The following is a 57671-nucleotide window of genomic DNA, read 5'->3' on the forward strand; positions in this document are numbered from 1 at the left end:
TTAGGAAATTCTTTAGTCATATGTTTTTGAACATAATAAATATAAAAATGCTTAAAACAACGAAAACCACTTAAATGAAATAGAAGATAAATGGTAATTACTTCAGATTTAGACATTCTAGGTGGGCGTTTTGAAGAGCTCCCTAAAAGAAATGATTTAGTAGAATTTTTAAAATCTTTGCAGAACTCATCTACAATACAAAAAATATCAGTAATTTTATCGAAATAAATCATAGGTAAAAATCTTTTATATATTTAAATTTCAGTTACTTAAATATACGGATTTTTACCTTTTTTTATGCATTAATATTAATCGAACTCAGGTTTAAAAGGACTTGATAAAGTGGAAATAGAGTTCGGATTGCATGCTTTAGCTCATAACCTCAAAAAGATGAGCGCTTAACAAGAAGAATAACACTTCTTTTTCTCCGTTGTTAAATCTATTTGGATTTTTGACCTCAATTTTTGAATCATAAAAAAAACCGTCCCGATTTTGTAAACGAGACGGCTTCTTTTTTTTGATTATTTATTTTCTTCATCTTTCTTTTTACCTCCAAACAATCCTTTTAATCCTTCACTAATTTTATTGACAGTTTCTTCGGTTTTATCTTTTTTATTGTCAACAGCAGATTCTTCTTCTGTATTTTCTTTGTTATCTTCCTTGTTTCCGCCCAACAAATCCATCAATGCATCTTTTCCTTTCTCCACTAATTTTCCTTTTTGTTCGTCCACAATCTGCTGTGTAAGGTTGGTTACCACTTCACTCATATTGGTTGAAATTTTTGGAGCGGAAAAATTGCCATTTAAATCAACTTTTACAGGAATAGCATCGTATTTTGCCACATCTTTTGCTCCCAGCGTGGCTAATACATTACTCACATCATTACCTAAATATTTTGCAGGGACCTTAAAATTTAATGCATAATTAAGTGATTGATCAAAGCCGTGTTCCCCAGATACCTCAACAGCCATATCTTGTAATTTCAAAGTAAACGGCGATACCTTAACTTTTCCGTCATTAAAAGTCAGATGCCCTTTTAAATCATTTAAATTCAATTTCTTTAAATCAATAAACTTCACCTGAGAGTCTAAAGCAGATAGCAATTTTGAATTTTTAGGATTTATTTCTGTCTGTAAAAAGCTTCCCTGCAAATCCCCAGAAAGCATGCTCATAACAGGGGAAAGCGTATTGGCATCTAATTTTCCATTCAGCTTTATGCCTGCATTGATTTTTCCGTTTATAATTCCGGCAATGGGTGCTATCTTTTTCAAAAATTCCAACTGTGTAAAAGTTTGTGCAATATCAAGGGTTTTCAGTCCCAAATCCATATCAAACTGGGGTGTGGCTTCTTTGGTGGAAACATCACCGGAAAAAGTTAAAACTCCTCCAAAAACATCTGTGGACATATTTTCCAGTTTTGCCGTTTCATCTTTGATGATTAAGCGCCCTTTTACATTCTTTAAAGTAAGATTGTCGTATACAACCGTTTTGGCATCAGCATTAATTACACAATCCAAAAATGAAGGTATCTTTAAGGCATCACTATTGGTTTTTGATTCTGTCTCTTTTGTATCGGACACTTTTTTTGATTTAGCACTGCTATCGCTTGCTTCCTCTTCTTTTAGCAAATCTGCTAAAACAAAATTGTTAGAACTCAGATTAAAATTACCTTTCAAAGTCTGCTTGTTAAACAGAAATCCATATAAATTATCTAAACGCCCGTTAGCAGAAAGATCTGTAGTTCCGGTTTTTAAGGCAAATTTATTTAAACTCACATTATTAGGATTAAAAGTGAGCGCAGCTTCCTGTATTTGAAGTGGTTTTGCCATTGCTTCAGTTTCAAAATTAAATCCGGTGAGCGATAGAGTTCCTGTATTTTTAATATTTTGATATTGATTTTTTTCTACGGAATTCATATCGAAATTAGTTTGGATATTAGCCTTCAAAACTCCTGTTAACGGACTGTCTAACTGCACCGGATAGGCTTTAGATACATTTGCCAGGTTAATTACCCCGTCTAGTTTGGCATCAACCAACGCGTTTTCGGTGATATTTTTAATATTTGCCTTTGCATTAAAAATATCTTGATCTATTTTAAAAGACAGTTGTTTTAAGTCTACATAGAGGTCTTTCATCAAGCCAGTCTCATTTACAATACTGGCGTTTAACTCTATATTTTGTACTGATTTTGGCAAATCGGGATATTTAAACGATGCCTTGTTCGAACTCATGTGAATTGCCAAGGTCGGAATTGTACTTGCTGTATATTTACCGCTTACTTTTCCCTCTACTTTAAAATCCCCAGTTGTCGAAACTCCTTTTAAATTACCCGCATAAGCTTCCGGAATCAACCCTAGAAAGTTTTTAAAATCTGAAGTTGGAGTAGCAAATGTCAAGTCATATTGCTGCCCTTCATCTAACAATCGAATGGATCCGTCAAATTTTAACGGCAATTGATTAATTAGTGCTTCGTTTTCTTTAAACGAGTATATCTGTTGAGTCATATCCATGCCAATCATAGCTTTTAACGATAAATTGACTTCATTTAAATATTTTACTCCGTCCATGATAAAGGAGGCTTTTGTTTTGGACTCCGTATTTAAATCTAATATATTGGAAGCTAAATTTCCAGTTCCTCTGTGATAAAACTCATTTAAAACAAATTCTATCTTAGAGCTTTTATCCACATAAATCAAGTTTAAATTTTCTATTTGATAATGTTTCAATGCGAGTGAAAAGGACTTGTCTTCACCTGCTTTATCCTCCTCTTCGTCATCCAGTTTTAAAGCAATATCATAGTTGGCAACTCCTTGTTCGTCAACCAAAATATTTACTTTTGAGTTATTTACGGTTATTTCTTCAATACTCATCGGTTTGTCTGCTCCGTTAAATAATTCCATAACAGACATTTTTAAACCTATATTTTCTGCATAAAATAAAGTATCTCCTTCAAAAGGTGCTTTGTTAACAATAGCGAGACGATCTATTCCCACTACAGCTTTTGGAAATCCTTTAAACAGACTAAGACTTATTTTATCCAGTGTTACGGTTGCATTAATATTATCATTAATTGTTTTCGTTACCATATCCTGAATTTTCCCTTTAAATAAAAAAGGTGCAGAAAACAGTAAAATAAGCAATACTAAAAGGGTTGCTCCTACCCACTTAAGAATCTTTTTAGTCATATCAATTTCATTTTTAAGCAAAATAACAAAAAAAGAGTCAACTGCAATAATTTACAGCTGACTCCTTAAGTCATTTCTATTTTTTTTAACACTACTTAATAATAATTTCAAACGGCATAATTGCTTGAGCCCCTTTCATGTTATTCAAGTAGTTTAATTTCTCTATCATTTCAAAGTTTTCTGCTCCTATCTTTTCTTTCAACAATTCATCTTGCGTTTTTATCAGTGAATTTCCTAAGTACATACGAAGCAAATCATCAAACTTTAACTCGTATTCCGGATAGCTTACCACTTTATAATTATCTATTTCTACATTGTGAGCAGCGTATGCAATGGCGTTTTCCAATCCCCCCAACTCATCTACCAAACCATTTTTAATTGCATCAGCACCTGTCCAAACACGACCTTGAGCAATAGCATCCACCTCCTCAAAAGTCATATTACGTCCTGCTGCAACTCTGTTAACAAAGGTTTCATAAATATCTTCAATGCTTTCGGTTATAACTTCTTTTGTTTCAGAGTCCAATTCTCTGAACGGACTATATGACGCTGAATTTTTATGCGTTTTAACCTGCTCTGAATTAATTCCATATTTATTTGCCAGAGCTTTAAAATTAGGCAGCATGCCAAATACTCCTATTGAACCGGTAATAGTACTTGGATCTGCAAAAATTCTGTCAGCATTGCACGAGATATAATATCCTCCCGAAGCTGCCAAGTCTCCCATTGAAACGACTACTGGCTTTACCTTTTTAGTCAATTCAATCTCTCTCCAGATCAAATCTGAGGTAAGTGCGCTTCCGCCCGGACTGTTTACTCTCAATACAATCGCTTTTACTTTGTCATTTTCTCGTGCTTTTTTCAATGCACGGTTAATAGATCCTTCGCCGATATAGTTGACATTTCCTTCTCCGCTCAAAATTTGTCCTTGGGCATAAATAACGGCAATTTGATCTTGGGTTACTTTGGTTTTGATGCCTGTATCTTTTACATAATCCAAAATATCGATTTGATTGTATTCTTTATCTTTCTTGACACCTAAAGCGTGTTTTATTCCTGCGTGGTACTCGTCTTCATAAACTATTTTATCTACAAGCTTTTTATCCAAAGCTCTTTCTGGAGTTCGAGCTGCCAATTGTTCTGCAATTGCATTTAAAGAATCGACAGAAATATTTCTGCTTTTAGAAATGTCTCCAACTATGGTTTCCCACATTGAATTCAAAAACACAGTAATCTGTTCGCGATTGGCCTCACTCATTTTCTCTTCTAAAAAGGGTTCTACCGCACTTTTATATTTTCCGTGACGAATCACTTCCATATGAATACCTGTTTTTTCCTGGAGTCCTTTCATGTACAGAATTTCACTATACAAGCCTTTAAAATCTAAAGCTCCTACGGGATTAAGATAAACGGTATCCGCTACTGAATTTAAATAGTACTCGCCTTGGGTATAGTAATTAGCATAGGCTACTACAAATTTTCCGCTGTTTTTAAATTCTTCTAATTTATTTCTGATTTCACGCATTTGAACTGTTCCCAGCATAGACGAACTGTTTAAAAGAGAAACCCCTTTAATTCTATCGTCATTTTTGGCTGCTTCTAATGCTTCTAAAATATTGGACACACCGTCTTTACTGGAATCTTTAAAGTTAAATTCTTTAAAATTAAACTTTCCTGCATAATCGTATTTTACTTTAGACAAATCCAGTTTAATAACTGAATTATCTTTGACTAACACTTTATCTGTACCGCTGCTTACTGCCGTACCGATAATTAACAATCCAAAAAATAACAAACCGCCAAAGACAAACAGTCCTACAATTGTTGCTAATACATTCCTTAAAAATTTCATGTTTTTCTTCTTTTACTTAATTAGTAGCATTTTTGAATCTTTTGTTACACCTCACCAAAAAAATTTTGCATAACAACTCTGGCAAATGTAACATTTATTCAAATTTCTTTTAGTTATTTTGCTTATATGTATACACAAAATCAGATTGTATTATCTTTAGGTAGCAATGAGGGAGAAAAACTAGCTGTTTTAAAAAAAGCTATCTCTTTAATAAACAAAACTATAGGAACTGTTGTTAACATTTCTCCTGTTTATGAATTTCCAGCATGGGGATTTGAAAGTTCTCCTTTCTACAATTGTGCAATTTTGATTCACACCGCCTTACCGGCAGAAAAAGTCATCCAAAAAATTCTGGAGAGCGAAAGAGAACTAGGTCGCGTGCGAACAGAACAATCCGGTTACGCTGCAAGGATAATAGATATTGATATTATTAGTTTTAATCAGGAGATTTATAATACTCCTCAACTGACTGTACCGCATCCGCTGATGCAAGACAGGTTATTTGTTTTACGCCCTGCAACAGATTTGGAGTTAGACTGGAAACACCCTATTTTTAAAAAGTCATTTAAAGAATTGCTGTCCGCCTGTTCTGATAAGACAACTTATAAAAAAGTAGCTGAAATTGATGCTCCTATTTTAAAGTATAGCTTTTCAAAATTTAATTTTATTGCTATCGAAGGGAATATCGGAGCAGGAAAAACCACTTTAGTTAATCGGATAGCATTTGATTTTAATGCAAAAACTATTTTAGAAGGGTTTGCCGATAATCCCTTTTTACCAAAATTTTATAAAGATGCCAACCGATATGCTTTTCCTTTAGAGATGTCTTTTCTTGCTGACCGTTATCTGCAGTTATCTGATGATTTAGCTCAATTAGATCTTTTTAAAGAATTTGTTATTGCCGATTATTACGTATTTAAATCACTGATTTTTGCTCAAATTACTTTAGAAAGGGATGAATTCAATCTTTATAAACAAATTTTCGAAATCATGTACAAAGACACTCCAAAACCTGATTTATATATCTACTTGCACCAAAGTACTAATCGTTTATTGCAGAATATTCAAAAAAGGGGAAGAACTTATGAAATGGAAATTTCCGATACTTACCTTGAAAAGGTAAATAAAGGTTATTTCAACTATATTAAAACATTACCGCAAAGCAGTGTGCTTATTATCGATATTTCGGATCTCGATTTCGTAAGCAATCAGCAAGACTATATTTCTCTACTAAATCAAATTCAAAAGAAAATTGAAACTACCTGATCATTTTTTGGAATAAATCCCAAATAACTACTCCTGCACTTACGGCTATATTTAAAGAGTGTTTAGTTCCCAGCTGAGGAATTTCAATTACTCCATCGCTTAAATCTACCGCCTGTTGTGACACTCCTTTGACTTCATTTCCAAATATCAATGCATATTTCTGGTTGGGTTGAACCTCAAAATGGTTAAGCATTACGCTATTTTGAACCTGCTCAATTGACTGAACTGATACCTTTTGTTCCTGCAAACGGGTGATTACCTCTTGAATCTCTTTTGCATATTCCCACTCTACCGTTTCTGTTGCTCCTAAAGCCGTTTTATGGATTTCCTTATTGGGCGGTGTTGCTGTGATACCGCACAAATATATTTTTTCAATCAAAAAAGCATCACAAGTTCGAAAAACCGAACCAATATTGTGTAAACTCCGAACATCATCTAATAATACGATAAGGGGTGTTTTGTTTGATGATTTAAATTCTTCTACGTTTTTTCTATCTAATTCGCTGTTTGCTAACTTTCGCATTTTGTACTTTTTTACAAAAATAGCCATTCTTGAAAGATTTATTATACTTATTAATTACTTTCAACATCAAATAAAGCAGGTTAATTAAAAATTAAATAATAGTTATTAATATTCTTATGATTTCAATATTTATTAAATTATTATTCCCAAAATAGTTATTTAAAGCATTAAAACAAAATATTTAAGCATAAAATGCTTTAAAACTAAATTATATTTATAAATATTTTTAAATAAATATAAAAATAATTTGTGTAGTTTGTTTTTTTCTTGTACTTTAGTAAAGCACAATTATCCATATCTCTGCTTATGAAAACTATCTCGCTCAATCGCTTAGCTTTAGTTTCAATAGCTAACAATATTATATTCCTTTTTATGTTGAGGAGTATTCTATCTGTTGATTACACTTCTTATGAGGTTTTGGATTCAATTATTGATTATATCTGGTTTCTTTCTATTACCTGTCTTATTCTATTTCCGGTATTGCTGTTTTGTCTTTTACACAAATCTAATTTTTCATTTTACAAACTACCTTTCATAGCTATTGTTTTATCTATTATTACAGTGCTGTTATTTACTTTTATTTCTGTTTAAGAATTAGCAAAGGCGATTCTATCAACTCTGCTTTTACTTTCAAAATTCATTTTGTCTACAAAGTTTTTGCTATAATTTATTAGTTCGCAATCTTCACTTATATTTGTAGATTACGTTTAAAAAGTAAAATATATGTCAGCTAAAACTAAAGTCGCTAAAGAAACTCCTTTAATGAAGCAATACAATGAAATCAAAGCAAAGTACCCGGATGCTTGTTTGTTATTTAGAGTAGGAGATTTTTATGAAACCTTTGGTCAAGATGCCATCAGAACCTCTCAAATATTAGGAATTACATTAACAAAAAGAGGCGCGGGGTCTTCAAGCGAAACAGAATTAGCCGGATTTCCACACCACTCCGTAAACGTTTATTTACCCAAATTGGTAAAAGCAGGGTTGCGCGTAGCCATATGTGATCAGTTAGAGGACCCTAAAATGACCAAAACTATTGTAAAAAGAGGGGTCACAGAATTAGTTACACCAGGAGTTGCCTTAAATGATGAAGTTTTACAATCTAATACCAATAATTTTTTGTGTGCGATCCACTTTGCTAAAAAATCTTTAGGTATAGCCTTTTTAGATGTATCAACAGGAGAATTCTTAACCACCCAAGGCAATCAGGATTTCATAGATAAATTACTTCAAAACTTTAACCCCAGTGAGATTTTAGTCCAAAAAAATAATAAAAATCATTTTTTACATACTTTTGGCTCAGATTTCAATCTCTTTTATTTAGAAGACTGGGTATTTAAAACGGATTTTGCTTTTGAATCATTGACTGCTCATTTCAAAACCAATTCTTTAAAAGGGTTTGGCGTAGAAGACTTGCACGACGGGATTATTGCTTCGGGAGCTATTTTGCATTATTTATCTGAAACACAACACACTAAAATTCAGCATATTTCAAACCTACAGCGAATTTCTGAAGACGCTTACGTCTGGATGGATCGCTTTACAGTTAGAAATCTGGAATTATATCACAGCACGAATGTCAACGCCATAACGCTTTTGGACGTTATAGATAAAACTCTTTCTCCGATGGGAGGCCGTCTGCTGAAAAGATGGCTCGCTCTACCTTTAAAAGACAAAAACAGAATAGTCGAGAGACTTAATATTGTAGAACAGCTTGTCAAAGACAATACTCTTCTAACGCATTTTCAGCAGCAAATCAAAAAAATATCTGATTTGGAACGACTGACTTCTAAAATAGCTACCGGTAAAATTTCTCCACGAGAATTATTATTTTTAAAAGATTCTTTGGATGCCGTTATCCCAATTAAGGACACTGCACTAAAAAGCAAAAATGATTCCTTGCGTTTACTTGGTGACCAGTTGCACGATTGCGGTTTGCTGAGAGAAAAAATAGCCCAAACCATACACCCTGATGCACCGGTAGCTTTAAGCAAAGGAAATGCAATTGCTCCGGGTATAAATCAAGAGCTGGACGAATTGCGAAAAATTTCTACTTCTGGTAAAGATTTTTTAGAGGCTATGGAGCAAAGAGAAAGCGAAAAAACGGGAATTCCGTCTCTTAAAATAGCTTTTAACAACGTTTTTGGCTACTATATAGAAGTTCGCAATACCCATAAAAACAAAGTTCCGGCAGAATGGATCAGAAAACAAACACTTGTTAATGCAGAGCGCTATATCACAGAAGAACTAAAGGAATACGAAAGCAAAATATTAGGTGCAGAAGAAAAAATCTCCAAGATTGAAAACAACTTATACGAACAATTTATTGTTTGGTGTACAGAATACATTAAACCAGTACAGCTTAATGCCGCTCTGATTGCTCAAATTGACTGCTTATCTTCTTTTGCCCGACTTGCTATGGATAATCATTATACCCGCCCTGAAATTGATGAGAGTTTTGAACTGACCATAAAAGACGGAAGGCATCCTGTAATAGAAAAACAGCTCCCACCGGATGTACCTTACATTAGCAACGATGTTTATCTGAACAATATAGATCAGCAAATTATCATGATTACGGGTCCTAACATGTCTGGTAAGTCTGCTATTTTAAGACAAACGGCACTTATTGTTTTATTAGCTCAAATGGGATGTTTTGTTCCTGCTTCATCAGTAAAAATGGGGGTAATCGACAAAATTTTTACCCGGGTAGGTGCTTCTGATAATATATCGATGGGAGAATCTACCTTTATGGTTGAGATGAATGAAACAGCATCTATTTTAAATAACATTTCTAACCGAAGTCTCGTATTGTTAGATGAAATCGGTCGCGGCACAAGTACGTATGACGGAATTTCAATTGCATGGGCCATTGCAGAATATCTTCATCAACACCCTGCAAAACCCAAAACACTATTTGCCACCCATTATCACGAACTGAACGATATGCAAGAGCACTTTGAGGGAATTAAAAATTACAATGTATCGGTCAAAGAACTTAAAGATAATGTGCTCTTCATTCGAAAACTCGTTCCGGGTGGCAGCGCACACAGTTTTGGTATTCACGTAGCTAAAATGGCAGGTATGCCTCAGATTGTTTTAAAACGTGCAGAAAAAATGCTGAAACAATTGGAAAAAGGACATAAACAAGACCAAATACCTTTAAAGCCTGCTGAAGAAGAAATGCAGCTTAGTATTTTTAATATAGATGATCCGCTACTCGAAGAAATAAAACAAGAAATAACCCATTTAGATCTTAATACCTTAACCCCTATTGAAGCTTTGATGAAACTGAATGAACTAAAGAAAATACTGGAAAAACAAAAATTATGAGGAATTTAAACAGTGCTGTTCTCTCTTTAAATTTTATTACCATATAGTTCTAAAAAAATGGCTTCTTATTATATTTGGATATCAATAACTTAAAAAATATTTCTGTTTTTTTACTTTTTAGCTATTGCAGAAACAAAAAAACGTTCTATATTTGCACTCGCAATACAGAAGTAAAGCGAAGTTCTTGTAAAAGTTAAATGCGAAAATAGCTCAGTTGGTAGAGCGCAACCTTGCCAAGGTTGAGGTCGCGGGTTCGAGCCCCGTTTTTCGCTCTGATTAATATCATGCTCGGGTGGTGGAAGTGGTAGACACGCTGGACTTAAAATCCAGTGAACAGTAATGTTCGTGCGGGTTCAAGTCCCGCTCCGAGTACAAAATCCTAAGTTTAACAGCTTAGGATTTTTTTTTGTCTTTTATCGAAAGACTTTCTTACTCTATTTACTATTTCAATAACTACACCTTAATAGACTATTCACAATATGAGCGCATTTGTAATTAGCCAAAAAGAAAACGGAAAATACAAATACACTTTTGAGCACAGACGAGGAAAAACATTGCTTACCAGCATGGAATACTACAGCAAAGAAGCTATACAGGGAACCATCTTGTTTTTACAGGCAAATTTTGAATCCATCTCATTTTACAGATTTAAAACACCTGCCGGTAAATTTTTTTTTAAACTTGCCATTGAAGATAATATCTATGCCACTAGCAGAAAGTTTAATACAGAACTCCGCTTCGAAAAAGGAATAGAAGAGGTAAAACGCAGTTTTCTTATTGCAGAAATCCTCGACTTTTCTATTGATATTTTTGCTGAATTAGACAGCGAAAAAATAACTTGGACAGAGGAGAGGAATAATAAAAAATGATTGAGAATAACTCAATCATTTTTTATTAGCATATATTTAGGATGCTGTTTTTAATCGCTGTAACAGGTTTTTATTTAAAGCTTGTTCAGTATATTCCTTGTCGACTTTTAAGGCATTTGCTCCTTCTTTACTTGGCAATTCATACATCGCATCCGTCAAAATAGCTTCGCACAACGAACGCAAACCTCTGGCGCCTAATTTATATTCTAATGCTTTTTCTACAATATAATCCAAAGCTTCGTCCGAAACCGTAAGCTGGATATCATCCATTGCAAAAAGCTTTTCATATTGTTTAATTAAAGCATTTTTAGGCTCTGTAAGAATAGATCTCAAGGTTTCTCTATCCAAGGGATCCATATGTGTAAGCACTGGTAAACGCCCAATAATTTCAGGAATCAATCCAAAGTCTTTAATATCTTTAGGAATAATGTACTGCATTAAGTTACTTCGGTCAACCTGCTCGCCTTCTTTTAGAGAATTATATCCTACTGCCTGAAAATTTAACCGTTTAGATATAATTCTTTCAATTCCGTCAAAAGCTCCTCCTGCAATAAACAAGATATTTTTAGTATTGACTTCTATAAATTTCTGGTCCGGGTGTTTTCTTCCTCCTTTTGGCGGTACATTAACCACACTTCCTTCCAGCAATTTAAGCAAAGCCTGTTGTACGCCTTCTCCCGAAACATCTCTTGTTATAGAAGGATTATCGCTTTTACGGGCAATTTTATCTATTTCATCAATAAAAATTATGCCCCTTTCCGCTTTTTCAACATCATAATCGGCTGCCTGAAGAAGTTTAGTGAGAATTCCCTCCACATCTTCTCCTACATATCCGGCTTCGGTCAAAACAGTTGCATCCACTATTGCCAGCGGAACATTCAGCATACGGGCTATTGTTTTTGCAACTAATGTTTTCCCTGTTCCTGTCTGCCCTACCATGAGAATATTACTTTTCTCTATTTCTATATCCTCTTCTTCTTCATTTATTTCCTGCAGTAATCTTTTGTAATGATTGTAAACAGCTACAGACATTACTTTTTTAGTCTGATCCTGCCCAATAACATATTGGTCTAAAAAGGCTCGAATTTCGATTGGTTTTTTAAGCAGTAGCTCTTCTGACAGATCGTGTTTACTGTTTGTATTTTCTTCTTCTAAAACAATATTATACGCCTGCTCCACGCAGCGATCGCAAATATGTGCATCTATTCCTGCAATAAGAATATTTGTTTCGGGTTTTAGCCGCCCGCAAAACGAACATCTCATTTGTTCCTTCGCCATAAAATTATTCTCTAATTAATACTTCATCAATCATTCCATAGTCTTTTGCTTCCTGAGCAATCATCCAATAATCGCGTTCTGAATCTTTATAAACTTTATCGTAAGATTGTTTTGAATGTTTTGAGATGATTTGATATAATTCTTCTTTTAACTTTAACATTTCTTTCAGGTTGATCTCCATATCTGTGGCCACTCCTTGTGCTCCTCCTGAAGGCTGGTGAATCATCACTCTTGAATGTGGTAAAGCCGAACGTTTTCCTTCTGCCCCTGCACATAGCAAAACTGCCCCCATAGATGCTGCCATACCCGTACAAATTGTGGCTACATCAGGCTTAATAAACTGCATTGTATCGTAAATTCCTAAGCCGGCATATACGCCTCCGCCCGGAGAGTTGATATAGATACTAATATCTTTTTCACTGTCCACACTTGCTAAAAACAACAATTGTGCCTGTATAATATTAGCTACATAATCATCAACACCAGTTCCTAAAAAAATAATCCTGTCCATCATCAGACGTGAAAACACATCCATCGAAGCTACATTCATTTGTCTTTCTTCAATGATATAGGGAGTCATACTGCTCACAATTTTATCATAGTACATACTGTTAATACCATGATGTTGGGTAGCATATTTTTTAAATTCTCTTCCGTAATCCATATAAATATTACAATTTAACTTAATAAAAAAATAAGCGCCTTTCTCATTAGAAAGACGCTCAAATATACTTATTTTTTTTGGGATATTACTCTCCGTACATTTCCTTTACGAAATCTTTGTAAGAAACTTCTTTTGTTTTAACATTCGCTTTTTCTTTGAATAAAGCTAACATTTTATCGTTCATTACTTGTTCAGAAATACGCTTTACTTCATCTTGATTTGACATTACTCTGGCAACAATATCTTCAACGGTTTTATCATCCGGCTCTGCTTGTCCAAACTGAGCCAACTGTTGCTTAATCAAATTTTCGGTATAAGCTTTTATTTCTTCAAAGTTTAATTGCAAATCAAACTGAGACATCACTTTACCTTCAATTAGCTGGTAACGAAGACCTTTTTCTGATTTCTCATATTCTGAAGCTGCTTCTTCTGCCGTCATTTTAGTCTCGCCTGCTGTTTCTAACCATTTTTTCAGAAAATCAGCCGGCAAATCAAACTTTGTTGTACTTAACAAATGCTCATAAACATCGTTCAGGAATTTTTGATCCGCCTGTCCTTCAAATTGTTTTTCTGCGTCTTCTTTAATTTTTTCTTTCAATTGTTCAACAGAAGTCACTACATCTTTACCGAATAATTTATCAAACAATTCTTGATTCAACTCTGCTTTTTCAGTTTCGTTGATTTCTTTAATGGTAAATATTACATCAGCTTCCAATCCGTGAACTTTATCGTGATCCACTCCTAAATAATCCATTAGTTTATGTTCATCTTCAAAAAGTCCTTTTGTATTAACCGTAATCTGATCACCTACTTTTTTATTGATGAATTTTTTCTGATTTGTTTTAGTTCTGAATGCACTAACCGGAATTTTAGTTTCGTAGTTTATTCCCTCTTCTTCATTAGAAAACGTTCCAACCATTTCACTTGTTTCTTCCACAGAATCTTTCGCTATTAATTTTCCGTATTGCTTTTGAACAAATTCAACTTGCTCATCCAACATCGCATCATCTGCCACTACCTGAAATTTTGTTACTTTATTTTTAGTATCTAATTCTACTGTAAATTCAGGAGCTAAACCCAACTCAAAATCAAATTTTAATACATCGGCTTCCCAATCAAAGTTTTCATTTGCAACCGGAAGTGGATTACCTAAAATATCCAGCTTTTCTTCTACAAGGTAATTATTCAATTTATCCTGCAAAACTTTATTTATCTCTTCAAACATAACGGCTTTGCCATATTGTTTTTGAATAAGGCTCATTGGCACAGCACCTTTTCTAAATCCAGGTATATTTGCATTCTTTTTGTAATTAGACAGTACTTTATCTACATTACCTTGATAATCTTCTTTTGCAAGTTCAATAGTTACAATTGCATTAAGAGCATCTACATTATTTCTTGTAATATTCATTTTTTGATGTATTTACATAATAAAATTGGGTTGCAAAAATAAATTATTTTTACAACCCTTCCAACTTTTTAAGTATTTGTATTTCAATATTTAATTTTTCAATGATTTTAAGCTTCTTTCTTTTGAAGAAAACCATTCACTATCGATTGACAAAAGGTCAATACAATGCTAAATAACAATGCCGTCCAAAACCCTCTTACTTCAAAACCTTTTACAAAATAAGCACTCAGCATTATGATTACTGCATTAATAACAAACAAAAAAAGTCCCATTGTTACAATAGTTGCCGGCAATGTCATAAAAACCAAAATAGGCTTTAAAAACATATTGAGAAATCCCATTACCACAGCTACCCACAAGGCAGATGTCCATCCGGCAATTTCCACTCCCGGTAACAGCCAGCACAAAAACATAACAATAGCCGTCGTTATTAATAATCTAAAAATAAATCCCATAATATATGTGTATTAGTCATTTTTTGGCAATAAAGTAGGTCCAGGATATACAGCAGGATTTACTAATGGAATATTTGCTTCATAATGTTTATTAATCTCTTTTAATATTTCCAATGCTATAAAAGCATATCCTCTAGCATTCAAATGCACGCCATCTAACGAAAATAATACTGTATTCAGGTTTCCTAATCCTTGGAAATAATCAGCTGTATAAATTTGCCCATCTTCTACTCTTAAACCACTCACTGCCTTTGTCAGCAATTCATTCATATCAGCAACTGCAAGATTATGTTCTGATGCGCTCCCTCTTATTATCGCATTAAATTGATCAGTAGCATCTTTTATTTTTTGCTGCTCAATTGGATTTAAAACAAAAGCATCACTCAATGGGATAGTTATTCCTATTTTCAACATATTGTCGATAACAGGATTTCCTGTCGAAATCGGTAAATCTGCCCCAATCTGGGTTCTACTCGTCAATAAAAGCAAATCCTTTCCAGTAGCATGTCGGGCTCTGCCCAACTGCTGCGACAACAATTCTATTTGCTCCGCAGTCAGTGGTAATATGGCTGCTGCTTGCTGTAACCCCATTTTTATAACGCCGGACATATCTTCTAAAGTTTTATCTTGTATAAGCACAGGATTGGCTTCTGTTTTTGAAAACAAATCAATTCTATCTCCTTGTCCAACTGCTGATAATGACATTTTTATCAAGCCAATAAACTGATTTAACTGATCTATATTTTCAACCCCTACAGCTTCAGGCGTTAAAGGGTTATATGGCACTGTAGTAAAAAACGGAATTGTAGTAACATAGGGAATCGTAGCCACAACACCATTTGCACCTTGAGAAGTCAACGTATTTACAATAGTTTCGTACGCTTGTTTAAAAACACCTGCATGAGTAATATCGTTGCTTCCGTATAAAGAAGGATCAATTCCGCCAGCTTCATTCTGGTCAACACCTTCCCCTCCTGAAGTTGCATATCCTAATACGTCATTAGCACCAATCCAATTGGTAAAAAAAGTGGGTTTTAAACTCATTGCATCACCTAAAACGGTTGTTTCGCCAGAAGTAGCTGTACGTACAAAATAAGGATTTGCTTTTCCTTGAGCCAGAGCTGCCAGACTTCCGTATCCGGGAGCTAACAAATGAAACACTTTGGCTCCCGGAACTCCGGCATTATTGTATGCTTTTTTTTGCAGTGTAGACGCATTTATGTCAATAGTAGATGTTCCCTTTATATTTTCTGGTCCTCCGGTTGACATATTAACAATCATTTTAGTTCCAAATCCGGGTAACGGTTGTCCATTTAACAACAATCCTCCCACGTCATTCACATCATCTGCGTACGATGGCTGCGTAAACTCTCCTCCTCCTACTTCTTTAAATTGCTGAGCCAATATATTGGGAAAAGAGTTTTTTTGTCCTGATCGATAGACTGTATTATCCATATACCCCGCAGTCAGAGAGTTTCCGACTGCTACATAAGTAGAAAAATCTGCTTTTCCGGCATAATAAGTTTCCGAATTAATTTTATCATCACCGATTGAAGGTTCACAAGCAACACCAAGAATTGCAAGTATCGGCAGTATATATAAATATTTCCTTTTCATTTTATCTTATTTTTTTAAATGAGTTAAAAACTATATGATATTCCTAGACCTGCACTGGTAACGGCAGATTTGTATGTACCTCCGAAGGACACGTAATTACCGTCTTCCATATAATAATCATATGAACTATTGGTATCGCTGAAATGAAGGTATGAAAATGATAAATCTATGCCAATTCCATTTTTAAATTTATAGGTAAGTCCTCCTGTATAAGCTCTGGAATCATTACGCGGCGTTTCTGGTGCAAAATATCCTGGTTGAACAGGACTTTCATCATAATACCATCCTGCTCTGAGTGAAAGCGCGTCTGTCGCCTGATACTGAACTCCAAATCTATATGTACTTGAATCTTTATAATTTCTCAAATTGACAGATTTACCAATAGCGGGATTATCCACAAAATCAATTGTTAATGCATCATAGACCCTCCAAAAAGCCCTGTTATAATCAAATGCAAACAACCATTTATTCCATTGATAGGATGCTCCAACGGTTAATTCGGCAGGCAGCGGCATTTCGGCTTTAATTTTACCATCTTTAAACATTGCAGCACCAAAAGCTGGAACATCATTAAAAGAGGCTGTTCCGTCATTGGCTTTCATAATAATTTTGGATCGGTAATTCATTCCCAATCTTAAGTGATCATCTATATTAACCATATACCCCGCTGTCCATCCCCAGGCAGTTACACCTTTTGCTTTGATATTCACATCGGTGCGGTTTCCGTTCTCATCTGTCATGCTTCTGGAAACATTTCTGTCAAAAGTTACTCCTCCGTTCACAAATATAGGTCCTCCTCCAAAACTAAAATGCTTACTTACTTTTACTGCAACAGTAGGCTGAAAATAAATTGCCTTGAGATCTATGCTATTTACCAAATGAGAACCTTGCCAGTCTCTATCCCAGTCCACCGCACTTCCGTAAGGCGAATAAACTGCCAAACCAATACTTAACCAATCAGTAGCCTGATAATTTCCGTAAAAATAAAACGGGGTTCCTACATTTCTGGTTTCATTTTCCCATCCATAAACAGCATTTTGGAACTTGGTATCTGCAATTAAAACAGTAGCTCCTGCAGAAAAACTAAATTTATCTTTGAGATAAACTGCACCTGCCGGATTAAAAAACAAAGTTTCCGCACTATTATTGATAACTGCCACTCCGGTGTGCCCCATAGCAAGCTGTTTATTTCCCTGCATACTAATTCTATATCCTCCCGCAAAAACAGAGGAAGAAATCAATGCAGTTAATGACAATGATATTAATTTCCTAATCATACTAAACCGTTGTTTATAATTTTTTACTCTCAAATATAAGAATCATTTGTTTTTTTTACAAATTTTAATTCACAATTTAATAAACCTTATTACTTAAACTAAATTTAATTCAATTAAACATACGTTTTATTAAATTTGAATCACGCAAAGACTTTAATATCGAACTATTTTTTATTTACAAAATCTAAAAACAAAAAAGCGAGGTTAGTACTAACCTCGCTTTTTTGTTTTTAGATTTTCCTGATTCTACTCTACAAATTCTTTAACTATTTCAAAAAACATCTGTGGGTTTTCGGCATGCAACCAATGACCAGCATTCGGAATTGTTTTAATTGCTGAGTTTGGAAAATGCTGTTTAATCAGCACTTCATCTTTTTCTTGTATGTATTTTGAATTTCCTCCACGTATAAACAAAACTTCCCCTGTGTAAATGGCTTTTGCCGGTAATCCTTCTCCAACTACTTCTTCATTTCGATTAAAAACATCCAAGTTAAATCGAAATGCCAACTGCCCGGGTTCTTTCCAGTATAAATTTTTCAGCAAAAACATTCGGGTTGAATCATCTTGAATGTACTGTTTGATAATATCATCTACTTCCTGCCGGGTTGGCTGCACGGAAAAATCTACAGCATTCAATGCTTTCATTATATCTTGGTGATGCGGAGCATAGGATCTTGGCGAAATATCTGCCACAATCATTTTTTGTACTTTTTGCGGATATTGAACTGCTAATTTCATTACTGCTTTTCCTCCCAGAGAGTGTCCTAATACAAAAGCTTGTGGAATTTGATAATAATCCATATAATTTACGATGTCTTGAACCATAGCTTCGTACGACCAGTCTTCCGAATGAAAGCTCCGACCGTGGTTGCGCAAATCCAGCAAGTGAACTTCATAGCCAAAATCTGCCATTTGTCTTCCAAATGTTTTCCAATTGTCAGACATTCCTAAATATCCATGTACTACAACAAAAGGAATACCTCCTTTTCCTTCTATTTTTGAATATAAAATTTTTTCCATTACAACAGTTTTCTGATATACATATTAACTACATTTTCCAATCCTAAATAAATAGATTCTGATATTAAAGCATGTCCGATTGACACTTCTAATAAACCGGGAATATTTTCTTTAAAAAATCTAATATTCTGCAAACTCAAATCGTGTCCTGCATTAACGCCTAGATTTAAATCATTTGCCAATTCTGCCGCTTTTATATAAGGTTCAATTCCTTTTAAATTGCCCAGCTCATATTGGGTTGCAAATTCTTCTGTATAGAGCTCAATCCGATCGGTATCCACTTCCTTTGCTCCTTCTATCATCTGCAATACCGGATCTACAAAAATAGAGGTTCTGATTCCTTTCAACTTGCACTCTTTAATCACTTCCTGTAAAAACGACTTGTGTTTGACTGTATCCCAGCCGGCATTAGATGTAAGTGCGTCAACGGCATCCGGAACTAAAGTAACCTGAGTTGGCTTACATTCAAATACCAATTTCAAAAAATTATCCATCGGATTTCCTTCAATGTTATATTCGGTATGAACAACATTTACCAGATCACGGGCATCCTGATAACGAATATGCCTTTCGTCTGGTCTGGGATGAATAGTTACTCCTTCCGCACCAAATTTTTGGACATCTTTTGCAACTTGAAGCAAGTCAGGTACATTATGTCCTCTAGAGTTCCTAAGAGTAGCTATTTTATTGATATTTACAGATAACTTAGTCATATTATTTATTTTTAAATACAAAAATACAAAGTATAAATGAAGGCATATTAGTTTATTTTTGATTATTTTGCATATTGTTATCACATCACGTCTTGTTTATGTCCATAAATCCTACATTAACTGTCTTAGATATCCCTCTATTTAATCTTGATGCTTCCGTTGCTGAAGCACAGACCTTTTTAGAGGATAAAAATTATTCTCATTTTCCGGTTGTCAACGAAAATAATTTATGGGAGGGCAACATTCCATATGATGAAATACAAAACAGTGATCTCACAAAAAAAATTTCGGATTTATTATATACTGCCGAGCATTTTTTCATACCTGAGGACAGTGATAAATCAGCATTTGAATGCATGGATTTATTTGCCCAGTTTAACAGTAATATTATGCCGTTTATTTCTGCTGACCAAAAGTTATTAGGTATTATTTATAAAGATGACCTGTTGCTCAAATGGACAGATACTCTTTTTTTTACAGAAAGGGGAAAGACAATTTTAATAGAAAAAGCTTTTAATCAATATAGTCTATCTGAAATAACTCAAATTGTAGAGAGTAACAACGCTAAGCTGCTTGGTATTTTTACGCTTTCTGAAGTAGATAAAAGCACACAACTACTCATCAAGACAAATAATATTAATACCAAATCAATTATTGAAGACTTAAGGAGATATCAATACACCATTCTCTCCAAACACGAAGAAGACACCTATTATACTGATCTAAAACGTCAATCAGATTACTTAAACAAATACCTAAACATATAATATGAAACTTGCAATTTACGGACAATCTAATAAAACTATAGTTCAAAATATTGTAGTCAGATTATTAAATGTTTTCAAAGCACATGACACATGTGTTATTTTTGAAAACAGTTTTTACAAACTAATCCAGCCAACTAATATCCTTACACAAGAATACGCTACATTTGACAACGAAAACGAATTGCCTAATGACATTGATTTTTTTATAGGAATCGGTGGAGACGGCACTATGCTGAGAGCTGCAAATTTTATAAAGAACAAAAACATACCGATTGTAGGAATAAATGCTGGAAGATTAGGCTTTTTAGCCAATGTTCAGCAAGATGACATTGAGAAGCATCTGCCTAATTTATTCAGTCATAATTACACTCTTTCAAGACGTTCACTGTTAAGCTTGGAATGTTCACCAACCGAAAATTCTCATTTTGACATCAATTTTGCATTGAACGAAATAACAGTATCCAGAAAAAACACCACGTCTATGATTACTGTTGAGACTTATTTGGACAATGAATATTTAGCAACCTATTGGGCAGACGGCTTAATTGTTTCTACCCCATCCGGCTCTACAGGATATTCACTTAGCTGTGGAGGACCGATCATAGAACCCGAAACCGGCTGTTTTGTAATTACCCCTCTAGCCCCGCACAATCTAAATGTTCGTCCCCTAGTTATCCGAGATAATTTAAAAATAAAACTAAAAGTAAGCAGCAGGGAACAACAGTTTCTGATTTCTTTAGACAGCACTACAGAAACTGTCGACAATAAAACGGAACTATTAATATCAAAAGCTCCGTTTACAATAAATTTGGTTGAGTTTCCACATCAGAGCTTTATAAAAACGCTTCGCAATAAATTGCTGTGGGGCGAAGACAAGCGCAATTAATTTTGATGGGCAATCAAATTTTTCTTTACTTTTAGCGTTGTTAAAAACAAATAAAGTTTATTTATTGTACAAAAAATAAAAAATTAGTTTTTTAAAATCGTATATTGCTATATTTGTAAATTATTTTAACAGAATGAAAAAAATCCTTATATCATTTATATTACTTTTTGGTATAGAAATGGCACAAGCACAAATCCACGAAATCGGAGTTGGCTTGGGAGGTGTTAATTATGTAGGCGATATAGGATCTACTCAGTACATAGCTCCTAAAAATTTAGGTTATAATGTTTTCTATCGTTGGAACAGAAGTCCCCGACACTCCTATAAAATTAGTTACTCTCACATGAAAATAACAGGTGATGATGCTAAATCGAGTATGGAAAGCCGAAAAGCAAGAGGCTTGAAGTTTAACAATACCATTCAGGAATTAACGCTTGGGTTAGAATTTAACTTTTTTGAATTTGATTTACACGAAGAACAATTTGCCATGACTCCTTATTTGTTTACTGGAATTTCTGGCATTAGATATAACGACCTTTACTTCAGAGGTCACCGTATGGTAAAAGGTGGCAAAAAATATTCTGCAGCTATTCCGATTGCTGCAGGGCTAAAATTCAGACTGACTCCTCAGTTAATTTTAAATGCAGAAGTTGCTGCAAACTACAGCTTTACCGACAATCTGGATGGCAGCCATTCTTCTGACAGCAACTTAGAAAAGTTTAATTTTGGAAAAAACGGAAATGACTGGTATTTCTACTCAGGAATATCTCTGAGTTTTACTTTCGGGCAAAATCCTTGTTATTGTGAATAGAATAGTAGATGAATTTGAAAGAGCAGATTAATACAGATAATTTACCACAGCATATTGCCATTATTATGGATGGCAACGGAAGATGGGCTAAACAAAAAGGACTTTTAAGAACAATCGGACACGAAAACGGTGCTGAATCAGTGAGAACCACTATCACTAAGTGTGGTGAATTAGGAATTAAAAATCTTACTTTATACGCTTTTTCTACTGAGAACTGGAGCAGACCTAAATATGAAGTAGATAAACTGATGAGTTTATTAGTCAAGTCCCTCATCAAAGAACTACCTGCCTTTATGGAAAACCAGATCCGTCTGAAAGCAATCGGCAATTTAGAATTACTTCCTGAAAAAGTTCAAAAAAACCTAACTAAAGTTATTGACCAGACTCAGAATAACGATAAAATGATTTTAACACTTGCCCTGAGTTATGGTTCTAGAGCAGAGCTGATTCAGGCAATAAAAAACATATCTTCTAAAGTTAAAAATAATATAATTTCAGAAGACAATATTGACGAATCAATTATTAATGAGCATCTTTACACGCATTATCTTCCCGATGTTGATCTGCTAATCAGAACAAGCGGAGAGCAGAGAATTAGCAATTTCCTTTTATGGCAGATTGCATACGCCGAATTGTACTTTTCAGAAGTATTATGGCCTGATTTTTCTGAGGAAGAATTATATAAAGCACTTCTTTCATACCAAAAAAGAGAAAGAAGATTTGGAAAAACAAGTGAACAAATTAAATAAAAACGCATAGAATGTTTCAAAAAGGTATTTCTCTTTTTGCACTGTTTATTACAGGACTTATTTATACCAATGCACAGGCACAAGACAGTATAAATACTCCTTCTTTTGAAGCGCCAAAATCCTATATTTTGGGTGATATAAAAGTAACGGGTAAAATAAATTACAATCCGCAAACGGTAGTTACCTTTACGGGTTTAAACAAAGGACAACAAATAACGGTACCTGGGGAAGAAATTTCAGATGCGTTGAAAAAACTTTGGAAATTAGGTTTTTTTAAAGACATCAACATCTACGAAACATCCATCGTCAACGATACTATTAATCTGGAATTATCTTTAAATGAGCTTCCAAGACTAAACAGTGTTAAAATAAAAGGATTCCGAAAATCAAAATCAGAGGCTTTAATCAAAGAGGCTAAACTTACGAAAGGGAAAATCGTAAATGATAATTTCTTAGCCACCACAAAATATTTTTTATTAAACAAATATAAAAAAGACGGTTTCTATAATTCGAAAGTAACATTAAATACTGTTCCTGACTCAACAGGTAAAAGAGTGGATTTAATTGTAGGAATAGACAAAGGCAAAAAAGTAAGAATTTCGAAAATTAATTTTGACGGCAATAAGCAATTAAGCGATAAAAAGCTGAAAAAAGCGATGAAAGACACTAAACAGCGTAGTCCTTTTAATCCGCTTAGAATTTTTAAACCTTCTAAATTTATACAGAATAAATACGAAGATGATTTAACCAAACTTGTCAGCAAATATAAAGAAAACGGATACAGAGATGCTCGAATTATAGCAGATACTACTGAATACAACCCAAAAACCAATCGTATTGCTATCAATATTGACGTTGAAGAAGGAAATAAGTATTATTTTGGAAATATCCGTTTTATCGGAAATACAGTATACACAAACAGTCAGTTAAAACGGATTCTCGGCATTGAAAAAGGCGAAGTTTATAACGGTGTTTTACTGGACAAACGCATTCAGGACCAAACAAATCCAGATGCTTTTGATATCTATAATCAATACCAAAACAATGGCTATCTATTTTCGAGAATTTCGCCAGTTGAAGTTAAAACAGCTAATGATACTATTGACTTTGAAATTCGCATTTTAGAAGGTCCTATTGCCCGATTTAATAACATCACTACAGTAGGAAACAACTACACACATGATCACGTAATCCACAGAGATTTACAAACAAGACCGGGAGAAACATGGAGTAAGGCATTAGTTATGGAAACCATTCGTAAACTAGCTTCTCTGCAGATTTTTGATCCGCAAGCTATTATCCCAGATGTGAAAAATGCAGATCCAACTACAGGAACAGTAGATATCGAGTGGCAGGTTGCTGAAAAAGGATCCAGTCAAGTGGAATTACAAGGAGGCTATGGCGGGGGCGGATTTATCGGTACCCTTGGCTTGTCTTTCAACAACTTTTCCGTGCGAAACATTTTTAATAAAAAAGCATACCACCCTTTCCCTATGGGAGACGGTCAATCTATGGCGCTTCGCCTGCAGGGAAGTTCTTATTTCCAAACCTACAGCTTAAGTTTTACCGAGCCTTGGCTTGGAGGAAAGAAGCCAATTAGCTTTTTTGGTACATTAGCCTATAGTAAACAAAACTTGTATGATTATTACACCAGACGCACAGACCGAAGCAGAGGTTTTGATATTACCACGATTTCATTCGGTATTGCCAAACGATTGAGTGTTCCGGACGATTATTTTGTCCTATCACACACTTTAAGTTTCCAATACTACGATATGAAAAACTATAACACCGGATTATTTACATTTGGTGACGGATCATCTCGAAACTTTGCTTATCAGATCGAATTAAGACGCGACAATAGAGGTATTGATCCTATTTTTCCTACATTTGGTTCTTTATTTAGTGTTAGCGGAAAATTCACTCCCCCTTATTCTCTATTCAATAACGTAAACTATAAAGACTTAGAAAACGAAAAAGAATATAAATATACAGCTCCTAAAAATTACACAGATCCCTCAACAGGTCTTCCCATACCGGAAGGAACTTACTTAAACAGTTCCGGTCAGCCAGTTAATAACTGGGAAGATGCTATGGCAGATCCAAGTAAAGTCGATCAGAAGAAGTTCAATTGGTTAGAATACTATAAAATTAAATTTAAAGGTGACTGGTACACCACTTTATACGATAAGTTAGTACTTCGCACTTTAGGAGAATTTGGCTTTATGGGTGCCTATAACAACAACCGGGGGATTGTTCCTTTTGAAAGGTTCTATCTCGGAGGAGATGGTTTAGCAAACTTCTCATTAGACGGACGTGAGGTTATCCAGCTAAGAGGTTACCAAAATCAGACCTTAACCCCATTAAATGAAAGAGGCGAGCAAATAGGAGGTACTATTTACAATAAATTTACGTTAGAATTACGTTATCCAATTACATTAAAACCAAATGCCTCTGTATATGTTCTTTCGTTTGCTGAAGCCGGAGCTGCGTATGACTCTTTCAAAAATTACAATCCATTTGAATTGCAAAGATCCGCAGGATTTGGAGTGAGGGTATTTATGCCGATGTTCGGACTATTAGGAATTGACTTCGGATATGGATTTGATCCTGTTCCGGGACAATCACAAAAAAGCGGTTGGCAAACGCACTTTATACTTGGGCAATCATTTTAATGTATTTATTACATAAAATTAACAAGTTATGAGAATTTTTTTAGCTATTTTAATTTGTACCTTTACACTTTCTTCTCTTGCCCAAGGCGGAGGTACTGCTCGTGTGGCGTATATTGATATGGAATACATATTAAGGCATTCGCCTGAGTATGATGAAGCAAGCAGTCAATTAGCAAACAGAGCTAATCAATGGAAAGAAGAAATAAACAAAAAAAAGGAAAATATAAAAAAGCTGAAAGATGAATTAGCTGCCGAGCGAATTTTACTAACTCGTAACTTAATTGAAGAAAAAGAAGAAGAAATTACTTCTCTAGAAAATGAATTATATGAATACCAGCAAAAACAATTTGGAACAGAAGGCAACTATATTACTCAAAAAGTAATATTAGCTAAACCAATACAAGATCAGGTTTTTTCTATTGTACAAGAAATAGCCGAAGCAAGAAAATTTGATTACGTTCTTGATAAAAATTCTGAATCAACCATGCTTATTGCTGCAAAGCGATATGATATCAGTGATTTGGTGATTCGCCGCATGACCACTGCCAGAAGAAAACAATACATGACTCCTGAGCAAGTAGAAGCTGTAGAAAAAGCCGAAAAAGAACAAGATGCAATAGCATTACGTCAAAGTAAACGTGATGATCAAAAAAGAGAAAAAGAAGAAGCTGTAAAGCAGATTAAAGAAGAAGCCAAGCAACAGCAATTAGCAGTCGAAGAGACAAAAACTGTTGATAATGCAATTGAAAAAGAAAATGCCCAAGAAGCCGCCAAGCGACAACGGGAGGAACAACTAAGAGAACTGGAAGAAAAAAAACAGCGAATAGAACAAGAAAAACAGGCAAAGATTGAAGAACAAAAAGAACTTCTAAGACAAAAACAAGAAGAAATAGCAAAGAAAAAACGCCAGGATGAAGAAAATCGCATACGGATTCAGGAAGAAAAACAAAGAGAAATAGAAAGACAGAAAGAAGAAATTCAAAAACAAAAAGCAGAAAAAGAAAAGAAACTTGAAGAAGAAAAAGAACGCAGAAAACAAGAAGCTATAAATCAGCAAAAAGATTCTAAAAAAGAGGATATAGAAAAATTGATCGAAGAGCGAAAAAAACTTGAAGAAGAAAGAAGAGCAGAAATGGAACGAAAAAAAGAAGAAGCTCTTAAAAAACGTCAAGAACAAATAGAAGAAGCAAAGCGTATTCAGGAAGAACGAAAACAAAGAGTTCTTAAAGAACAAGAAGAAAAGAGACAGCGTTTAATTAAAGAGCAGGAAGAACGAAAACGCCAAATAGAAGAAGCAAAAAAGAATAATAATTAAATTGAAAATATAATAAATCAAAAAATCGAGTAAAATGAAAAAAATGAAATCTTTATTAATTGCAGCAGCTTTATTCTTAGGAGTTAGCACTACAGCAGTTATGGCTCAGTCAAAAGTAGCACATATTGATGTTCAAGCACTAGTAACAGAGTTACCTGCCATGAAAAATGCTGAAGCCGAATTGAAAAAAGTAGGTGAAGGATATGAAAAAGACTTCAATAGCATGATGACCGAATATCAAAATAAAATTCAAAAATATCAGGCAGAAGCATCAACTGCAGGAGAAATAAAAAATGAAGAAAGAGCAAAAGAAATTAATGATTTAGAACAGAGAATTCAACAATTTCAAACGACAGCTCAACAAGATTTACAAAAAAAGCAAATGGATTTAACTCAGCCAATTCTTGAGCAAGCAAGAACTGCTATTCAAAAAGTGGCTCGTGCAAAAGGATATGAATATGTACTTGATTCATCTATGGGGTCTGGAGTAATAATGGCTGATGGACCAGATTTAATGACCGACGTAAAAAAGGAGTTAAGCGTAAAATAATTTCGTATAAAATAAAATTACTAACCACCCTTCGAGGTGGTTTTTTTATATTTGCATATGGCAAAAAACAACCCTATAGGATTATTTGATTCAGGAATCGGTGGCACTTCTATCTGGAGAGAAATTAATCATCTCCTCCCCTATGAAAATACTGTGTTTCTGGCTGATTCAAAAAATGCGCCATACGGACAAAAAACAAAATCTGAAATTATTAATCTATGTTTCAAAAATATTGATATCCTTTTAAACTACAACTGTAAAATAATAGTTATAGCTTGTAATACAGCAACTACTAACGCTATATCAGAGATTAGAGCTAACTATAACATTCCTGTAATCGGAATAGAGCCCGCAATAAAACCAGCTGCTACTTTTAGTCGAACTTCTAAAATTGGTATTTTAGCAACAAAGGGCACTATTTTAAGCGATCTTTTTACGGAAAAGATAAAACTATATCCTGAAACAGAAATTATTGAACAAATCGGCTATGGACTTGTTGAACTTATCGAAGCAGGTAAAATTAATTCTGTAGAAACAAAATCTCTTTTAGAGGAATACCTTACACCCATGATAGAGAAGGGAATAGACACACTCGTTTTAGGCTGTACGCATTATCCTTATTTACTTCCCATACTTAAAACAATCTTACCTCTAAATATTCAAATTATAGATTCCGGATTTGCAGTTGCCAAGCAAACTAAGAAGATATTAGTGCAACACTCTTTGCTCTCTGATTCAAATAAAAAAGGATGTGCCGTATTTTACACTAACGCAAATCCTGAAATCCTGAAAACATTTACACCAAAAGGAAATCCTATTGAATATTTGGATTTTTAAAATACTGGATAAAACTGTACTTTTAATTTAAGCTTTATCCTGTAAAACTTATACACTTTACAAGACGGCGAAAGTGCTGTGGTACGCACTTTGGGAGGAGCGGTATTTGGGGATCGCTGTTATAATCGCGTATTTATTTATCACAATGGAGCAGAATCCTATTATGCAACCAGAGGTTTTAGAGGTTTTTTAGAGCTGTAAATCATTTTCAGGATAAATGTTTCGCTTAAACCTTTGCACAAATAAAGCACAAACTGTACCTTCGTTCGACTAAAAAACAAAGCATGAAGATTTTTAGGTTAGCCCTGTTACTTTTATTTTCGCTGAGTTTATCAGCACAAAAAACAACGTTTAAAGAAGGAGATTTTATTTTTCAGAACATAGACTGCGGTCCGCTGTGCGATGCCATTAACGAAGTTACCGAAGGGTATGGCGACCTCAATTTTAACCATATAGGAATGGTTATTTGGTATAAAGATCAACTTCACGTGGTAGAAGCTACTTATCCACAAGTATGCGTAACGCCTATAGAAGATTTCTTAAACAAAACATCTGCCACCATGTATCTGGGTAGGTTGCTGCCAAAATACGAATCATTGATTCCAAAAGCAAAATTCTTTGCCTTGGAACAGGTAGGCATACCGTATGACGACAACTATTTATACGACAACGGGAAGTATTATTGTTCTGAGTTGATTCACGATGCTTTTAAAGCAGCTAACGACAATACTGCTTTTTTTAAAATGTATCCGATGACTTATAAATCAAAATATACAGGAGAGTTTTTTCCAGTTTGGCTGGAGTACTTTAAAAAGCTTGACCAACCAGTTCCGGAAGGACTTCCGGGGTGCAATCCTGCCGGATTATCGCTATCCGAAAAAATCACTATTGTGGGAGCAATCTCACAATAGTGATTTTTTTGTTTTATAGATTGTCAATCTGTTTCATCAGATTTAAAACTTCCTGCTCAACCTGACGTCCTTTGTCCTGCGTATACCATTTTTGGAGTTCCACCTTACCGTCTTCGTCTATCTGTCCGTGTTTTTCTTTGTATTCGTTCAATAATTTTACAGCTTCTCCCGGGCGAGGTCCCCAGCTTCCTTCTACTTGAAGCGTATCTTTTTCAACTACTATCAGCTTGGGAATAGAGCGTCCCCCATTGGTCAAAAACTGATCCATCAAGTTCAGATTCTGATCTCTAAAAACGATCCTCAGATCTATTTTACCCGAAGTCTCTGCCATTTTGTTCAGCATAGGAACGGATTGCGCTGCATCTCCGCACCAGCTTTCCGAAATAACCAGCCATATGTATTCTTTTCTTAAATGCCGAAGTACCTGTGCTGTATCAACCTCAACACTCAAGGTTTTATCAAGTCGTTTTAAACGGGTTTCATTCAGTTCAGCATAAGCCATATAGCTTTCGTCCAATTGCAGTTTTTCCGGATTATTTGCCAAAGCATCTGATACAAAAGTCCGGAAATCAGCATAACTAAAACTTTTTTCAAGAGTTGTTGCGTCTATATTTATCATTTTTGAATAAATTTATCGTTTGTTTATTTTTTACCAAAAGTAATCTTTTTAAATCACAGTTAATTATGAGTACAAAAAAAATTGGTTTAGTACTGTCTGGCGGAGGGTATAAAGGCATTGCGCACGCAGGTGCTTTGCAATTCTTGAAAGAGCAAAACATAACTCCATCAGTCATTGCCGGAACCAGTTCTGGGTCTATTGTTTCTTGTTTATACGCCTGCGGAATGAATCCGGAAGAGATTTTTGACTTCTTTAAATCAGTCAATATTTTTGACTGGCATCACTTTACCTTTAAAAAAGCTGGATTAATAAATGTCAATGCATTTGACAAATACTTGTATAAAGTATTTCAGGATAAAACACTAGCCGATTTATCGGTCCCTGTATACATCAACGCAACCAATATCGCCACCGGAAAACTGCACTTTTTTGATCCGTCGACCAAAGTAGTCGATGCTATATTAGCCTCAAGTGCTTTTCCGGGAATTTTTAGTCCGTACGAAATTGACAATACCCTTTACAGTGACGGAGGCATCATAAACAACTTTCCTACTCATATTTTAAAAAACAAATGCGACTACATGATCGGCATCAACGTATCCCCTCTGCTAACCATAGAACCGCACAAACTGAACAGTATACGCTCTGTTGCCACCCGCGCCTATGAATTGATAACCGCCATTCACAATATCCCTCAGGCAGCTTTGTGCGACTGGCTGATAGAGCCCGAAAAACTTGCCGAATACTCTATTTTTGAAAGAAATAAAAAGAAGTTGTCCAAAATTTTTGAGCTGGGCTATCAAACCGCTAAAGAATCCTATACTTCTAAATACAATTTTGAAAAAGCTGTTTTATAGTAGGATATAATCCTTTATATTTGCAAAACTTTAAAAATATCTTTCCGATGAAGTACAAAAGAATTCTGTTAAAACTAAGCGGCGAAGCCTTAATGGGAGATCAGCAATACGGGATTGATCCTAAAAGACTGGCTGAATATGCTGAAGAAATCAAAAAAATACACGATTTAGGCGTTGAAATAGCCATCGTAATCGGAGGAGGAAATATTTTTAGAGGAGTTGCCGGGGCTAATGTAGGCATGGATAGAGTACAGGGAGATTACATGGGAATGCTGGCAACGGTGATTAACGGAATGGCACTGCAGGGAGCATTAGAAGATAAAGGGATGCTAACTCGCTTGCAAACAGCCTTAAAAATTGAAGCTGTAGCCGAACCATACATCAAGAGAAGAGCAGTACGCCACTTGGAAAAAGGAAGAATTGTTATCTTTGGTGCAGGAACGGGAAATCCGTATTTTACAACGGATACGGCTGCCGTACTGAGAGGTGTTGAAATCAATGCCGACGTAATTTTAAAAGGAACGCGCGTTGATGGTGTTTATACTGCCGATCCGGAAAAAGATCCGTCTGCTATAAAATACGAAAAAGTCACTTTTTCAGACGTGCTTACCAAAGGATTAAACGTAATGGATACAACAGCATTTACATTGAGTCAGGAAAACGAGCTGCCGATTGTTGTATTTGACATGAATAAAGAAAACAATTTAATAAAAGTTTGCCAGGGAGATGATACAGTAGGAACTACAGTATCTGTAAACATCTAATTATTATCAGGTTATGACAGAAGAAATAGATTTAATTATCGCAACTGCCAAAGAAGCAATGGATAATACCGTTGTCCACTTAGAAAAATCACTGTTAAACATTCGTGCCGGGAAAGCTTCACCTCAAATGCTCGGAAGCGTATTTGTAGACTACTATGGTTCTCAAACCCCCCTTTCACAGGTAGCAAGCATCAACGTACCGGATGCTCGTACGCTTTCGGTTAGTCCTTGGGAAAAAAATATGTTACAGCCTATAGAAAAGGCTATTATGATCGCCAATCTGGGACTTAACCCGATGAATAACGGGGAGAATATCATTATCAATATTCCGCCATTGACAGAGGAAAGACGTAAAGATTTGGTAAAACAAGCAAAAACCGAAGCCGAAGATGCCAAAGTTGGAATAAGAAACTCTCGGAAAGATGCCAACAACGACATCAAAAAACAAGAAAAAAACGGAGCATCCGAAGATATTTGCAAAGATGCAGAAGACAGAGTTCAAAAACTCACGGACAATTACGTTAAAAAAATAGACGATATTTTAGCTGTAAAAGAAGCTGAAATCATGAAAGTATAAAGATCAAATCCGCAAATTGCGGATTTTTTTATACATCTTTATCAAAAGCCTTCAAAACAGAGAATATTATTTACGGCAAAAAAATAGTCTGTTTTGTCGAAGAAACAAATATAGGTCTCCTTTTCCTTTTTTACTGTCGTACTCAAAGACTGCTATATTTAACGGCTTTTTATCTTTAAGTTTTTCGCATTTTATTTTCCTTCTGCATTAGTTTTCAATACTTTTCCTTATCTTTATAGGAACTTTTTTACGGATATAAAATATATTTATCCGCAAAATAAATATGTATACCAATAAAAAAATTAACTATGACAACCAAAATTTATACTCCGGAGGATTTAAAAAAATCTAATCCGGTATTTGGACAGGTTTCCTTTGACAATCACGAACAAATTGTTTTTTGCCACGACAAAGATTCCGAACTAAAAGCTATAATCGGCATACACAACACAACTTTAGGTCCTTCGTTGGGAGGAACGAGAATGTGGAATTACCAATCAGAATGGGAAGCTTTAAACGACGTTCTAAGACTTTCCAGAGGAATGACCTACAAGTCTGCTATTTCCGGATTGGATTTAGGGGGCGGAAAAGCCGTCATTATTGGAGATTCTAAAAAAGACAAGAACCCTGAACTCATAAAAGCGTTTGCCCGCTACGTAGATTCTTTAAGTGGTAGATATATAACCGCAGAAGATGTAGGGACAACAACTGCCGACATGGATTTAATTCATTCCATTACCCCTCACGTAACCGGAATTTCCGAAACTTTGGGCGGATCCGGCAATCCATCGCCTGTAACGGCATACGGGGTTTTTATGGGGCTAAAGGCTGCTGTAAAATTCAAGTACGATTCTGATGATTTAAACGGAAAAAAAGTTTTGGTACAAGGCGTGGGCAATGTAGGCGAAACATTGGTAAAACACTTAACCGAAAATGGCGCCGTAGTACAAATAACGGATATCAGTGAAGAACGCTTAAATGAAGTTTCCAAAAAATACGGAGCACAGATATTCTCGGGTACAGATATTTATAGTGCCGATATTGATATTTACTCGCCGTGTGCTTTAGGGGCAACCATTAACGACGAAGCTTTGGAAAGATTAAAAGCAAAAGTTATTGCCGGAGCTGCAAACAACCAACTGGCTATAGAAGCAGTACACGGTAAAAAACTGCAGGAAAAAGGCATAGTGTACGCACCCGACTTTTTAATTAATGCAGGAGGAATTATTAATGTTTTTGGAGAAATCGCCCATTATGACTCCGGCGAAGCCATGAAAAGGACAGAAAACATATACAACACCACCTTAGAGGTTCTTCATTTCGCCAAAGAGCACAATATAACTTCTAATCAGGCTGCCATGAAAAAAGCAGAACAGCGAATAGAAGCAAAGAGCAGAGAAAGCAAATAAAAAGATTCTTGTATATTTGGATAATTAATCGGACTCCGGAATTAATTTTAATATTAACTCCAGAGTTCATCAATATATAGCTGCAATGAAACTTACCTCTCGTATTTTATTACATTTATCGCTTTCTTTTATCTTCTTTTACTCCGGATCTATATCTGCACAATCACAGATTGACTTAGTATTAAAAGAGGAACTGAAAACAATGAGCCGGAGTGATCAGGAATATAGAAAAATCTATTTCATTGAATCTGTTTTTACTAAAAAATCCGATTCTCTCAAAAACCGATACAATATTCTAGAGGAGGATAAACTAAAGGAATTCCTTGCAAAGAAAATTAAACAGGCAGATTCTCTAAACCTGATAAAAATTGACCGTATTATTGAGAAATACAATCGTTATCCAGGAAAAGATTTAGTGGGAGAGTCTCAAAGTTCTGATGCCTGGCTGATAATACAACACGCACCGGATCCTAAAAAATATTTATCTCTGATTAAAGAGGCGGCAGAAAGCAATCAGCTTCCTTTTCATTATTACGCCATGACTTTGGACAGAGTGCTGATGTATGATAATCAACCTCAAATTTACGGTTCGCAGGCAAAAATGGTTAAAATCAAAAATACTGATAAAACAGAGTTTATCATCTTTCCCATTCAAAATCCTAAAGAAGTCAATAAACTACGGAAAAAAGCAGGTTTTGACACAACCATTAAAAAATATGCCAAACAGCTCAGTATAAAATACAAACCTTACAAAATGGAAGATATCCATACTGATTAGTTATGGTTTAAATTCTAAATATACAAGATTCTAAAATTCTTATATTTTACTAAAATGTAAAACGTCCTGTCTCCATCCTACAACACAAAATACCTATTCCAAAATTGATAATGATTCCTTATCTTTGCGGGTATTTTGAAATTTTTGTTCAAAATACATAGGTTAAAATAAATATAAATCATAATGAAACATACGAAAATTATCGATCTTTTAAGTGGTAAAGGTCTCCTTCATGAGGTAAAAGCAAAAGGATGGGTCAAAACATTCCGAAACAATCAATTTATTGCCTTAAATGACGGATCTACAATCAATAATCTTCAATGTGTTATCGATTTAGATAAATTCCCTGCCGAACAGCTGAAAAAAATTCATACCGGAGCGGCTATTTCTGTTAGAGGAACGCTAATTGAAAGCAAGGGTGCCGGGCAAAGCGTCGAGATTCAGGTGGAACACTTAAAAATTTACGGAGAAGCCAATCCGGAAGAGTTTCCTATTCAACCTAAAAAACACTCTTTGGAATTTTTACGCGAAAATGCACATTTGAGAATCAGAACCAATGTTTTTGGTGCTATTATGCGCGTGCGAAGCACACTGGCATTTGCTGTTCACAAATATTTTCAGGAAAACGGTTTCTTTTATTTTAACGCGCCGATTATTACCGGTTCAGATGCAGAAGGTGCCGGCGAAATGTTTAGAGTTACAGCTTTAGACTTAAACAACCTTCCAAAAGATGAAGAAGGAAAAGTTGACGTTAGGGAAGACTTTTTTGGCAAAACAACAAACCTAACGGTATCCGGTCAGCTGGAAGCAGAAACGTATGCTATGGCGTTGGGCTCAGTTTATACCTTTGGCCCTACTTTCCGTGCCGAAAATTCAAATACCTCACGCCACCTTGCCGAGTTTTGGATGATTGAACCGGAAGTAGCATTCATTAACTTAGACGAAAACATGGATTTGGCGGAAGACTTTATCAAATATGTTATTCGCTATACTTTAGATAAATGTAAAGACGATTTAGTATTTCTGGACAAACGCCTTACCGAAGAAGAAAAAAACAAACCGCAGGCAGAAAGAAGTGACATGTCGCTTTTAAACAAATTGAATTTTGTTTTGGACAACAACTTTAAGCGCGTAAGCTATACCGAAGCCATTGACATTTTAAAGGGCAGCAAGCCTAACCGCAATAAAAAGTTCAAATACCTGATAGAAGACTGGGGTGCAGACCTACAAAGTGAGCACGAACGTTACCTTGTTGAAAAGCATTTTAAATGCCCTGTAATATTATTTGATTATCCGGCTGATATTAAAGCTTTTTACATGAGAATGAATGAAGACGGAAAAACCGTTCGCGCCATGGATATTTTATTCCCGGGTATCGGAGAAATTGTAGGCGGATCTCAAAGAGAAGAACGATACGATGTACTGTTAGAGAAAATCCGCACCATGGGGATAGACGAAAAAGAACTTTGGTGGTATCTGGATACACGTAAATTCGGTACGGCTCCACACAGCGGATTTGGACTGGGCTTTGAACGATTAGTACTTTTTGTTACCGGAATGACTAACATCAGAGACGTGATTCCATTCCCGAGAACTCCACAAAACGCTGAATTTTAACAGCTTTAAAAGCTTATCTTAAATTGTTTACTTTATCGCATTTTTTTACTAAATTTGAAAGTAAAGGAATGTAATAAAGTAAACATTTTTATTATTGTCAAATTTCACAGTATGCTAAAACAAAGTTTACATCTTAAACTATCTCAAAAACTATCTCCTCAGCAAATTCAGTTAATGAAACTGATTCAGTTGCCTACTTTAGCTTTTGAGCAAAGGCTGAAAGAAGAACTGGTTGAAAATCCGGCGCTGGAAACCGGAAAGGAAAATGAGCCGGCTGAGGTGGATGAATATGAGGATAATTTTGACGATTTTGACAGTGAGAGAATTGAAGCAGAAGACATCAATATTGACGAGTATTTGAGTGATGACGAAACACCGGAATACAAGCTTCAGGCAAACAACTTTAGTGCTGACGATGACGACTACGAAACGCCGATTATAGCACATGAAACTTTTCATCAGGATCTGCTCAATCAGCTCAATACTTTTATACTTTCTGACAGTGATCGGATAATTGCCGAATTTTTAGTGGGCAGTATTGACGATACAGGCTATATCCGAAGAGAAGCACAGGATATTGTGGATGATTTAGCTTTTACACAGGGCGTATATACAAACGAAGAAACTGTTGAACGCATTTTTGCAATAATCCACGAGTTAGAACCTATTGGGGTGGGAGCAAGAAATCTGCAGGAATGCCTTTTGTTGCAACTCCGCCAGAAAACACCTAACAGCGCTATAGAACTCGCAAAAGATATTATACAAAACCAGTTTGAAGCTTTTACTCGTAAGCATTATACCAAGTTATTACTGCGTTACGACATCACAAAAGATCAGCTAAAAGCAGGGATTGACGAAATTGAGAAACTAAATCCAAAACCGGGAAGTTCTTTTTCCGGAAGCGGAAAGATTATAGAACACGTTACCCCTGACTTTTTAATTAAAATAGTAGATGGCGAACTGGAGCTGAGCTTAAACGGCAGAAATGCTCCTGAACTTCACGTTTCCAAAGATTATCAGGAAATGCTGCAAACTTATAAAGATTCAAGAAATGCTTCTGCCTCTCAAAAAGATGCCGTACAGTTTATCAAACAAAAGCTAGACGGGGCAAAATGGTTTATAGAAGCTATCAAACAGCGTCAGGAAACCCTTTTTGTAACCATGAGTGCTATTGTAGATTACCAAAAGGAATTTTTTTTAACAGGTGATGAAACGAAACTTAAACCTATGATTTTAAAAGATATTGCAGACAGAATTGGTTTGGATATTTCTACTGTTTCACGCGTAGCAAACAGCAAATATGTAGATACGCCATACGGAACGTACCTCATCAAAAACTTCTTTTCCGAAGCCATGATTAATGATCAGGGAGAAGAGGTTTCAACCATTGAAATCAAAAAGATTCTCCAAAACATTATTGATCAGGAAGATAAACAAAAACCTCATACGGATGATAAACTTACTGAATTACTAAAAGAAAAAGGATATCCTATTGCGAGGAGAACAGTTGCCAAATACAGAGAACAACTTGATATTCCAGTGGCAAGAATGCGAAAACGCATCTAAAAACAGTATGGTAAATGGCTCGTAAAATACCTATTTATATTTCGTATCTGTTTCATCCGATCGTACTTCCCCTGATTACGGTTTTACTGTATTTTCACATTAACAAAGCCTATTTTACTCAGTTAGAAATAAGCGTAATCCTGACACAGGTACTTATCGTAACTTTCTTTATTCCTGTTTGTTTTTACTATTTGTTGAAATCACTAAAAATAATACAGTCTTCTACAATGGTTAACAGCCTAAAAGAAAGAATTATTCCCTTTATTATAAATATTGTTCTGCTTTTTATTTTAAAGAGTTTTATCTTGTATAACAACAGTGCCTATGAATTAAAGATATACTTTTACGGGTTAATATCTACTTATCTTTTGCTCCTGATTCTCGCCTGCTTCAAACACAAAAGCAGCGTCCACGTAGCTATGCTAACGGGATGTTTAGGTTTTTATACTGTATTAGTTTTATACAATCAGATTCCGGAAATCGTCACGGTAATATTGCTTGTTTTGATTACCGGCGCTACAGCCAGTTCTAGACTATACCTTCGCGCTCATAGTTCGGCAGAAGTTATTTCGGGAGGAATTGCAGGTATATTGCCACAAGTGGCTTTATTCTGGCTTACCATATCTCACAATATATAAAACATAACCCCGATATTTAACAGGCGGAGTTTTTGCGAATCATCTTCAAAGAGCTGGTTTTTATATACTGTATTCATTCCGTAATAAACATAGAGATTCCACGTGTTAAATCCTGCTGAAATATAAGTACCAAACAGCCATTTATTCAAGTTATCGTCACCTCTTATAACTGAAGTATATCCTTCTGCAGATGTTCGCTGTCTGTCAGAAAATCTATAGCTTGCTTTAACACCCACGTAAATTCTCCAAAACTTGTGACTTTCCGGAGTCGATGTTCTCCACCTGAACTCAAGAGGAAAATCAACGAAGTGGATAGATAAGTTATTTTTGCTGTAAGTGTCCAAGGTAGTGTATTGCCCATTTACATCAAGACCTAAATTATCGCGGAGATTAAGGTAAGAATAACCTATTCCCGGAGCAATAGCTACGGTTCTGGATGAATTGACGGGAAAATCCCTCAAAAAGCCGGCATTGATGCCGAGAGAAAAAGAATTTGGATGAAATCCTTTCGTTTTATTCTGCATCATCGTATGGGAAATTCCAAAATAAAACTGATCTTCTCTGTATTTTAAATCTAATGCTTGAACAGAATCAGTAATTTGATCGACCTGTATATTTGAATCCTGTGCGTTTACTTCTGAAAAACACAATAAAAAACCGCCCAGAAAAGTCAACCATTTTTTCATCTTTTATATTTACTTGCTATACCTGATCTATTACTATTCAAGATTATTTCTTCAAGTTAATCAATGTCAAATTTAAACCTTTTTAAAAGACAACAACATAAAATATTTGTTTTTCACTTTTGGCTCTGATGTTAAGTAACTCAAAATATTCCCGGTTCTTTACAAGCATCTTCCGACACGGAATTATTTCATGAAGTTTTGACCAAATTACAAAATCCAATGCGATAAAACACTGGCTCGAAAAATTTTAATAAGATTACAATAACTGCAAGCTGTCATTTAACAGAATCTCTTTTTTTAAAAAGAAAAAACCAACCCTACTCCCAGCGTTTGCTTAAATTGAACTCGCGGTCCCTCCGTAATCTGCACTCCTCCTTTTTCTATTTTGTTTTTTATATTGTCATCATATAACAAATAGGTTCCTATATTGGCTTTTACAAAATCGTTTACGGTTAAATCAAGCTTAAATTCCCACATTACATCTATGTTCCCGAAATGATCCACGTAATCACTGTACAGAGTGAGTTTATGTTCTAAAGCAATATTTTTAAATATTTCCTTTTTCCACTCATTGCTGAATAAAAGCCCTACCTCCGCTTTATAATTTTTACCTCTTCGGATAATATTTCCCAAATCGTCAACAACTGCGGCTTCGACCCCGAAAGATCCCTGATCTGCCAAACGCTGATCATTTACAAACGTAGCCTTATAGGTTAAAGGAGAAATGTAATATTTTATTCTTGTTTTCGGACTTACGTATTCAGCTCCGATACCGACAAATAAGTAAGCAGGAGCAAACCATCGGGACACCGGATCATCGGTATTGGGATAATTATATCCTTCAGTAAACTGCGTTTTAAAATTTAATTTTGATACATAATACCAATCTGATATCGCTGACGATCTGTACCCGAATGCGGAGTTAAATTCCAACACGTCATCTGTCTTCCTGAGCTCCCGGTCTGACTGCTTGTTAATGCCGTATTTTATACTTAAGGCATTTTCCCAAGACAATCGACCTTTGATATACTTTCTGACAAAATCTCCTTTAAAAATACCAGAAATTGAATTATCACCTCCTGCACTCCAATTGACAAATGCTATCTGATTTAAATCTAATCCTAACTGATTTTTCTTTTCCCAATATCCCAAAATATCGTTATTAATAGGAAGTACGCTTAAATCATGAACCGGATTAAACCGCGTCTTGATTTGTGTGAACTTGGGTTTTCCTTTTTTTACAAAAATCTCGGGTCTGAAAAAAGGAACATCACCCTCGATTCCAGAATGAATATAATTGGCAGACGACCTTTGGGGACTGTAGTTCTCTTTTGATAAAAATCCCATTAAAGGATTAAACGGATTTTCCTGAGCCTTTAAGGTGTCATTTTTTACAACATTCGCCATTCTGTTTACTATCGTGTCTTGTCCTTGGGCAATACTTTTGATTGTTCCCAACAAAACCAACACTTTTAAAAATCTCGCAATAACTTTTCTCAAAACCTAATAACTATTAATAATTTCTTTTATTGATTCAGTATCAATTCCGCACTGCTGCTGCTGCTGTTTGACAGTTGCGTGCTCTACAAATTCATCTTTAATTCCCAACACTTCTACACAAATACCCGGATAATGCAAAGCTGCAAATTGAGCTATCCTGCTTCCAAAACCTCCTATAACAGTTCCTTCTTCTAAGGTTACTACTTTTTGATGCTTGCCAAATATTTCGTGTAAAACCTCTTCATTTAGCGGCTTTACAAATAAAAAATGATAATGCGACCATTCTGATGACGGACATTCCTTAAAGGCTTCCACAGCATTGTTCCCTATTGTTCCCGTAGAAATGAGTGCAAATTTATTTCCTTTTTGCAATTCTCGTGTTAACCCTAGTTTAATTTTAACAAATGATTGTTTCCACGAACTACTCATTACCCCTTTTCCTCTCGGGTAGCGAATTGCCAGCGGATAATCAATTCTCAACTGGGCAGTATAAAGCATATTTCTCAATTCAAGCTCATTCATCGGCGCCACAATAACAATGTTCGGAATACAGTTCAGGTAGGCAATATCGTATACTCCCTGATGAGTTGCTCCATCTTCTCCAACTAATCCTGCTCTGTCCAAACAAAATATTACCGGTAAATTTTGCAGTGCCACATCATGAATTACCTGATCATACGCCCGCTGTAAAAACGTTGAGTAAATAGCACAAAACGGTATCAATCCCTGCGTTGCCATTCCCGCTGCCAATGTTACGGCGTGTTGTTCTGCAATTCCCACATCAAGTGCTCTTTCTGGAAATGCTTCCATCATATATTTTAAAGAACTCCCTGTCGGCATTGCTGGAGTTATACCCACAATATCCAGATTTTGTTCTGCCAATTCAACCAAAGTCAGTCCAAACACGTCCTGATATTTTGTAGGAAACTCGTTCTCCTCTACTCTCATCAATTCTCCTGTTCTACTGTCAAACTTACCCGGAGCATGGTACTTTACCTGATTTTCTTCTGCCTGTTTTAATCCTTTCCCTTTGGTTGTAATAATGTGCAAAAACTTAGGTCCCTCAGTACTTTTTAATTTTTCAAGCTCTTTAATCAGTTTGGGCAAATCATGCCCGTCAATCGGTCCTGTATAGTCGAAATGCAGAGATTCGATCATATTATTGGCTCTCGGATTCCTTCCTTCTTTCACTGCAGTCAGATAGTCCTTAAGAGCGCCAACACTCGGATCAATTCCTATTGCATTATCATTGAGGATTACCAGTATATTTGCATCTGTTACACCGGCGTGATTTAACCCTTCAAAAGCCATGCCTGAAGCAATGGAGGCATCTCCTACCACGGCAATATGATGTTTTTCGCTATTTCCTTTCAATTTTGAAGCTATTGCCATTCCCAAAACAGCTGAAATAGCTGTTGAAGAATGCCCCACACCAAAGACATCATACACACTTTCTTCTCGTTTTGGAAACCCGCTGATCCCCCCTTTTTGCCGATTGGTATTAAATATGTCACGACGACCCGTTAAAATTTTATGCCCATATGCCTGATGTCCTACATCCCAGACCAGTAAATCTTCAGGTGTATCAAACACGTAATGGAGGGCTATTGTAAGCTCTACCACTCCCAAACTCGCGCCCAAATGGCCTTCTTTAACTGCTACAACATCAATAATAAAACGCCTTAATTCTACAGCCAGCTGTATAAGTTCATCCATTGTAAGGCGTTTTAAGTCAACAGGCGTTTTTATTTGCTCAAGTAACATAACAGTTATTCTTCTTAAAAATATTTGAAACAAAATTACAATTTTGTTTTTACTTTTGACTTTTGATTATACAGATAAACTAAAACCATGACAGCTATTTTTTCAGATGAATATTTTATGCAGATGGCTTTAAATGAAGCCCGGATTGCCTATGACAAAGGAGAAATTCCGGTTGGAGCTGTCATTGTTTCGGCAGACAATCGCATTCTTGCCAAAAGTCACAATCTTACCGAATTACTCAACGACGTAACTGCCCACGCAGAAATACAGGCAATATCTGCTGCTGCCAATTTTTTAGGCAGTAAATATCTAAAAAACTGCACTTTATTTGTAACTTTAGAACCCTGCCAGATGTGTGCCGGAGCTTTGTACTGGAGTCAGATAACAAGAATTGTGTATGGAGCTGAAGATCCAAAAAGGGGATTTAAAACGATGGGAGGGCAAATCCATCCCAAAACCCAAATAAACGGAGGAATATTAAAAGAAAAATGCTCTTCGCTCATCAAATCATTTTTTGAAAAGAAAAGATAATCCTATAAAAAATTACTATGAAAACACGTCATCTATTCATCTTTTTATGCAGCTTATCCCTGTTTCTGCTGGGAGCCTGCAGCAAAAAAACAGATCAGTACAACTTGTCTGATCCGAAGTTATATACGGAATACATCAATGGCTTTACCTCGGGAATAATTTCCTCAAAAGATCCGATTGATATCAGCATAAATGAAAACTGGGGCAATTGGACTCCCAATCAGGAATTGGACGAAAAACTTTTTTCCACAGTACCCTCTGTAAAAGGAAAAACTTATTTTTTACCAGGTAATGTCATTCGTTTTATACCTGCTGAGCGATTAAAACAAGATCAAAAATACAATATCACCTTTCATTTAAGTAAAGTTGCCGAAGTAAAAAATGAACTAAAAAACTTTTCGTTTTTAGTGATATCAACTCCCTTAAATTTTTCTGTTGAACTATTGGATTTACAATCTTCTTCTGAGAATGAATACATGCTCAACGGAACTTTTTATGCCAGTGACTGGGTAAACACTCAGCAAGTCAAAAATATCCTAAGTGCCTCTCAGGGAAATAAAGCGTTAAATATTAAAATTAACGCAGACGAAAAAGATGAAGCGAAAGAATTTGCTTTTATCATCAGTGATATTCAAAGACCCGAAACTTCCAATAAGATAATTTTACAATTAGATGGAAAAAGCGTTGATGTTGACCAGAAAGAAACACTTGAAAAAGAAATTCCGGAAAAAAATGTTCAACGTCCGTTTGCTGTACATCAAATAGGTAGTGACAATCAGTCTTTTTGGATTAACTTTTCCAATCCACTAAAGAAAAATCAAAATTTTGACGGTTTAGTAGAAATTGCCAATTCCAAAGGAGAATTAACTTTTACTACTGAGGGAAATCTTTTAAAAGTTTATAATGACCAGCCCTTTTTAGAGGAAACTCGCATTACAGTATTTCCGGGTATAGAAGACCAAAAAGGTCAAAAAAATCAAACTCAGGAAGAGTTTACTCTTTATTTCGGTATTCAAAAACCTGACGTCCGACTAATTAAAAACGGGAGTATTTTGCCGAGTTCTGAAAATTTAAAAATTTACTTTCAAGCCACTAGCTTAAAAGCGGTAGACATCAAAGTGTATAAAATATTTGAAAATAATATTCTTCAGTTTTTACAAGAAAATACGCTCAATGGCAAATACAACCTGCGAAGAGTAGCTTCTCCTGTTGCCAAAACAACATTTGAGCTGACTAATTCCAATCCGCAAGCATTGCTCAACTGGAATTCGTATGCTTTAGATTTATCTGCCTTGATTTCTCCGGATCCCGGAGCTATTTACCGCGTTGAGTTTTCATTTAAAAAAGCTTATTCCTTATACAATTGTCCGGAGAGCGATTCCGATGAAAATGAAGATATTATAATAGAAGATGATGATGAGGAAATTGATGATTACGATGATTATTACTATTATTATGGCTATAAGTGGGAAGAAAAAGATGATCCCTGCGCAGATTCTTATTACTACTACAGAGAACAGGTAGCTGCAAATGTTTTAGCTTCGGATTTAGGCGTTATTGCTAAAAGAGGTAATGAGAATTCTTACTTTTTTACTGTCAATAATATTATAACGACAGAACCGGTAAATAACGCTAAAATTGAGTTGTACAGCTTTCAGCAACAATTGCTAACCACTTTATCAACAGACACAAACGGAATGGCTCAAGTCCATCTTGACAATCAGAAAGCTTACTTTGCGGTAGCAAAAAAGAACGAAAGCGTCACTTACATTAAACTTGATGACGGAAATGCACTATCCATGAGTAATTACAACGTAGACGGACAAGCACTCCAAAAAGGATTAAATGGCTTTATGTATACTGAACGAGGCGTGTGGAGACCCGGAGATAATATTTATGTCAGTTTTATTTTAGATGACTCTGCTAATCCAATCCCCGACAACCACCCGATAAAAATAACTTTCAGAGATCCATTTGGCAAAATTGTTGATCAGCAGGTTAAAAAGAAAAATCCAGCAAACCATTATACTTTTACTTTAGGTACAACTCCCGAAGCTGTAACCGGAAATTGGGAAGCCATGGTTAGTGTGGGTGGTGCCCGATTTTATAAATCGATCAAAATAGAAACTATAAAACCCAACCGCCTCAAACTCAAAAATAATATTGAAGGCAAAACTTTATCAGCTACATCAGGTTTTTCTTCTGTTTTATACAGCGTACAATGGTTGCAGGGAACTATCGCAAAAAACCTCAAAGCTGAAGTACAAATGAAATTAATCCCACAAAAGACAACTTTTAAAGGTTTTGAAAAATACAGCTTCAACAATAGCTTAAGCGTTCAAAGTTCTGAAGATATCAATATTTTTACAGGCAGAACTGATCAAGAAGGTAATTTTAACTTTAAGATTAACTCCAACTACTCTCCTGAAAACAGTGGTATGTTAAAAGCTATTTTTACAGCTAAAGTATATGAAAACGGCGGAGATGTTTCTACGGACGTTTCTACGGCATCTTTTTCTCCTTATAAAGAATACGTGGGAATCAAGGCTCCTGAAACCAATAAATATGGTTATTTAGAGACAGATGATACCCAAACCTTTTCAATTGTTACGGTGAATGAAAAAGGAGAGCCGGTAAACAGCAACGTAAAGATAGAAGTTTACAGAAATGACAGAGGCTGGTGGTGGGACACGAATAGCTACGGTATTTCCAACTACAGTTCTTCGGGGTATTATACACTTTATACAGAACAAACCATCAGTACAAAAAACAACGGAAAAGGAACGTATTCCATTATCATTCCTGAACAAGATTGGGGAAGTTATGAAATAGTAGCTACAGATTTGACAAGCGGACATATTGCTTCTTCCAAAATTTATGTTGACTGGTCTTTTTATTCGGCAAAATCAAAAAACACTGCAGGAAAAGAAGCTGTAATGCTTTCCATAGCCGCTGATAAATCAGATTACAACACGGACGAAACAGCTAAAATCTCATTCCCTTCTAGCGAAGGTGGAAGAGCTTTGATTTCTGTAGAAAATGGTTCAAGCGTAATTGAAAGCTTTTGGGTAAAAACAACTCAGGGAGAAACTGTTTTTGATCTTCCTGTAACGGCAAAAATGGCTCCTAACGTTTATATCAACATTAGTTCCATTCAACCGCATGCCACAACCGTAAACAACTCTCCTATCCGTTTATATGGTGTTTTACCCATTCAGGTTTACAATAAAAAGACAAAATTAGAACCAGAAATCACCGCTCCTGACAAACTTAAACCAGAACAAAAATTTACTGTAAAAGTCAAAGAAAAAACAGGTAAAAAAATGACTTATACCTTAGCCATTGTAGAAGATGGCTTACTGGATCTCACGCGTTTTAAAACACCTAATCCATGGGATATTTTTTATGCCAAAACTTCCTTAGGAGTGAGAACATGGGATGTATATGATGATGTTATCGGAGCTTATGGCGGAGCAATCAATCAGGTTTTTAGCATTGGAGGAGATGAAGACCTCGGAGCAGGACAAGTAAAAAAAGCTAATCGCTTTAAACCCGTCGTCATTTTTAAAGGTCCTTTTACGACTGAAAAAGGAAAAACTGCCTCACACGAAATCAGTCTTTCAAAATACATTGGTTCGGTAAGAGTGATGGTAGTAGCCTCTGATGTCGATCAAAAAGCCTACGGCAGCGTTGAAAAAACAGCTGTGGTAAGCAATCCTTTAATGATACTGGGATCACTGCCGCGACGTGCGGTTCCGGGAGAAAAAGTTACTCTCCCTGTCACTGTTTTTGCCATGGAAAATCACGTAAAAAATGTTTCGGTAAAAATAAAAACAGATGAGCATTTTAAAATCGACGGAACCAACAGTCAAACACTTACATTTGATGAACCTGACGAAAAACTAGCTTACTTTGATTTAGAAGTTCTTCAAAAAACAGGAGTTTCTAAAATACAAATTGAAGCGACCTCCGGAAATGAAAAAGCAACTTATGAAGTAGAACTGGACGTTGTAAATCCCAATCCGGTTACTGTCAACAGTAAATCAGTTGTTGTAGAACCCAATGGAACTGCCGCCATAGAATGGGAAAAATTTGGTATTGATGGAAGTAACAAAGCAACTTTGGAACTTTCTACCTTTCCGGGCATCAACCTCACCTCCCGATTAAATTATCTGATTAGTTATCCGCACGGATGTTCAGAACAGATTACATCAGGCGTATTCCCCCAATTATTTTTAGGCGATTTCATGGAATTGTCTGCTTCACAGAAAGAAAGCACCCAGCGCAACGTAAATGCCGGAATTAAAAAGCTTGCCGAGCGTCAGCTTGCTGACGGAAGTTTTGCGTATTGGAGCGGATCAAGATATTTTGACGACTGGTCAACCTCATATATTGGCCATTTCTTTCTTGAAGCCGAAAAAAAAGGGTATGCTCTTCCTGTGGGGAGCAAAGCAAACTGGCTGGCATTTCAACAAAAAATAGCTCGCCAATGGAGATTTGAAAACCGGTACAGAAATGATCTGGCACAAGCCTATCGTCTGTATACTTTAGCTCTTGCGGGTAAACCTGATTTGCCATCAATGAACAGACTCCGTGAAACAAAAGGAATATCCAGCGATTCCAAATTAAGGTTGGCCGCAGCATATGCATTGTCCGGACAAAATGAGGCTGCTGCACAATTGATTAATACAACTACTTTGGACAATAATAGCGATTATTTTTATTACGGTTCATACGAAAGAAATCTAGCTATGGCATTAGAAACCTTAATCATCAGCAATGTTGACAAAAACCGCTCACATGAATATGCCTTAGAACTTGCTAAAAGCTTGTCTTCCTCTCAATGGATGAGTACACAAACTACTGCCTACGCTTTAAACGCAATTGCACAATATGCTCAAAAAAATAAATCCGGAGAAGGTATTTCTGTTGCGTATAATTTTAACGGCAGCGATAATTCGATTTCCTCTCAAAGTAATTTTGTAGAAAAAAGTCTTCCTTCGTTAAACAATACTAATACCGTTTCCTTAGTAAACAAAAATCCGGCAACCTTATATGCCCGCGTTGCCTATAGCGGTATATTGCCGGTTGGGCAAGAAAACGTTGAAGAAAGCAAATTATCTGTTAAAACCGTATTCAGCAATAACGGTGTAGTCATTAATCCGGCAACATTATCGCAAGGGACTGAATTTGTATGCGATATTACTATTACAAACACTTCTGTCAAAGGAATTGAAAACGTAGCATTAACTCAAATTATTCCTTCCGGATGGGAAATCGTCAACCTGAGATACACCGACGCCGGCGGACAAAATAACGCTGTAGATTTTACAGACATAAGAGACGATAAAACGCAATTTTATTTTTATTTGGCAGGCAATTCAAGCAAAACGGTGAGAGTTGTACTCAATACTTCTTATCTCGGCCATTATTATATGCCTGGTATACAGGTTAATGCTATGTATGACAACAGCTATAGATGCAGAACTAAAGGGCAGTGGATTGACGTTGTCCACTAATTGCTAAAAAAAAAATGATAATACAGGAGCAAGTTACTCCTGTATTATTCTTTGGTTTATGATAAGAAAGTTTGTTTTAAATCTGAAAAAATGGAGTAAAAAGAAAAAAGCAGGATTTGTATGCCTCGTTTTTCTTTTGGCAGCTTATTATTTTTGTCTGCCCTCTCCTCTTTTTTCAAGTTCTTATTCAACAGTAATCGACAGTAATGACGGTCAGTTATTAGGTGCTCAGATTGCTTCTGACGGGCAATGGCGTTTTCCTGAATTAGATAGCGTTCCCTACAAATTTAAACAGAGTATTCTGGCTTATGAAGATGACTACTTTTATTATCATTGGGGCATTAATCCCATTTCCACTGCTAAAGCTTTTTTAACCAATTTAAAGAAGGGAAAAACTGTTAGAGGCGGAAGTACATTAACTCAGCAAACTATCCGGTTGGCACGCAACGGGCAAAAAAGAAGCTATTATGAAAAACTGATAGAAGGTATTTTAGCAACACGGTTAGAATTTAGATACAGCAAAGATAAAATTCTGTCGCTATATGCTTCTCATGCTCCGTTTGGAGGAAACGTAGTTGGTTTAGATGTAGCCGCATGGCGGTATTTTGGTACTTCTCCCGATCAGCTTTCGTGGGCAGAAAGCGCTGTTTTGGCAGTTTTACCCAATTCTCCCCGATTGATATATCCGGGAAAAAATCAGGATCTTCTACTCCAAAAACGCAATAACTTATTGTATAAACTCTATATTAAAAACATTATTGATCAATCAACCTATGAGCTGGCACTCATAGAGCCTTTACCCCAAAAACCTCATGATTTGCCGCAGATGGCTCCTCACCTACTTCAACTTGCCATTCAAAAAAATAACCAGCAGAGAACCACTACCACAATTGATTACAATATTCAGCAGCGGGCAAATAATATTGTGGAAAATTATTATAACATATATAAACAATCTGAAATTTATAACATAGCTGTTATTGTTATTGATATTGAAACCCGAAATATAGTTACTTATATAGGTAATTCTCCTACGACATCGGCACATCAGAAAGATGTTGATATAATCCGCGCTCCCCGAAGTACAGGCAGTATTTTAAAACCCTTTCTATATGGCGCTATGCTAGACGATGCAGAGCTGCTCCCCGGTATGCTTGTTGCTGATATTCCTACCGTCATTTCCGGATATAAACCGGAGAATTTCAACATGGCTTACGAAGGAGCTGTACCCGCAAATGAAGCATTAGCCCGATCGCTGAATATTCCATTCGTTTTAATGCTTCAGGATTACGGAGTGTATCGATTTTATGATCAACTGCAAAAACTAAAATTAAAAAACATAAACAAACACCCCAATCATTATGGACTATCCTTAATTCTTGGTGGGGCAGAAAGCAGTTTGTGGGATTTAACACAGGCTTATGCAGGTTGGGCTTCTACCTTAAATTACTATACAGCTCATCAGGGAAAATACAGAACAAAAGAAATTCAATCGTTAAACTGGACTCTCAATAATTCATTAGATTTTGGTTCGGAAACGAATGAAAAAAGTACAGTTTCAGCAGGAAGTATATGGAATACTTTTCAGGCGCTCACACAAGTAAATCGCCCTGAAGGAGATGAAGCGTGGCAATATTACGACTCAGCATTAAAAATAGCATGGAAAACCGGAACCAGCTTTGGCGGAAGGGATGCATGGGCAATTGGTGTAGACAAAAAATATACTGTAGCAATATGGGTAGGCAATGCAACCGGAGAAGGACGTCCTTCTATCAGCGGAGTACGTATGGCGGGTCCTGTATTATTTGACATTTTTAAACTATTGCCAAAATCAAGCTGGTTTGAGAGCCCCTTAGACGATATGGTAGAAACAGAAGTTTGCGCTGTCAGCGGATATATTGCCACTTCACAATGTCCAATAAAAAAGGTACTTATTCCGTTTCGACAAAAAAAAGCAACTATATGTCCCTACCATCAATTAGTTCACTTAGATTCATCAGAGCAATATCGCGTAAACAGTCAGTGTGAAAAAGTAAGTAACATAATTAATAAATCATGGTTTGTTTTACCCCCTTCTATGGCTTATTACTACAGAAAATATCACGGTGATTATAAAGATCTACCTCCTTTCAGATCAGATTGTAACAGCAATGCCAACAATAGTCTAGAATTTATTTACCCAAAACATGGAGCAACTATCTATTTAACAAAGGACTTTTTTTCAAAAGTGCAACCTTTTGTTGCCAAAGCAGCGACCAACAATCCCGACAAATCAATTTTTTGGTATATAGATGATGTTTTTATCGGAAGCACTTCTGTATTTCACGAACAACCTATTCTGGCTAATTCAGGCAAACATTTGCTAACCATTGTAGATACGGAAGGCAATTCAAAAACCATTGAGTTTTACATAGAAGAGTAAAATTTATTAGGTTCCACTCCTAAATATATACATCCAAACTACATACTGTTGTGTACTAGCCATTTCTCTCAATTTTATAAATCACCGCTTCTTTTCCTGCAAGCTCAGCATCTTTTTCATATTCAAGTCCTATTTTCTCAAGCACTTTAATAGAATTCTTATTTTCTTTCATGGCTCTTCCTATTACTCGTTTTAAATGTAATTTTTCAAAGCCGTAATTTAAACAGGCTTGGGCACTTTCGGTTGCATATCCTTTATTCCATTCTTCTTCAAAAAAACGAAATCCGATATCCGTTTCCTGCTTCATTTCATCATATTTTAATCCGCACCACCCTATAAATTTATTATTTTCTTTATTGATAACTGCCCAACGTCCATATCCGTTTAATTTGTAATCTTGATAATTTTCAAGGAATTCTTTTGCTGCATCTATACTATTGAAAGCAGAATCTCCTGTATATCTGATTACATTGACATTCAGATTTAATTTATAAAAACTTTCAGCATCATCTATATTTAGCTCTCTTAAAATTAATCTTTTTGTTTCTAAAATTATTTTCATTTTTAAAAATATAATCTATTGTAAATTTCCTATTTTACTATTTTAGGCAGATTTAAAATATAATATTAAAACATATTATCATAAGATGCACATAGAAACAAAAAAAAAACCGCTATACTTTTGAGTATAACGGTTTTAATTATTCTGAAATTTCATTTCCCTTTTCGTCAAAGAAATGGTATTCTAAATACGTGTAAGCGTCACGTGGTATTATTTTTATCCATTTTTTAAATTCCATAAACCATTTGGTTCGGACAGATGGGAATCCTTTTGTCAAATACGCCGCCACAAAGGGATGCGTGTTCAAGATAATCTTTGCATTTCGATTTCTTGTTGTAATGCTTTCAATGTCAGACTTTATTTGGTCAATTATCAAAATAGGAGCTTCAATTTCTCGATACTCATTTGGATCTTCTTCCCTGGTTTTAATATGCACCTCCGGTCTGACTCTTTGTCTGGTAATTTGAATTAATCCAAATTTACTCGGGGGCAAGATTTTGTGTTTTGCTTTATCATCACTCATTTCTTCTTTGAGAAAATCATAGAGCGTTTTTCTATTTTCCGGATTTCCCATATCAATAAAATCTACTACTATAATTCCTCCCATATCTCTCAGCCGTAATTGTCTGGCTATTTCAGCAGCAGCTATCAGATTTACTTCAAGTGCTGTGTCTTCTTGAGATTGAGCTTTGTTTGAGCGGTTTCCGCTATTAACATCTATTACGTGCAACGCTTCGGTATGTTCTATGATAAGATAAGCTCCTTTACTCATAGAAACAGTTTTTCCGAACGAGGTCTTTATTTGTCTTTCTATACTGTACTTTTCAAAAATAGGTACTTCTCTTGACTGATAGTGTTTAACAATGGACACCTTAGAAGGAGCTATCTCTTGCAAATATTCCTTCGTGTTGTAATACATATCTTCATCATCCACAATGATTCCCGTAAAAGTATCATTAAAAACATCTCTCAAAATAGTAGAGGTTCTGTTTACTTCTCCTAATACTTTTGAAGGATGATGAGCTGTAGTTAATTTTTTGCACATGCTGTTCCATTTGGCTAGCAGATTGTGTAAATCTTTATCTATATCTGCTACTTTTTTTCCTTCTGCAACGGTACGTACAATTACTCCAAAACCTTTTGGCTTAATAGACTGTAACAGTCTTTTAAGTCGTTCCTTTTCTTCTTTTGATTCAATTTTTTGAGAAATAGATATTCTGTTTGAAAACGGTACCAGTACTACATAACGTCCGGCAAGCGAAAGTTCTGAGCTGATACGGGGTCCTTTTGTAGAAATCGGTTCTTTTACAATTTGTACCAACAAAGACTGATTGGCACTTAAAACTTCAGAAATTGAACCGTTTTTATCTATTTCTTCCTCAAAAGCAAAGTTTTTTAAGGAATAATCTTTTAATTTACCTGCGCTTACAAGTTTTGTGAACTTCAACAATGAACGGAGATTGGGTCCCAAATCGTGGTAATGTAAAAAAGCATCTTTTTCAAATCCCACGTGGACAAAAGCTGCGTTTAGTCCCGGAACCGGTTTTCTGATTTTGGCAATAAAAATATCTCCTACCTGAAAACCTTCCTGATTTTCTTCCCGCTCTCTGTGCAGTTCTATTAGTTTTCCATCTTTTAATAAGGCAAAATCTACTGTATCAGAATTTGATCTAATGATTAATTCTTTATTCACACTGTACATTTTTATCCATACTCATTCATTAAAACGCCTCTTTTAAAGTACATTAAATGAGTTTGTATAGATGGATTAAACATTAATTACAGGTTTTACCTGAAAAGATTCTCTCTGTAAAAGGTGAATCTTATTATCAATGAGCGTTTTCAATAAAAGAAAAAAGTAGTTTAATACTACTTTTTCTTTTTATGACGGTTAGCTCTCGCTCTTTTTTTACGTTTGTGAGTAGCTACCTTATGTCTTTTTCTTTTTTTACCACTTGGCATAATGTGTGTAATTTGAGATTAATAAATTATTTTACTTTCACTTGGGTATTTGTCTTTACTCCTTCAACAAACACTTTAGCCGGTTTAAATGCAGGGATATTATGTGCCGGAATTCTAATAGTTGTGTTTTTAGAAATGTTTCTTCCGGTTTTTTCCGCTCTTGTTTTAATGATAAAACTTCCGAAACCTCGCAAATATACGTTTTCCCCAGATTGCAACGACGCCTTTACCTCTTCCATAAAAGTTTCTACTGTTGCCTGTACGTCTCCTTTCTCAAGCCCTAATTTCTCAGAAATCTTAGCTACGATGTCTGCTTTCGTCATTTTAGATATAATTTTTTATTATTGTCATTTTTTTTATAGTGTGCAAATATATTAATTTATAATCCAATAAATCAACCTTAAGCGATTAAAATTTAAATATATAAAGTTTTATTTTTGACAACAATATTTTTTAACATGAATCTATCCAACAAACTCAAATACTGGTATTTAGAAAACAAACGCCATTTACCTTGGCGAGAAACGAAAGATCCGTATGCGATTTGGCTGTCTGAAATTATACTCCAGCAAACGCGAGTAATACAAGGTTTACCTTATTATGAAGCCTTTTTAAAGACCTATCCTACTGTTTTTGATTTGGCTAATGCTCCCGAAGACGATATTCTTCGATTGTGGCAGGGACTGGGGTATTACAGCAGAGCACGGAATCTACATGAGACTGCAAAAAAAGTAGCTTTTGAATACAACGGCAGCTTTCCCAACAATTATAAAGACCTCATATTATTAAAAGGTATAGGTGATTACACTGCTGCTGCAATTGCCTCTATTGCATTTGACGAGGTTGTTCCTGTAGTAGACGGAAATGTCTTTCGGGTATTATCGCGTATTTATGGCATTACATCCGACATTTCTGCGGGGGCTACCAAAAAAGAATTTCAGCAGCTGGCACAAACACTGATTCCTCAAAATAACCCTGCTCTTTTTAATCAGGCAATCATGGATTTCGGTGCTATTCAATGCACTCCAAAATCGCCAGACTGCTCAGCTTGCCCCTTTATAAAAGAATGTATAGCTTATCAAACTAATCAGGTCGACAAACTCCCTATAAAAATAAGTAAAGTGAAAGTCAAAAACCGCTACCTGGATTTTTTAATTTTTGTAGACCAAAACAACTGTACTTTAATAGAACAGCGCACACAAAAAGACATTTGGCAAAAATTGTATCAATTCCCGGTTATAGATAGATTTGAAAACAAAAAAGCAGATATTAATTCCATTATTCAAACGCAATACGCAAAAATAAACGTCCAAAATATCACATTAATGAACCCCAAACAGATTGTGCATGTTTTATCGCATCAAAAACTGCATATTCACTTTTGGCTGATCAATACAGCTGATGTGCTTACTGAAGGCGTGCAGTGGAGTGAGTTAAATAAATTTGGTTTTCCGATTGTAATTCATAACTTTATTCAATCTTACAGCAACTACATCACAAATCAAACATTACCATGAACGGCACACTTAATAAAGTAACATTAATAGGACATTTGGGCGACAACGTCAAAATTCATTATTTTGAGAATGGAAACTGCATCGGTCGTTTTCCTCTGGCAACTAATGAAGTTTACATCAATAAAACCACCAATGAGAAAATAACCTCAACCGAATGGCACAATATTGCTGTAAGAAACAAACAGGCAGAAGTTTGTGAAAAATACCTCACCAAAGGAGATCGAATTTATATAGAGGGACGCATTCGATCAAGACAATGGCAAGGTGATGACGGCATACAAAGACAAACCGTTGAAATTATGGTAACTGAGTTTATGTTTTTAGATATTAAAAAAGACACTGATAACAAAAACAAAACCACTTTTGACGAAGCTAAAAAAAATGCTATTGATAACTTTACAGTGCCCGGTGAAACGAATGAAGATAACTTGCCCTTTTAAAAAACTTCTTAAATCCAAACTATGTATTTAAATACAGTAAAACTACCATTTATAGGTTTGTTTATTCTTGTTTTTTTTTCAGCCTGTAAAGAAGAAAGCACTCCAAAACCAGATGCCTTCTTGACTTTAGAGTATCCAAAACAAGAATATATAGATTACCACAATCCCAAAACCGAATTTTCATTTGAGGTTAACCAATGGGCAACTGTAAAAGAAATGAAATCCAATTCTTTTGAAGTTCATTATCCTTCTATGAAAGCGACTTTATTTTTTAATTACAAGCCTGTAGAAAACAATTTGGATATTCTTTTTAAGGATGCTCAAAAACTTACTTATGAACATTTTATAAAAGCTGATGAAATTATAGAATACCCTTTTATAAATGATGGTAATAAAGTATACGGTATGCTTTATAACATACAGGGAGATGCTGCTACAAACATTCAGTTTTATGCTACTGACAGCGTTAAAAACTTTTTAGTTGGATCACTGTATTTTTATGCAAAACCTAATTTTGATTCTATATTGCCGGCTAAAGAATATATTGAAAAAGATATGCGCCGAGTATTAGAAACTCTAAAATGGAAAGAAAAGTAGTATTACTTTAAAAATTAAAAAGGCTATGTGTTTTTCACATAGCCTTAATTCCTGATTAAAAAATCTACAAAGGTTTTTCTACTTCTAAATTTTCTACTTTATATGCACCGTCAGCAATTTTTTCTACAGTCTCTTTTAAAGATGCTCCATTTTGTTTAGCATCGTCAAACTCTACCACAGCAGTTTTGTTTTCAAAATCTACTTTTGCTTCTTTTACTCCTTCCAGATTACCTAACTTATTTTCGATCATTTTAGCACATCCCATCGCACAAGTCATTCCTTCAATCTGAAAAGTTGCTTTTTCTATTTTCCCTGCTACTTCTTCCCCTTTTTCGGATAAAGGAACCGTTTTTGTTGTTTGTGTTTCCACTCCCGCTCGTTCTTCTTTATTTCCCTCTTTGCAGCTGACAAAAAGTAAAGATACTCCTAATATTGCCGCCAATATAAATCTACCTGTATTCATCTATTTAATTTGCTTAACTGGTTATTATTTAGATCTTAAAAAGCCTTTTACAAAAATACAAAAAGCAACTGATATTCAGTTGCTTTTTAAAATATTTATAATTTTAAATTTATTTAAAATCTCCATCAGAGACACCTTCATTAATTTTCACTTCTGAAGTTACGATTTCCAGATCAATTCCTACGTTCATTGTTTGCAAAAACGGAAACTTAATCCCTTTCACTTCTTTATAATCTCCGTAGTAAATAGTTTGCGTCATCATTTGACCATTTTGCTCCATTGTTTGGTTAGTTGCTGTTTTTAATCCGGTTTCAACATCGTAATAATGAGTTGAATTACCTATTTTCACTCCATAAGCTTCTTTGCCATTAACAGATTCTATCCCTACCAGCTGAATATCTGTATTGTCTTTCCACTGCATTTCGGCAAAAGGATAAGCTTCCGTCTGAGCATCTTTTAATTCCTCTCCGGTTACATCTATTTTTTGTCCCTGAGCAAACGAGTATCCTTCAGTTGGTGTAATTACTTGTTTAGAAATTACGCTTCCCATCATTTTTTGCTCTACAACAATATAACCAGATTTTACTTTACTTATCATTTCCAATTTCATTCCTTGAACCTCAGCAGAACTAGTTGTCATAAGTGTTTTTACTTCAGATAGTTTTTGCTCTCCTCCTATAGCCTGTAAATATTTTGCTATAACACTTTGCGCAGTTACTCCTGCCGGGACAGCTTTATTATAGTCTGGTTTTTCTACCGTTTCACCCAAGCGATTATAGTAATTAATCGGCAAGCTCAGGTTTTCCAATCCTGCTAAAATCTCAGTCCCCTTACCTACGATTACAATTCGCATATTATCTTTAAGAAAATACTTTTGTGCTGCTTTTTGAATATCTTGTGCTGTTACTGCATTAATGTTTTTTATATAGTTTTCATAAAAATCTGCAGGCAGTTTATACAGTTCTTTGTTTAAAGCATAACGAGCAACCGTAGCTGGTTTTTGTATTTCCATAACAAAATTTCCGACATATTTAGCCTTTGCCATTTCTAGTTCTTCGTCTTTTACCAGCGTGTGACGAATATTATCTATTTCATTAATAAATTCAGTTACTGCACTATCCGTCACCACATTTCTAACCGAAGCTGACGCTCTGAATTTCCCCGGATACTTACGCGCTGTACTCACAGATGAATAAGCTCCATATGTCCAACCATGAGCTTCACGCAGATTTAAAAACAAACGCCCTTCTCCGCCTCCGCCTAAAATCTGGTTAGCGAGCAGTACAGCAAAGTAATCTTTATCAGTCATTTTTAACTCTACCTCATTTACCAAGGATATTTCAGACTGAACTGCATTAGACATATCTACAAAATCAATTTGTGTTTCGGGAACATTTCCTTTCATTTTATGGTCTATAAAACTTGTTTTAGAACTTTTCCAGTTTTCAAAAAGCTTTTTCACCATTTTCTCTGTCTGTTTGTAATCTACATCTCCCACAACAACGAGATAAGCATTTTCCGGACTAAAATATTTTTGATAATAATCTTTCACGTCCTGCAAAGTTACATTTTGAAGAGTTTGTTCCGTCTCAAATTCTCCTACCGGTGTATTTTTGCCATATAACAACGCATCTTCCACTTTTCGGGCAGTAGCTGTTACGCTTTTTTCATCTGCCTTTATAGCCTCTAGTGATTGAGCTTTAACTTTATCAAATTCTTCTTGTGTAAATATAGCATTCAACGCACCGTCTGCCAATAAACCCAAAATGGTTTCATTGTATTTTGACAGACCACTTGCAGATGCTCCTGAAGACCAAAAATTAATATTTGCTCCCAAAAAATCTATTTCATCATTAAATTTATCCTTGCTCATTTTCTTAGTTTCATTCCCAATCATCCCCGATAAAATAGAAGACACC

Annotated in this window: 46 protein-coding genes, 2 tRNA genes and 2 pseudogenes (1 of these 50 running past the window's edge); 29 read left to right on the top strand and 21 right to left on the bottom strand. The window is 35.4% G+C overall.

All coding sequences use genetic code 11. The features are described 5' to 3' along the window. The 3 genes and pseudogenes from C8P70_RS13895 to sppA form a co-directional block, all read right to left on the bottom strand. Positions 1-233, bottom strand: a pseudogene (locus tag C8P70_RS13895) (IS982 family transposase); the annotation flags it as partial. Between the two features lie 288 nt (positions 234-521). Next, entirely contained in the window at positions 522-3185 is a 2664-nt protein-coding gene (locus C8P70_RS04450) for an AsmA-like C-terminal region-containing protein (protein WP_133712135.1), read from the bottom strand. A gap of 91 nt (positions 3186-3276) precedes the next feature. Beyond that, complete coding sequence (gene sppA, locus C8P70_RS04455; protein WP_133712136.1) at positions 3277-5037, bottom strand: signal peptide peptidase SppA; 1761 nt, start codon at positions 5035-5037, stop codon at positions 3277-3279. Between the two features lie 126 nt (positions 5038-5163). Here sppA and folK point away from each other — a divergent pair, with 126 nt between their 5' ends. Next, positions 5164-6303, top strand: a complete 1140-nt coding sequence (gene folK / locus C8P70_RS04460) for a 2-amino-4-hydroxy-6-hydroxymethyldihydropteridine diphosphokinase (RefSeq protein ID WP_133712137.1) — start codon at positions 5164-5166, stop codon at positions 6301-6303. Here the strand turns inward: folK and C8P70_RS04465 are convergent. Further along, complete coding sequence (locus C8P70_RS04465; protein WP_133712138.1) at positions 6296-6826, bottom strand: RNA methyltransferase; 531 nt, start codon at positions 6824-6826, stop codon at positions 6296-6298. The genes folK and C8P70_RS04465 overlap by 8 nt on opposite strands. 723 nt (positions 6827-7549) lie before the next feature. Here C8P70_RS04465 and mutS point away from each other — a divergent pair. The 4 genes from mutS (at position 7550) to C8P70_RS04485 (ending at position 11028) form a co-directional block, all read left to right on the top strand. Then, positions 7550-10159 carry a DNA mismatch repair protein MutS gene (gene mutS / locus C8P70_RS04470; protein WP_133712139.1) on the top strand — a complete coding sequence of 870 codons (2610 nt, stop codon included), beginning with the start codon at positions 7550-7552 and terminating at the stop codon, positions 10157-10159. A gap of 199 nt (positions 10160-10358) precedes the next feature. Next, positions 10359-10431, top strand: a tRNA-Gly gene (locus C8P70_RS04475). A 14-nt stretch (positions 10432-10445) separates the two neighbouring features. After that, a tRNA-Leu gene (locus tag C8P70_RS04480) sits at positions 10446-10531 on the top strand. Between the two features lie 107 nt (positions 10532-10638). Further along, positions 10639-11028, top strand: coding sequence for a hypothetical protein (locus C8P70_RS04485; RefSeq protein ID WP_133712140.1), 390 nt, complete (start codon positions 10639-10641; stop codon positions 11026-11028). Positions 11029-11064: 36 nt separating this feature from the next. Here C8P70_RS04485 and clpX read toward each other — a convergent pair whose 3' ends face one another. The 8 genes from clpX to C8P70_RS04525 form a co-directional block, all read right to left on the bottom strand. After that, the gene (clpX, locus tag C8P70_RS04490; protein WP_133712141.1) at positions 11065-12306 is read right to left on the bottom strand and encodes an ATP-dependent Clp protease ATP-binding subunit ClpX; all 1242 of its coding nucleotides are present in this window, start codon (positions 12304-12306) and stop codon (positions 11065-11067) included. 4 nt (positions 12307-12310) lie between these two features. Further along, positions 12311-12970: an ATP-dependent Clp endopeptidase proteolytic subunit ClpP gene (gene clpP / locus C8P70_RS04495; RefSeq protein ID WP_133712142.1), complete on the bottom strand. Its 660-nt coding sequence runs from the start codon at positions 12968-12970 to the stop codon at positions 12311-12313. Positions 12971-13055: 85 nt separating this feature from the next. Continuing rightward, entirely contained in the window at positions 13056-14381 is a 1326-nt protein-coding gene (tig, locus tag C8P70_RS04500) for a trigger factor (protein WP_133712143.1), read from the bottom strand. 107 nt (positions 14382-14488) lie between these two features. After that, entirely contained in the window at positions 14489-14836 is a 348-nt protein-coding gene (locus C8P70_RS04505; RefSeq protein ID WP_133712144.1) for a phage holin family protein, read from the bottom strand. Positions 14837-14848: 12 nt separating this feature from the next. Next, complete coding sequence (locus C8P70_RS04510; RefSeq protein ID WP_133712145.1) at positions 14849-16453, bottom strand: SGNH/GDSL hydrolase family protein; 1605 nt, start codon at positions 16451-16453, stop codon at positions 14849-14851. Positions 16454-16476: 23 nt separating this feature from the next. Next, positions 16477-17730: an OmpP1/FadL family transporter gene (locus C8P70_RS04515; protein ID WP_133712146.1), complete on the bottom strand. Its 1254-nt coding sequence runs from the start codon at positions 17728-17730 to the stop codon at positions 16477-16479. 246 nt (positions 17731-17976) lie between these two features. Beyond that, complete coding sequence (locus C8P70_RS04520) at positions 17977-18750, bottom strand: alpha/beta fold hydrolase (protein WP_133712147.1); 774 nt, start codon at positions 18748-18750, stop codon at positions 17977-17979. Further along, a complete protein-coding gene (locus C8P70_RS04525) occupies positions 18750-19463 on the bottom strand; it encodes a pyridoxine 5'-phosphate synthase (RefSeq protein WP_133712148.1) in 714 nt (237 codons plus the stop codon). Before C8P70_RS04525 ends, C8P70_RS04520 begins: the two co-directional genes overlap by 1 nt. A gap of 98 nt (positions 19464-19561) precedes the next feature. On the opposite strand from C8P70_RS04525, the gene C8P70_RS04530 reads away from it, so the two are divergent. From C8P70_RS04530 to C8P70_RS04575, 10 genes and pseudogenes are all read left to right on the top strand, one after another. Continuing rightward, a complete protein-coding gene (locus tag C8P70_RS04530) occupies positions 19562-20230 on the top strand; it encodes a CBS domain-containing protein (RefSeq protein ID WP_133712149.1) in 669 nt (222 codons plus the stop codon). 1 nt (position 20231) lies between these two features. Continuing rightward, on the top strand, positions 20232-21116 hold the full coding sequence (locus C8P70_RS04535) for an NAD kinase (RefSeq protein ID WP_133712150.1): 885 nt from the start codon (positions 20232-20234) through the stop codon (positions 21114-21116). Positions 21117-21249: 133 nt separating this feature from the next. Further along, positions 21250-21927 carry a type IX secretion system protein PorG gene (gene porG / locus C8P70_RS04540; RefSeq protein ID WP_133712151.1) on the top strand — a complete coding sequence of 226 codons (678 nt, stop codon included), beginning with the start codon at positions 21250-21252 and terminating at the stop codon, positions 21925-21927. A gap of 8 nt (positions 21928-21935) precedes the next feature. Further along, on the top strand, positions 21936-22676 hold the full coding sequence (locus C8P70_RS04545) for an isoprenyl transferase (RefSeq protein ID WP_133712152.1): 741 nt from the start codon (positions 21936-21938) through the stop codon (positions 22674-22676). 11 nt (positions 22677-22687) lie between these two features. Further along, complete coding sequence (locus C8P70_RS04550; protein WP_133712153.1) at positions 22688-25351, top strand: BamA/OMP85 family outer membrane protein; 2664 nt, start codon at positions 22688-22690, stop codon at positions 25349-25351. 28 nt (positions 25352-25379) lie between these two features. Beyond that, positions 25380-26666, top strand: a complete 1287-nt coding sequence (locus C8P70_RS04555; RefSeq protein WP_133712154.1) for an OmpH family outer membrane protein — start codon at positions 25380-25382, stop codon at positions 26664-26666. 34 nt (positions 26667-26700) lie between these two features. Continuing rightward, positions 26701-27216, top strand: coding sequence for an OmpH family outer membrane protein (locus tag C8P70_RS04560; RefSeq protein WP_133712155.1), 516 nt, complete (start codon positions 26701-26703; stop codon positions 27214-27216). Positions 27217-27273: 57 nt separating this feature from the next. After that, positions 27274-28053, top strand: coding sequence for a glutamate racemase (murI, locus tag C8P70_RS04565; protein ID WP_133712156.1), 780 nt, complete (start codon positions 27274-27276; stop codon positions 28051-28053). 81 nt (positions 28054-28134) lie between these two features. Further along, positions 28135-28254: pseudogene (locus tag C8P70_RS04570) on the top strand (DUF4256 domain-containing protein); the annotation flags it as partial. An 83-nt stretch (positions 28255-28337) separates the two neighbouring features. After that, on the top strand, positions 28338-28964 hold the full coding sequence (locus C8P70_RS04575) for a YiiX/YebB-like N1pC/P60 family cysteine hydrolase (protein WP_133712158.1): 627 nt from the start codon (positions 28338-28340) through the stop codon (positions 28962-28964). A 13-nt stretch (positions 28965-28977) separates the two neighbouring features. Here C8P70_RS04575 and C8P70_RS04580 read toward each other — a convergent pair whose 3' ends face one another. After that, entirely contained in the window at positions 28978-29583 is a 606-nt protein-coding gene (locus C8P70_RS04580) for a thioredoxin family protein (RefSeq protein ID WP_133712159.1), read from the bottom strand. Positions 29584-29648: 65 nt separating this feature from the next. Here C8P70_RS04580 and C8P70_RS04585 point away from each other — a divergent pair, with 65 nt between their 5' ends. The 8 genes from C8P70_RS04585 to C8P70_RS04620 all read left to right on the top strand — a co-directional run bounded on the left by C8P70_RS04585 (position 29649) and on the right by C8P70_RS04620 (position 37789). Continuing rightward, positions 29649-30440, top strand: a complete 792-nt coding sequence (locus C8P70_RS04585; RefSeq protein WP_166666172.1) for a patatin-like phospholipase family protein — start codon at positions 29649-29651, stop codon at positions 30438-30440. 47 nt (positions 30441-30487) lie between these two features. Next, complete coding sequence (pyrH, locus tag C8P70_RS04590; RefSeq protein WP_133712160.1) at positions 30488-31204, top strand: UMP kinase; 717 nt, start codon at positions 30488-30490, stop codon at positions 31202-31204. 13 nt (positions 31205-31217) lie between these two features. Next, complete coding sequence (gene frr / locus C8P70_RS04595; RefSeq protein WP_133712161.1) at positions 31218-31781, top strand: ribosome recycling factor; 564 nt, start codon at positions 31218-31220, stop codon at positions 31779-31781. Between the two features lie 308 nt (positions 31782-32089). Next, positions 32090-33190, top strand: a complete 1101-nt coding sequence (locus C8P70_RS04600; RefSeq protein WP_133712162.1) for a Glu/Leu/Phe/Val dehydrogenase dimerization domain-containing protein — start codon at positions 32090-32092, stop codon at positions 33188-33190. Positions 33191-33275: 85 nt separating this feature from the next. Beyond that, a complete protein-coding gene (locus C8P70_RS04605) occupies positions 33276-33968 on the top strand; it encodes a DUF6624 domain-containing protein (protein WP_133712163.1) in 693 nt (230 codons plus the stop codon). Between the two features lie 183 nt (positions 33969-34151). Then, positions 34152-35585, top strand: a complete 1434-nt coding sequence (gene asnS, locus C8P70_RS04610; RefSeq protein ID WP_133712164.1) for an asparagine--tRNA ligase — start codon at positions 34152-34154, stop codon at positions 35583-35585. 111 nt (positions 35586-35696) lie between these two features. Then, positions 35697-37151 carry an RNA polymerase factor sigma-54 gene (rpoN, locus tag C8P70_RS04615; RefSeq protein ID WP_133712165.1) on the top strand — a complete coding sequence of 485 codons (1455 nt, stop codon included), beginning with the start codon at positions 35697-35699 and terminating at the stop codon, positions 37149-37151. 14 nt (positions 37152-37165) lie between these two features. Next, a complete protein-coding gene (locus C8P70_RS04620; RefSeq protein ID WP_133712166.1) occupies positions 37166-37789 on the top strand; it encodes a hypothetical protein in 624 nt (207 codons plus the stop codon). Here C8P70_RS04620 and C8P70_RS04625 read toward each other — a convergent pair. The 3 genes from C8P70_RS04625 to C8P70_RS04635 form a co-directional block, all read right to left on the bottom strand. Further along, the gene (locus C8P70_RS04625) at positions 37777-38475 is read right to left on the bottom strand and encodes a porin family protein (protein ID WP_133712167.1); all 699 of its coding nucleotides are present in this window, start codon (positions 38473-38475) and stop codon (positions 37777-37779) included. The two genes, C8P70_RS04620 and C8P70_RS04625, sit on opposite strands and share 13 nt — an antisense overlap. Positions 38476-38772: 297 nt before the next feature. Then, complete coding sequence (locus C8P70_RS04630; protein ID WP_133712168.1) at positions 38773-39975, bottom strand: DUF3078 domain-containing protein; 1203 nt, start codon at positions 39973-39975, stop codon at positions 38773-38775. Positions 39976-39978: 3 nt separating this feature from the next. Further along, entirely contained in the window at positions 39979-41739 is a 1761-nt protein-coding gene (locus tag C8P70_RS04635; RefSeq protein WP_133712169.1) for a 1-deoxy-D-xylulose-5-phosphate synthase, read from the bottom strand. Positions 41740-41826: 87 nt separating this feature from the next. Between C8P70_RS04635 and C8P70_RS04640 the strand changes: the two genes are divergently transcribed. The 3 genes from C8P70_RS04640 to pbpC are packed head-to-tail and all read left to right on the top strand — an operon-like array spanning position 41827 to position 50211. Further along, complete coding sequence (locus C8P70_RS04640) at positions 41827-42270, top strand: nucleoside deaminase (protein WP_133712170.1); 444 nt, start codon at positions 41827-41829, stop codon at positions 42268-42270. Positions 42271-42287: 17 nt separating this feature from the next. Then, a complete protein-coding gene (locus C8P70_RS04645) occupies positions 42288-47789 on the top strand; it encodes an alpha-2-macroglobulin family protein (RefSeq protein WP_133712171.1) in 5502 nt (1833 codons plus the stop codon). A 58-nt stretch (positions 47790-47847) separates the two neighbouring features. Continuing rightward, positions 47848-50211 (top strand): penicillin-binding protein 1C, encoded by a 2364-nt coding sequence (pbpC, locus tag C8P70_RS04650; RefSeq protein ID WP_133712172.1) that lies wholly within the window; start codon positions 47848-47850, stop codon positions 50209-50211. Positions 50212-50266: 55 nt separating this feature from the next. On the opposite strand, the gene C8P70_RS04655 is transcribed toward pbpC, so the two are convergent. From C8P70_RS04655 to C8P70_RS04665, 3 genes are all read right to left on the bottom strand, one after another. Beyond that, positions 50267-50773 carry a GNAT family N-acetyltransferase gene (locus C8P70_RS04655; protein WP_133712173.1) on the bottom strand — a complete coding sequence of 169 codons (507 nt, stop codon included), beginning with the start codon at positions 50771-50773 and terminating at the stop codon, positions 50267-50269. 139 nt (positions 50774-50912) lie between these two features. After that, on the bottom strand, positions 50913-52466 hold the full coding sequence (locus C8P70_RS04660) for an Rne/Rng family ribonuclease (protein WP_133712174.1): 1554 nt from the start codon (positions 52464-52466) through the stop codon (positions 50913-50915). 295 nt (positions 52467-52761) lie between these two features. Continuing rightward, on the bottom strand, positions 52762-53058 hold the full coding sequence (locus C8P70_RS04665; protein WP_133712175.1) for an HU family DNA-binding protein: 297 nt from the start codon (positions 53056-53058) through the stop codon (positions 52762-52764). 135 nt (positions 53059-53193) lie between these two features. On the opposite strand from C8P70_RS04665, the gene mutY reads away from it, so the two are divergent. The 3 genes from mutY to gldD are packed head-to-tail and all read left to right on the top strand — an operon-like array spanning position 53194 to position 55289. Further along, positions 53194-54252 carry an A/G-specific adenine glycosylase gene (mutY, locus tag C8P70_RS04670; protein WP_133712176.1) on the top strand — a complete coding sequence of 353 codons (1059 nt, stop codon included), beginning with the start codon at positions 53194-53196 and terminating at the stop codon, positions 54250-54252. Continuing rightward, positions 54249-54692, top strand: coding sequence for a single-stranded DNA-binding protein (locus tag C8P70_RS04675; protein WP_133712177.1), 444 nt, complete (start codon positions 54249-54251; stop codon positions 54690-54692). Before mutY ends, C8P70_RS04675 begins: the two co-directional genes overlap by 4 nt. A 21-nt stretch (positions 54693-54713) precedes the next feature. After that, complete coding sequence (gene gldD / locus C8P70_RS04680; RefSeq protein ID WP_133712178.1) at positions 54714-55289, top strand: gliding motility lipoprotein GldD; 576 nt, start codon at positions 54714-54716, stop codon at positions 55287-55289. A 64-nt stretch (positions 55290-55353) separates the two neighbouring features. On the opposite strand, the gene C8P70_RS04685 is transcribed toward gldD, so the two are convergent. After that, the gene (locus C8P70_RS04685) at positions 55354-55752 is read right to left on the bottom strand and encodes a heavy-metal-associated domain-containing protein (protein WP_133712179.1); all 399 of its coding nucleotides are present in this window, start codon (positions 55750-55752) and stop codon (positions 55354-55356) included. A gap of 109 nt (positions 55753-55861) precedes the next feature. Next, positions 55862-57671, bottom strand: the 3' portion of a protein-coding gene (locus C8P70_RS04690; protein ID WP_133712180.1) for a M16 family metallopeptidase. Its footprint extends 242 nt past the window's final position; only the last 1810 of its 2052 coding nucleotides appear in the window; its start codon lies off the right edge, out of view; its stop codon occupies positions 55862-55864.

The sequence above is a fragment of the Myroides indicus genome, assembly GCF_004364575.1.
Taxonomy (GTDB): Bacteria; Bacteroidota; Bacteroidia; order Flavobacteriales; family Flavobacteriaceae; genus Flavobacterium; species Flavobacterium indicum_A.

Bases quoted from the DNA above. Each gene is read 5' to 3' on its own strand.
- C8P70_RS04465 (WP_133712138.1), bottom strand. From the start codon at position 6,826: ATGCGAAAGTTAGCAAACAGCGAATTAGATAGAAAAAACGTAGAAGAA.
- mutS (WP_133712139.1), top strand. From the start codon at position 7,550: ATGTCAGCTAAAACTAAAGTCGCTAAAGAAACTCCTTTAATGAAGCAA.
- C8P70_RS04510 (WP_133712145.1), bottom strand. From the start codon at position 16,453: ATGAAAAGGAAATATTTATATATACTGCCGATACTTGCAATTCTTGGT.
- C8P70_RS04575 (WP_133712158.1), top strand. From the start codon at position 28,338: ATGAAGATTTTTAGGTTAGCCCTGTTACTTTTATTTTCGCTGAGTTTA.
- C8P70_RS04520 (WP_133712147.1), bottom strand. From the start codon at position 18,750: ATGGAAAAAATTTTATATTCAAAAATAGAAGGAAAAGGAGGTATTCCT.
- C8P70_RS04655 (WP_133712173.1), bottom strand. From the start codon at position 50,773: ATGAAAATAATTTTAGAAACAAAAAGATTAATTTTAAGAGAGCTAAAT.
- C8P70_RS04645 (WP_133712171.1), top strand. From the start codon at position 42,288: ATGAAAACACGTCATCTATTCATCTTTTTATGCAGCTTATCCCTGTTT.
- C8P70_RS04685 (WP_133712179.1), bottom strand. From the start codon at position 55,752: ATGAATACAGGTAGATTTATATTGGCGGCAATATTAGGAGTATCTTTA.
- gldD (WP_133712178.1), top strand. From the start codon at position 54,714: ATGTATTTAAATACAGTAAAACTACCATTTATAGGTTTGTTTATTCTT.
- C8P70_RS04605 (WP_133712163.1), top strand. From the start codon at position 33,276: ATGAAACTTACCTCTCGTATTTTATTACATTTATCGCTTTCTTTTATC.
- C8P70_RS04635 (WP_133712169.1), bottom strand. From the start codon at position 41,739: ATGTTACTTGAGCAAATAAAAACGCCTGTTGACTTAAAACGCCTTACA.
- frr (WP_133712161.1), top strand. From the start codon at position 31,218: ATGACAGAAGAAATAGATTTAATTATCGCAACTGCCAAAGAAGCAATG.
- porG (WP_133712151.1), top strand. From the start codon at position 21,250: ATGAAAAAAATCCTTATATCATTTATATTACTTTTTGGTATAGAAATG.
- C8P70_RS04585 (WP_166666172.1), top strand. From the start codon at position 29,649: ATGAGTACAAAAAAAATTGGTTTAGTACTGTCTGGCGGAGGGTATAAA.
- C8P70_RS04555 (WP_133712154.1), top strand. From the start codon at position 25,380: ATGAGAATTTTTTTAGCTATTTTAATTTGTACCTTTACACTTTCTTCT.
- C8P70_RS04600 (WP_133712162.1), top strand. From the start codon at position 32,090: ATGACAACCAAAATTTATACTCCGGAGGATTTAAAAAAATCTAATCCG.
- mutY (WP_133712176.1), top strand. From the start codon at position 53,194: ATGAATCTATCCAACAAACTCAAATACTGGTATTTAGAAAACAAACGC.
- rpoN (WP_133712165.1), top strand. From the start codon at position 35,697: ATGCTAAAACAAAGTTTACATCTTAAACTATCTCAAAAACTATCTCCT.
- C8P70_RS04515 (WP_133712146.1), bottom strand. From the start codon at position 17,730: ATGATTAGGAAATTAATATCATTGTCATTAACTGCATTGATTTCTTCC.
- C8P70_RS04550 (WP_133712153.1), top strand. From the start codon at position 22,688: ATGTTTCAAAAAGGTATTTCTCTTTTTGCACTGTTTATTACAGGACTT.
- C8P70_RS04625 (WP_133712167.1), bottom strand. From the start codon at position 38,475: ATGAAAAAATGGTTGACTTTTCTGGGCGGTTTTTTATTGTGTTTTTCA.
- C8P70_RS04530 (WP_133712149.1), top strand. From the start codon at position 19,562: ATGTCCATAAATCCTACATTAACTGTCTTAGATATCCCTCTATTTAAT.
- C8P70_RS04675 (WP_133712177.1), top strand. From the start codon at position 54,249: ATGAACGGCACACTTAATAAAGTAACATTAATAGGACATTTGGGCGAC.
- murI (WP_133712156.1), top strand. From the start codon at position 27,274: ATGGCAAAAAACAACCCTATAGGATTATTTGATTCAGGAATCGGTGGC.
- sppA (WP_133712136.1), bottom strand. From the start codon at position 5,037: ATGAAATTTTTAAGGAATGTATTAGCAACAATTGTAGGACTGTTTGTC.
- folK (WP_133712137.1), top strand. From the start codon at position 5,164: ATGTATACACAAAATCAGATTGTATTATCTTTAGGTAGCAATGAGGGA.
- tig (WP_133712143.1), bottom strand. From the start codon at position 14,381: ATGAATATTACAAGAAATAATGTAGATGCTCTTAATGCAATTGTAACT.
- C8P70_RS04560 (WP_133712155.1), top strand. From the start codon at position 26,701: ATGAAAAAAATGAAATCTTTATTAATTGCAGCAGCTTTATTCTTAGGA.
- clpP (WP_133712142.1), bottom strand. From the start codon at position 12,970: ATGGATTACGGAAGAGAATTTAAAAAATATGCTACCCAACATCATGGT.
- C8P70_RS04450 (WP_133712135.1), bottom strand. From the start codon at position 3,185: ATGACTAAAAAGATTCTTAAGTGGGTAGGAGCAACCCTTTTAGTATTG.
- C8P70_RS04545 (WP_133712152.1), top strand. From the start codon at position 21,936: ATGAATTTGAAAGAGCAGATTAATACAGATAATTTACCACAGCATATT.
- C8P70_RS04665 (WP_133712175.1), bottom strand. From the start codon at position 53,058: ATGACGAAAGCAGACATCGTAGCTAAGATTTCTGAGAAATTAGGGCTT.
- C8P70_RS04640 (WP_133712170.1), top strand. From the start codon at position 41,827: ATGACAGCTATTTTTTCAGATGAATATTTTATGCAGATGGCTTTAAAT.
- C8P70_RS04525 (WP_133712148.1), bottom strand. From the start codon at position 19,463: ATGACTAAGTTATCTGTAAATATCAATAAAATAGCTACTCTTAGGAAC.
- C8P70_RS04620 (WP_133712166.1), top strand. From the start codon at position 37,166: ATGGCTCGTAAAATACCTATTTATATTTCGTATCTGTTTCATCCGATC.
- C8P70_RS04535 (WP_133712150.1), top strand. From the start codon at position 20,232: ATGAAACTTGCAATTTACGGACAATCTAATAAAACTATAGTTCAAAAT.
- C8P70_RS04485 (WP_133712140.1), top strand. From the start codon at position 10,639: ATGAGCGCATTTGTAATTAGCCAAAAAGAAAACGGAAAATACAAATAC.
- clpX (WP_133712141.1), bottom strand. From the start codon at position 12,306: ATGGCGAAGGAACAAATGAGATGTTCGTTTTGCGGGCGGCTAAAACCC.
- pyrH (WP_133712160.1), top strand. From the start codon at position 30,488: ATGAAGTACAAAAGAATTCTGTTAAAACTAAGCGGCGAAGCCTTAATG.
- asnS (WP_133712164.1), top strand. From the start codon at position 34,152: ATGAAACATACGAAAATTATCGATCTTTTAAGTGGTAAAGGTCTCCTT.
- pbpC (WP_133712172.1), top strand. From the start codon at position 47,848: ATGATAAGAAAGTTTGTTTTAAATCTGAAAAAATGGAGTAAAAAGAAA.
- C8P70_RS04505 (WP_133712144.1), bottom strand. From the start codon at position 14,836: ATGGGATTTATTTTTAGATTATTAATAACGACGGCTATTGTTATGTTT.
- C8P70_RS04580 (WP_133712159.1), bottom strand. From the start codon at position 29,583: ATGATAAATATAGACGCAACAACTCTTGAAAAAAGTTTTAGTTATGCT.